The sequence below is a fragment of the Chryseobacterium ureilyticum genome, assembly GCF_900156735.1.
Classification (GTDB): domain Bacteria; phylum Bacteroidota; class Bacteroidia; order Flavobacteriales; family Weeksellaceae; genus Chryseobacterium; species Chryseobacterium ureilyticum.
The window spans coordinates 115,344-173,014 of the sequence record NZ_FTOL01000006.1 but is presented as its reverse complement, the minus strand read 5'-3'; the positions used below and the strand labels follow the sequence as shown (position 1 = coordinate 173,014).

Below are 57,671 nucleotides of genomic sequence, written 5' to 3'. Positions count from 1 at the left end.
AGACCGTTTCCAGTCTCAGCATATTCATGCTTTTTATCTTCAATTTCATCATGGATGTAATGACTTGCTTTTTCCTTCAGCTGATTGAATCTTTTAAAGTTTTCACCAGCATTAGGAGTGTTGATTATTTTTTCCATTTCCTTTAAGGCATCAGCCAAAGAAATATCTACATCTTCATGTTCTTCCAGGTGTTCGGCATCATCTTCATGGGGAACTGCATCATGAGAATTTGTATTTTCTGATGTTTCCTGAGATACTTCGTTAGGATTTTTCTTTTCTTCGTTTTCAGAAAGATTGTTTTCTGTAATCATAGCAAATCTTTTATGTGAGTGGCGTTAATATCCTTTATATATAGCTGTAAAGTCAATTAAAGTACTAATTTATGTTATTTTTTTTGAAAATTCCAAATTTCCCAAGCTTTTTCTGCTTGTTGTTCAAGCATATAATACCCGTTTACTGTTTTTGCTCCTTTTTCAGAAGCATTGATGATAAATTGAGTATAATTTGGGTTGTATATTAAGTCAATGACCAGATGCTCTGCAGAAAGCCCATCGAAAGGAAAGCTTAAGCAATCTTCCACATTCGGGAATGTTCCTACAGGGGTACATTGGATAATGATAGTATGTTCCTGAACTGTTTCTTTATCCAGGTTTTCAAAATTAATTTCCGTGCTTCTTGAAATAGTTTGTGAAGGAATGTTATGTTTATCCAAAACATATTTTACGGCTTTTGCGGCTCCTCCGTTTCCTAGAATTAAGGCTTTATCCTGATTGTTTTTTTTATGAAGGAGTAAGGTTTTTTCAAATCCGAATGCATCAGTGTTGTATCCTGTTTTTTTACCATTCTGAATCAAAACACAGTTTACTGCTCCTATTTTTTCAGCTTCATCACTCAGTTCATCAAGATAATTAATGATCTGTTCTTTGTAAGGTATAGTTACGTTGAATCCTAACAGGTCAGGTGATGAGAAAAGTTTTTCTACCTCATTTATTTCATTTAGATCGAAGATATCGTAGGAAAAGTCCTTAAGCATAAGCTTTTGAAACTTGTTTTCGAAGAATTTTTTAGAAAAAGAGTAGGAAATATTGCGTCCTATCAATCCTAATTTTTTATTGGAATCCATATGATCAAAATTAAAAAAAAGACCGGATAAATCCGGTCTTTTAGTGTGAAATATTTTGTAATAATTAATCTACAATGAATTTGGTAGAAAAATTATCTGTTTTTAGGATATAAGTTCCTTTTACTAGTCCTTTCAGGTTGATTTTGTTTGAGTTTTTGAAAGGATTTGCAATCACTTCAATTGCTTTTCCGGAAAGATCATAGATCTCTGCTTTTGAAATTTTGTTTAAGTTTTCACCTTTTACAAATAATTCGTTGTTCTTAACCGGGTTAGGGTAGATCGTGAATTGAGATTTGTCTTTTTTAACTTCAGAAGTTGCTAGTGATCCGTTATAACAAGTCCAGCTAAGGTCATCCATAGTAGGTCTGTTGCCTGTTGTGCTAGTAATTTTGATGATTATATCCCCACTGATGTTGATGTTGTCAATTGTTGTTGTTGTGGCTGTAGGAGTATAAGGAATAGTACCTACATTCGTTCCGTTAATGAAAACATTTAAAGTACCATTTGAACCTGAGAATATTCTTTTAGTTGTTAATGTTAAACTTTTAATACCTCCGGCGATAGAAGAACTTGTAAGTTCTCCGGTTCTGATGGTTATAGCTTTTGAAGTGCCAAGAGGCTCATCTACTTTTGTGTTTGTTGCTTTCCATGTGATACCGTTGTTTGTCCATATTCTTTCGCTATAAGAATTATCATTATCAGTAATAGTATTGAAATTTTCTGTTCCGCAACCTCCTATTCCTACAGGTCCGTCAAGAGTAGTTCCTGGTGCTACATTACTTTGTGGTGATGAGTTATTAAATGCATCTTTTGCAATTAAATAGAAGTTATAGGTTGTTAATGGAGATAATCCTGTTACTGTTGTAGAGGTAGATGTTCCTGCTACTGTTGATTTTAATATTCCATTTACATAAACACTATAAGATACTACCCCTACGTTATCTGTTGCTGCTGTCCAGGTAAGATCTATTGAATTTGAAGTAGGATTGCTTGTTGCTAAGTTTGTTGCAGCTGTAGGGTTTTCGGTATCTGGCGTTTGAGATCCCCAGATTTGCATTACATATTCTGGGTGGTCAATAAATGGATTTCTATTCCCTTGATAAGTGTATGAAGCCTCATTTCTAGCAATTTCTTCATCAGATACGGGATCCATAAGGTGCCATTCCTTATATTGCTGTAATGCCCATGGTTGTAAACCTGGATATGGAGTGCTTCCCAACATATTTCCTGAACTGAATGTTGAAAGTAAGTTTTCATATCTGGTTACAAAATAAAAAATCATTCTGGCTATATCTCCTTTAAATGCGTCAATAGGTTCGAATACAGTACCATTATATCCAGGGGAAACTGATGCTCCCAATTTAGAGGTATTTAGAGAGGTGAAAGTAGGGTTATTTCCTACTTTTCCAAATGGAAAGCTTGATCTTCTTCCATTCACTTTTCCATCTGTGGGACGTATAAAGTGAACATCAGATACCATGGGTGAATTTTCATGGAATAAACTTTGTGGAATAACATGTTCGCGATTATAACAGTCTCCTTCGTTGGAGTAGTTTCCGCATTTTTTTACATTAGGTACAAAGTTATACGGATCTTGACCATTAGGATTTTCTGAATACATATCCAGAACTGTTCCATCCTGTTCGTAAAAATAATCACGGTCTGTAGTAAGATAAGCCGTCCATAATCCATCATATCCATGGTCAGAATGTCCATTAGTAATGATTGTTTTTAGAGCAGTTTTAAGATTTGCTCCGCTTAAACCAGTGGCACCATTATAATAATCGGCAGGCATTTGAGCCCAAGCGTTGATTATTGCAAAGCTTAGTAGAAAAAAGGATAAAATTCGTTTCATTTTTTTAAATTGGGGCGTAAAGGTACGAAAAAATGAAACCGTAAAATGTTGTTTAGGTTAAATGTATTAACTTAATATATTAATTTTTAGTAATATACTCTTTGCTGATTTTAGAGAAGAACCATGAGATTGCAATTCCAAATATAGAAGCGGTAAGCGCTACGATAATATAGTTCTTTCCAACTATTTTGACAGGGAATGGAAGGGCTTCATTGGCTCTGAAGAATTCGGTGTAAAGTTGGAAATAGCATAATGCTGTTCCAACGATTAATCCTGAGATTACACCTGAAATAACAATGAGTATTCCTGTATAGAAATAGGTCATTCTCAGGTGGCTTAAAGGAAAGCCTAGTGAAATAAGAGATTTTGCCTGCTCTTTTTTATCCAGTTGAAGGATAATAATGGCTCCGGCAAGATTAAATGTTGTAATAAAGATTACCAGTGCAAAAATCAGATAGATGAACATTTTTTCAGTATTGATCATTTTCCAGAAAGCTGCATTTTCTTCTTCTTTAGTTTTAATCTCGATATTCTTACCAAGAGAAGCAAGTAAATTTTGTTTTACTGAATCGGCATTTTCTGGATTTTTTAATTTAATAACAATCTGGTATGCTGAATTTTTTGGAAGATTTAATAGTTCTTCAGTCAATTCTATAGGAGAGATAACGTAGCTATCCAGTTGGTCTTTTCCTGGAAAAACTCCCGTCACCGAAATATCTCGTTTGTTGTAAATGTCTTCTTCCTTACTGATGATTCCGGTTCCTGGCTTTGGCATAAAAACCGTTGCGTAATGATTGGAAGAATCTACTGGGACCGACAACCTGTTATTTAGGCTGTTTTCCATCAGAACTTCATTAGAATATTTGAAACTTGGATAAGTTCCATAAAAAACTTCTTTATTAATAGGGTTTACATTCACATAAGCGGAATCAACACCTCTTAAATAAGCAATATCTCCTTTACCATTAAAGCTAATGTATACTTTCTCTTCAATGACACGGGAATAGCTGGTGATCTCTTTATTGCTGTTTAAAACCTTTTTAACCTGATCCAGATTTTTAATGGTTTTACCTGTTGAGCTTTTTAAAGTAAGATCAGCATGAAGATTAGAGATTAGGTCTTTATTCAGGTCTTCAAGCCCTGAAAAAACGGAAATAATGACGAACATTGCAGTCACAGCAACCATCATGGCACCTACGGATAACCATGTAATGAATGTAACTGCAGTACTACCTTTTTTAGCCAAAAGGTATCTGGATGCTATGTAAAATGCAATATTCTTCAAAATCTATAAAACAGGGTTGTCTCCTTCGCCTCTTAATTCTCTATCCAATCTTTCTACATCATCAAGAGCCGTGTCTAGATAGAAGTTAAGTTGTGGGATGATACGTACCTGTTTTGCCATTTTCTGACCGATGAAATTTCTGTACTGAGGTTTATTTTCTTCAATCTCCTTCATTACAGCAGTACGAAATTCCTGAGGGAAAATGCTTAAATAAATTTTAGCAATACCCAAATCAGCCGTCACTTTTACGTCTGAAACGGATACCAATATACTTTGTTTGCTGTCAGCAGCTTGTTTGCGGAAAAGCTCTGCGAAGTCTTCCTGAATGATCTGAGCTACTTTTCTTTGTCTGTTACTTTCCATAATTTATGCAAATTTAGTACTTTTGTTTGAATTGATACTTTGAAATTAAGCAGTAGTATCAAATTTACGATTAATTATACTTATTAATAACTATGAAACTAGAGCATATCGGTATTGCAGTAAAGTCTTTGGGAATATCTGACGAACTTTTTACAAAATTATTGGGGAAAGAATCTTATAAAAAAGAAACTGTAGAAAGGGAAGGAGTGGTAACTTCTTTCTATGAAACGGGAGACAGTAAAATTGAACTACTGGAGGCTAGTAATCCTGAAAGTCCGATCTCAAAATTCATTGAAAAAAAGGGTGAAGGTATCCATCATTTGGCTTTTGGGGTAGAAAATATCCTTGAGGAAGTGAAAAGATTGAAAAAAGAAGGATTTCAATTTATCTCTGAAGAACCGAAAGAAGGTGCTGATAACAAATTAGTTGTATTCCTTCATCCTAAGTCTACAAACGGTGTGCTGGTAGAACTTTGCCAAGAAAAGCAATAAAAAATTTTGTAGTGAAAGAAATTTTACTATTTTTGCAAACACAAAATTTAACCAAGTTTTGAGGTCCTATAGCTCAGTTGGTTAGAGCACCTGACTCATAATCAGGTGGTCCCTGGTTCGAGCCCAGGTGGGACCACTTTTTAAATCAAGCACTTACAGAAATGTAGGTGCTTTTGTTTTGTAATGGGTCAAGGTACAGGTCAAGTTTAAAAGTATACACAAGTAAACTGAGTAATCTTTATTTAACTGCGGAAATAATGTCCGCCAGACTCAAAATAATCAAACATTATACTCCGTGCAGTTGCGCTCCAATCAATTACAACCCAGTTTGGAATATTAAACGTATCATCTTCATACAACCATTGTACAAAATCTTCATCGCTGTCGTATTCGCCGTAATAAAAATTGTTTACATACTTATACAGGCTTTGGAAATCAATGCTTCCAAGATTATCCAAACACGCTTCGTACACCTCTACGTTATACCCTGAATCATTTATTTGTTGTGCTATTTCGTAAATTTCGGGAGATAAAAAACTCTCTCCTATTAATCCAAGGTTTTCAAACAACTCACAGTGCTCAAGATCTTGAAACATAAATTCAGGATCATCTTCATCACTATGAAGCTCCCGCACTGCTTTTAAAAGATCTTCATAATCAGAATAGTCTGAAAGATTTAGCCATTTACCGTAAAGGCTTCCATTGTTGTACTTTGCGTACGTTGATACATAGATACTAGCAGTATCAAGACAATTTGTTAACTTTGTCATGTTGATAAGTTTTAAGTCAGATTTAAAATTTATTGATGTCGCCTTGTCGTGCTCCAACACTTCAAGGCTTTTTTATGATATATTGAGATATGTTTTTAGTAGAAAGTAGCTTATAAAACTGTATTAAATATACAACAAAAAGCTGATAACCACAAGTATTACAAGCCATTTTAACCAAAATATCAACACTTTACAAGATCTTATTAAAAACTTTTTAACCAGTCGAAGCGCTGGAAAACAGAAACAACCGTCAAAAACAAAAACCCTTTCATAGGGGGTATGGCAAAAAAATCTCTCTGATGGGGTGGGAAATCTGCTTAGTGGGTACAGGCTCGATACGTATACAAAAAAATTGATACTAAGATACGGGGGGACTTTTTACAACAAATTTTGACGGGGATGGTGTAAATAAAGTACTAAGTATTATACATTTTCTCTTTAAGCCCGCGGGAAAAACATATTCTACTCAAAAAACGTAACACATTGTTTACCCCAAAGAACCCTGAAATATTGATTTAAGATTGTTAGAGAAGTGTATAAGTAGTATATAATTAGATATATGAAATTAGTATATATAAGTATTATGTTGCAGAAACACTGAAAACACCTCTGTTTATAGTAGTTTGCAGAGATTACACGTTAAGATTGCACGAACCAACAAAAAGTTGCATCATTTGTGTTTTCAAAGTCTTTCGTTTCATTGAGGGACTTTTTTCGTTTTGGGGTAAATAGGTAGATATATATTGACAAAAGTACACTTGTTATGATTCCTATTTTTCACACCCCGTCACAACCGTAAAGGTTACTTACCTAAGTCACAATAGACTTGTAACAATTTACAAAATGAATCAAATTTTGTAGTTTACAGCGAATATATAATAACTTATAAAACTATTACAGATAGAATCATATCCTCAGTTTCTCACAGTACGGATATGATATAATTTCCATTAGTTCGTTTTAATCAAAAATAATATAAATATGCGCCTACACAAAAAAAGCATAAAAACACTTCATCCGTTATTATTGAAAATCAAATCTTATATACATTTATACATTAATTCATGAAGATTAAAAAAATTGGCGCAATATCTATTGTTATTATTGACGCAATGCGTAACTTAGAAAGTTAGGCGATACCCTTTCTGAACAGAACTTAAAAAAAACAAAAACATAGAATTACACGAAAGTGGATTTTTTTGTATAAAAACACATTCATTTCGTCCCCATAAATATTAAAAAACTATTTTTGTACATCGTCAAAAAATCATACGGAAAATAAAATGAAAAGCTGGAGTTTAGAAGATAATGTAAATGATTGGGTAAAGGCAGAATTTGCTCGCATCAAACAAACAAAATACACTGTAGAATCGGCAATGTCGCCATACTTAAAAGATGCTATCCAACAAGGCGTTAAAATGAAACGCTTAGAACTAGAAGAAGCTGGAGAGAAAGAAAAAAGTAAATCTTGGAAACCTGATTTCGAACTAGAAACTTTTAACATTCCTGTTATCATAGAAAACAAATTAGGCCTTTCTAAACTACAAGCAACTACAGGCGATAAACTAAAAAACGATATTAAAACCGTAAAAACCTATGCCGTTAATGGTGCTGTACATTACGCACAATGTGCTATTATGAGCAAAAAGTACAACGAAGCCATTGCCATTGGTATTGCTGGGGACAACCCAGAAAACGTAGCCATCAAGGTATATTACGTTTATGGTTCTACAGACGAAACCTACAAATTGGTAGATACGTATGAAACGTTGGATTTTTTAGAAAACAAAAAATCCTTTACAGAGTTCTACAAATCTGCTACCCTTACAGAAGACGAGAAACACAAAATACTTATTGACTCTCAAGCCAAATTGCAAGAATATGCAAAGAAGCTTAACAAGTTAATGAACAATCACGCCATTACCGCCCCTCAACGTGTGCTGTACGTTTCGGGTATGCTTTTGTCTATGCAGGACATCACCATAGATGGCGACATAGAAGTAGGTTTAACACCCGACAGCCTAAAAGGTTCCAACCTTAACAACAAAAGAGATGGCGACCTTATCGTTAATCAAATAGAAAACTACCTTACGAGAAAACAAATCCCGCAAGAGAAACTATCCCTTATGATGGCTTCCTTCAAGGAGATTAATAAAGATACAGACCGAGATACAAAAACAGATTTAGACAGCATTGTTTCAACATTGTTGTCAGAACTTTCTAGCGTAAACAAACAAATATTTACCTATATCTACCAAAACATCTTCCTTTCCATAGATTCTATGAGTGGGCATTTGGATATTATGGGCGAGATGTACTCCGAGTTTTTAAAGTACGCTTTGGGCGATGGTAAAGAGATTGGTATTGTACTTACACCGCCATACGTTACCAAAATGATGTCGCAGATATTAGAGGTAGACCAAGAGTCTAAGGTCATGGACTTAGCAACAGGATCGGCGGGCTTCCTTATATCATCTATGCAACTCATGATAGAATGTGCCGAAACCAAATACGGTAAAAACACCACCAAAGCCAACAACAAGATAAAAGAGATTAAAGAAAAACAACTCCTTGGGATAGAACTCAATGCAGAGATGTTTACCCTAGCTTCTACCAATATGATATTGCGTGGCGATGGCTCTAGTAACATTCGGAAAGGCTCATCATTCAAAGAACCTTTAGACTTGTATCAATCTTTTCAAGCAGACAAATTGTTACTCAACCCTCCTTTTTCCTTTAAAGAAAACGGAATGCCTTTCATCAAATTTGGGTTAGAAAATATGCAAATTGGGGGCAAGGCTGCCATCATTATACAAGATTCCGCAGGTAGTGGTAAGGCTGTAGCAAGTTGTAAAGCCATTTTGAAAGAAAATCAATTGTTAGCAAGTATCAAGATGCCAGTAGACTTGTTTCAGCCAATGGCAGGTGTGCAAACCTCTATTTATGTCGTAGAACATACAGGCAAAAAACACGACCCCAACAAGCAGGTAAAGTTTATCGACTTCCGCAACGATGGCTACAAACGTACCAAACGTGGTACACTAGAAACCAACAACCCTATGCAACGTTACAAAGACATTGTAGAAATCTATCGCAACGGCAATACAGCCGATGTTTCCGCCGACCTTTGGGATTTGAACACCCAGATCGTAATGGGCAAAATTACTGACAGCGGTGCAGATTGGAATTTCGACCAATTCCAAAAAATAGACACCAAACCCACCCTTGCCGATTTCAAAAAAACCGTGTCCGAATACCTAGCATGGGAAGTATCTAACATCCTAAAACAACAAGACCCCAACTTGGGAAAGTAGATTCCCCACTCAACAAATTGCTTCAAAATGTTGAGTGGGGGGAATATAGATTAGATATTTTGTTCGATATCAATCCTACAAAATATTATCGTCTTACTAATAACGAAATAATTTCACATAATGGAAAAGTACCTTTAATATCAAATTCATCAACAGATAACGGTATTATGGGATATTCTAATTTACCTGCATTGAATATTGGTAATACATTGACATGTTCAGATACTACAATGGGGGCTGAAACCATGTTTTATCAAGATTTAGATTTTATTGGTTACTCGCATATTCAACATCTCGTACCTAAATTTAAACCATTCAATAAAGCTATTGCAAGTGTAATTATATCAGCTTCTAGAGTTGCAACATCAAAGAAATTTGACTATGGTAATAAGTTTAATAGAGATGCAATGAACCAAACAATAATCCAACTCCCAACCAAAAACGGAGCAATAGATTTTGATTTTATGGAATCGTTTATAGCGGAGCTGGAAGCGGAGCGTATAGCGGAGCTGGAGGCGTACCTATCTGCGACAGGACTAAAAGATTATACTCTTACACCCCAAGAAGAAAAGGTACTACAAGACTTCGAAAATGATAACTTTAATTGGGAAACCTATAATGTTGAAAAATTATTTGGTAAATCAACACGAGGGAAAAGATTGAAAAGTTCAGATAGAATAGCTGGTAATTTACCATTTGCAACAGCGGGAGAAGCAGACCAAGGTATTTCTGCTTTTATAGGAAATGATGTAACAATCTTTCCAAAAAATACCACAACAATTGATATGTTTGGTTCTGCGAAATACCGAAATTATGAATATGGTGCAGATGACCATGTGGCTGTAGTATATACCAATAAATTAGTAAAAGGAGCATCTCTTTTTGTAACCTCGGCTATACACAAAAGTTCATATAATGGGCAATATCATTATGGTAGAAATTTTTATGCAAAAGATGCTGACGAACTAAATATTTCATTACCTACTCTAAGTAAAAAGCCAAACTATGAGCTAATGGAAGTATTTATGACCGCCATACGAAAGCTCGTTATAAAAGATGTCGTACCATACGCCGATAAAAAAATTGCAACAACCAAAGCTGTTACCAATAATTAAAGAATACGAGGCTGTCCAAAAAGTTTAGGCAGCCTCTTTTTTTTATCCGAAATTAAAAACTACCACCCTCCTTAAAAACTGAAAAGGCAGAAAACAAGCAGGGCGATCGCGTAACAAGGGTTTGGCAAAATGGCGGGTTAAGTCTTTAATATAAAGTTCTGTCATTCTTATCCGCAAAAGCCTTTTTTATTTGCTTTTTTTATATATTAGCCAAGAAGAAAAAGCTTTTGCTAATAGTGGTACAAAATTGAAAGTAAGTACTTCTATATCCGCCACTATCGTCAAGCCCCGAACCGTTATCTGTAATTTTACACAAACTCACAGCCAATTTTCCAATGTCAAAAGTAAGCCGAAGAATAAAAAAATTTGAAAAATTATCAGTCGAATCAATTAAAAACGCCCTCCGTCTACATAAGGATTCAATTTTATTATTTGAAAATAAATCTTATCCTTCAGCTTATCAATTAAGTGTTCTTTCTTTAGAAGAAATAGCAAAATCAGGTTGGATTGATCATTATGTAGACGTTTCAACTACAAACAACGGACTACCTGAACCAGATGGAGAAGATGAGCAAAATTGGATTAAATTATTATATATTCATACAAGTAAACACTTTGCATTTATTAATCAAAATTTTCATTCTCTTGACAAAGAATTTTATGACTTTGCAAGTACTTCAAATTTGGAATTTAAAAAGCAAAAATCTATATATGTTGGTTTGGAAAGAGAAAGAAGAAAAATAAATACAAAATCAAAAATTCTAATTCCGACAAAACAAATAAAACAAAAAGATGCATCTGAAATCATTGCTCTAAATAACCAATGCCTATTAAATCAATGCTTGAATAATATTAATAACGAACATTATTATGGACCTTATGAAAAATACACCATATTAAATACCGATTTATTAAATGAGCTAAAGAAAAAGTGGAAAATAAAATCAAAATTATTGAAAGGTAAATAATAAATAAAACAGATAACATTGTATTGGCAAAATGGAGGGGATTATCACGGAATTGAAAATCCTCGCTTACTTTGCCACCGCTATTTTTCCGTTAGTGGCAATGCTATAAAACAACTCTAATAATTACAAAAAATAAAATTATCCAATGACCAACAATGCAAATATTCAAATCCAATTCAACTATTTGGATGTAGAAAATTGTTTTAAAAATTTTTATGTTGTACCTGAATATCAAAGAGAATATGTTTGGACAGAAATTCAAATTAATCAACTATTAGATGATATTTTTGAAGAGTTTGATTTTAATCCAAATAAAGAATATTTTATTGGTAGCACTGTTGTTTTTAAAAATAATGACGGATTTTATGAACTTATTGATGGGCAACAAAGAACTACTTCAATATTTCTAATTATTTGTGCTTTTAAGCAAATTTATAAAGAAAGAGAGATTGATACAGACACAATTGAAAGAATGATAAAAGATAAAACGGTAAATTCTTTGGGTGATAGTGTTGATTGCTATAAATTGGAATTACAATATAAAGACAGTTCTGATGTTCTCTCTAAAATTGCTAACAATTTAGAACGACCAGAAAACCTCAAAGGTTCAGCAGAAAGACTTTACAATTCTTACGAAAGTGTCATAAATTTTCTTAAAAATAAGTTTAAAGAAGATGAAGACCCAATCCTTCTAAAAAAATTCTTTGTTTACATTTATAGAAAGCTGAAATTTATACAAATTGAAACGCCTGAAATCAACGATGCACTTAAAATCTTTGAAACAATAAATGAAAGAGGTGTAGGGCTAAACCCAATGGATTTACTGAAAAATTTACTTTTTAGACAGGTTGACAGAAATGATTTCAATTCACTAAAAGATAAGTGGAAAACATTAATTAAGATCCTTGAGAAAAATAACGAAAAACCTTTGCGTTTTCTCCGATATTTTATAATGTCTAATTACAAGGTGAATAATCAAAGAGGAGAAGAAATTATTCGTGAAGAAGAAATCTACAAATGGTTTATAAAACCTGAAAATATTGCACAATGTAACTATGAAAAAAAACCATTTGAATTTGTGGAATTACTTCTAGAAAATGCGAATTGCTATATTAATTTCTTTAAAGGTTTAAACAAAGATGGAAGTAAAAATGTTTATCTTGATAACATTTCAAAACTTGGTGGTGGGGCATTCAAGCAACATTTAATTTTGCTTTTAGCAGGGAGAAATCTACCACAAGACCAATTCAATTACTTTGCTAAACAAATTGAAACATTGGTTTTCTATTATTTTATTACAAAGGAACAAACAAAAGAATTTGAGAGAAATTTCTCAAAATGGGCAAAGTCTATATTAAAAATCACTTCGCAACAAGAATTAATAAATTTTGTCAGAGAAAACATTGCACCAGTTATTGATGCAAAAGAAAATGAATATAAAGTTGCGTTTTTGGAAACAAGGCAAAATAATTTACAACAATATAGAATACGATATATTTTAGCAAAAATAGCACAATATTTAGACCAAGAACGCCTTGGTACATACATTCCACAGGTTTTAGACAATTATATTACTAAAGGAGTAGAAATTGAACACATTTTACCTTTTAATCCTGCGCAAGAATTAAGAGTTGAAATTGGCGAAGAATATGATGATCTAAAAATAAGATTGGGAAATCTTACATTACTCGAAAAGACAATGAATATTGTGGTGAGCAATGATTTTTATTCTAAAAAAGTTAATGAATATGCAAAATCTCCATTCTATCTTTCAAAATCACTTTCAGGATTAGATAATATTGGAGTAAACTCTTCTGTAACAAGATTAAATCAAAAACTTAAATCTTTTGAAACTTGGAATAAAGAAAGTATAATTGAAAGGCAAAATATGCTATTAGATTTATCAAAAGATATATGGAAAATTGAAGTATGATAAAGCACTGCCACTAAGGATTTAGCGAAATGGCGAGTTAAGTACAAAGTTGAAATTCAGTATTTCTATTGGCTTTTGCTTATATTAGTGCAAAATTGAAAGTTTGTACTTATTTTTTCGCCACTATCACCAAGCCCCGAACCGATGAGCTTGCAAAGCCAAAACGAAAACCCTGTTCACCCCTTTTACCAGCTCAGGATAAACTCCAGCTTCGTTAGCTTTTTCTGCTATTAAAGGTTTATCATAAAAATATTTTAAAGAGAAGAGGCTGTCTCAAAAGGTAAACCAACGCTCTGAGAATCTCCTAAACAACAAAAGTTGTCAGACAGGAGTCCGAGAGAGGGGGTGCTTTTGATACAGCCTCTTTTTAGTGGGTGATGATGCACGAACGGTTGTATTTCCACAAAAAAAACAAACTGTTATATAATTACAAAAATTCTTATATTAGCACCTCAAATTTTAGCGAAAAAAAATAAAGCGTTAGCGTTTATTCTGTTATAGGAAATCTGACAATTTCAAAAATGTAACATAGAATAAACAGTTGATGCCCGTGCTATGGCGTGCGGGCTATTACTTGTTTGTGTTACATGGTTTTGTCAGAACCTCCTATAGCAAATTGAGTTTAGTCCCACGCTTTCGCATTTAATAACCTTTCACTTTGGGACTGAGTGATGAAACAAATCACTTATGAAAAAATCTTTTCTACCCTTACTACTAGCAGTATTATGCCTGTCATGTGAAAACCCTAAACCAAAAATTACAACAGGAGACGATCCGCATATAGATTCACTCCTAACAAGAGCAAGAGCCAATGCCAAAATCCAGTTTGAAGAAATAGATCGTAAAATGGAAGCCCACCAAGACTCCATAGATCCTCTTAGATCAAAACAAACTACTACAAGTGCATCTATAGCCACACAGTACATCTTCGTGAGACTTGAAATTGAAGAAGATAAAGGAATGAAAATCCAACAAGGAAATTTCGTTTCAGGAATCCAGGAAATAAAAAGTTTAACTGAGGATGAAAAAGCAAGATTAGAAGATCAGGTATTAGCAGAATATCTTAAATCTTCTGGAGCACAACTATTCAACGGAAGAGTTAAAAAAAAGGAAACATTTGTTTTTAGCAGTTACAAAGAAGCCAGCGCAAAGAGAAATAGTTTCTTAATCTCAGAATAGTATAGTATGGAAAAGAAGACTATCAACATAAATCATAATGTACTTGATTCAATTATTCTAGGTTTCACATTCGCCCTTTTAACTGTTTTTATAATAGAACACTTTAGTACATTTTCTTATATCCCAAACCTAAGTAATCCAGTGATTGATTATGGTCATAAGATTATTTTAAATGGAGAGTATGATACCCGAACAACTCCCGTAGGTGCATTATATCAAATAACACCTTTTGGAACTAGAATAGATCTACCAACAAACGGAATGATGTGCAGTGAGTTATTGTATGATTCAGACTTTAAAAGATATTCTAATAAAGGAGTACTATATCTAAAAGCTGTTTTTAGTGACTATAAATTTCTAATCCTAATCTGGATTATTTACATCTGTATAATCCTATTATTTAAAAGATACCGATTGAAATTATCAGCATAACAAACCTATAAAAGATTATCAATATGAAAAAACAACTATTTTTAGCATTGTCGCTAACAGCACTATCATTACTAACTGTAAACTGTTCTGGCAGTAATAACGAAGATGATACACCTGTAAACAATCCACAACCATCTAATCCGCAATTAACTCCCTACTTTCACCCTCCAGCATGGATTCAAGGTACTTGGGGAGTTAGTAACAGTACAACGGCTCAAAAGATCTATAAATTCACAACCCAAGATTTTGTAATGCTTGTTACGGGAACTGAGCAAAGTATGACAGGTATAATAAATTCAACACCAAAGGGAGCAAGTACTACCGAGTTTATTACTGAGAATGAATATAAATTTTCGATAAACTATAAAGCGACTGGAACAGTACAAAGCTTTGAATTCAAAAAGATCTCTGCTACTCAGATTCAATGGAAAGATAACGTAAGTAACACATGGAATACTTTGATGAAGTTCTAAAAAAAGCCTTGATTGATCCAGTTTCAATCAGGGCTTTATTTTATACAACACCCATGAATAAACAGGTATAAAAATCTGCAACATAGTACCAAAACATACTACAATTTTCACATTACAATATTCTATACTAATCAAATTTCAATCCACCCAATCAATCCTAACAGGAAATATTAATTCAAAGTATGGGGAAAATACCTATATAACTTTTAAACAATTTTAAGTATACTTGCAAACATAAAAAGACACAAATCCAAATGATAATTTATTACACCAAATCAGGACAATCCCTTACTGATCTCTGTAGTGAGATACAGCTTGAAAACCCTGAGTATTTAAGGGACTATCATAACCGAAACTGTTCTTTGTCCGAACGTTTTGAGGGGGATATTGTTCAGGGAATGAAAATCTATATTCCATCATCATCTGAAATCCTTGAACTCAACAAAAAAATCAGAGACAATAATCAAAGCTTTTATGATTTCCCAGCTAAAGGAAAATTCCCTTTTGACTTTAAACTCTGGAAAGGAAATTATCAAATTACCCAGACTACCTACTCCGATGATACAATCCTTGCGAAGTATGAAAAGAAAGTAAGATTAGATCTTGAAGGAATTAAAAATGGATATTATCACTTTCTTTTCTCAGCATTTGACTTTAGAAAAAATGAGGACATTTCAGATTCCAAAGTGGGCACCCTTGCAAAAATGTGCATAGAGGTTATATATCCAGTCCGATATATTATAGATACTGAGGGGAAGCTTATTGATATAGCACTAACAAAGAAAACAGAAGATATTGTTTCTGAATTGGATTCCATAAAGAAGTTTTTTCCAGATCAATATTCCTTTGAATATATTAAAAAGATGAAAGGCATCATTGAAAGTCCAGAAATCATTTCACAGAAGTTTAAAAATACGTTATTTAATTCTTTTATGTTTGGTGCATTCTACAGAACGCAATTAGGAAATTGGACAAATTCAAATCTTTATTATGATTTTTATCCTTGGATCTTTGATGTCCAGCCGATACGATTTGAATTTCAAAACATATTATCATCTAAAGATATTGTAGATGATGAAAGAGTAAAGATTCAGCAAAAAGGTACTTCTATTGATAGTCGAAATCTGGAAGGATTACACTTTGTAGATTCCAAGTTTGATGAGAAAACAGATATAGAAAAGAAGCCTATAGATTGTGAACATTTTGCAGAATATCTTTTTAACCGAGAAAATTTATCATTGTATAAAATTGAAGCAAGGTTTCAATATTTCGGTAATGAAAACACCCGAAGAGAAGATTTTTTATTAGAAAGAATTACAGATAATTATTACATTTGAAAAACACCAAAATCACAATACGATGTCAGAAAATTCATCCCCTCACGATGGTAAATATTTCGTGATTCAAAAAGGAAAAGCCCAGTGTAATCAAGGCAATCAGTTTCCTCAGTTCAAAGTAACCTCACACCAGAAACATTATTGGAATAATAAAGAAGGACAAGCTGATTATTTAGCCGTTACAGAAGATGATCTACAGTTTACTCCATCTGGCCCTAGCTTTGGGCAGTGCAAGCTGAAACCAAGTTCAGGTGGTTATTTACCTTGTGCTTTTGCTCCTGCTGGAAAATGGCAAAAACCTTATGAGAAAACTAAGATCATGAACAAAAGTTGTGTCACGGAACTTTCTGAATTGATGTGTGCAACAGGAGGAAAAATAACCATAAAAGAACATGGGCAAGTTGCGGAGGTAACCCAGCAGAATGTTAGGAATGCAGATCCAAAACAGCAGCAGAATATTAACCCGTTACTTGATTACAAAGAATTTCAGGATGAACAGGAAGAAGATGTAATCATCTGCGAATAAACACACAAATATGGGAAAATTAACAATCATCGGAAACGATAAACCTGTGATAGGAAAACAGGAAATGTATTCTGTCACTACAATAAATGGCTGGCTGAATCCTTTGCAACCTATTAAAAACCCTTTGCAAGTACCCAAACCCCATTGGGAAGTGATGGTACAGACCAAAACAGGTTGGAGAAAAGGAGGAAGTGATAAAGAAGGTCAAATGGTTCCTTATATTTTCGGGCAGAAGAGTTTATTTCATAAAGGAATAAAGATCATTGTACGTCAGGGCGAAGACTATGGAGAACTGATTGTACATCCACAAAGGGCTAAAGAACCTAAAATAACCAGGGTGGAACTTCTGGACGCTAACTATAAACCTATTCCAAAAGGTAAAAAGCTAAGCTATAAAGATACCATTATTGCAAGGGCATATTGTGTAGAGATGTTCGAGATGAATATTGCTTTTACTCTTTGGGAAGATGATGCTCAGGGCGAAGGACATAATCCTACAGTAAATGCTTTGAATAAAATAAATCCTGTCCCCGTTCTTAGCAGAGTAAATGAAAAAGGAATGGCAGAAGCTGTTTTCAGACTGCCTTTTTACACAATGGCTGTAATGATAGCCAATGCACGCACTGCATCAGGCGATAAAAGTGAGGGAGCAACTCACGAATATTATGTAACGGCTGATGTGGTTAGTAAACATATACAAAAAGCAAGTCCTAACGTTAATGTAGTTAACCCTACTTATAATCCAGAACCTCCAGGAAAAAGAGAGGTTCCTAAGGGGCATACTCCCGCACCACCAAAACCTAAAACAACTCCTGCTCCAGAAAAGCCCAAACCTAAACCTGATGGGAATTCAGCAAAATTTCCAGTCACCACAGGCGGAAAAAAGAGTGATGATCCACAAGGAAAGATACTAAGTGCTGAATTTGTTGATGGAAAAGGAAACAAACTCCATTCTTCCAAAGTTGGAACAGCTGTAGCTGTAAAAATTATGGCAAAGGAGATGAAGAATAAAAAAGTAAAGATCAAAATATGGGAGGAAGACAATTTCAGTTGGACTACTGATTTAATTTATGAAAAGGATTGGGTGTTGGTTGGGGATACTAGTTTTGTAGGAGTATTGTTAACAAAAGAAATGTTTGACAAAGCCAAAGGAATTGGCACTGATAGCAGTAGACAGGATTATTTTATAGAAGTAATACACAATGATACTTCCGTAAAATCTGCCGTGATGCCTGTGAGTGCAGATGCTACTCCTACAGAAATACCAAAAGGTAATAGTCCCGTGGCAGTGGATAAACCCCAACAAGGCAAAGCTACAACTAGCTGTGTTTGTAAAGAACAGTATAAAGATCTGGTTTGGGGAGAAAAAGTAAGTTGTGAATTTAGAAAAAAGGTTGTACAAATTTGCTCTGAATTATGGGGAGAAAGTAAAAAAGTAGAAATGGCCAATGAACTAATGACTTGTATGGCCCTTGAAACCCAACATTCTTTTTTATCAAATAAGGGTTATCCTAACGCAACAGGCTTAGTTCAATTCACAAGTGGTAAATATGGAGCTATTACAGCAATGAATGAGACAGGATATAATGGTGGTAAAAATATAACTAAAGAGTATCTTAGAGATTTGACACCTGTTAAACAATTGGATTATGTTAAGTTCTATTTCAAAATGTGGATGGAGAAATATAAAAAAAATATAAAAGATTCATTAGATATGTACATGACAATTTGGTGTCCAGCAGCTGTGGGGCAAGCTGATAGTTTTGTATGTTATAGTTTAGCACGAGACAAAAAAAATAAAAATGATTTTTATGATAAAAATAAAAGTGCAGAATATGAGTATTATGATGAGAATGAAAAAATAGCAATAAATCGATTAAAAAAAGATTCAAATAGAGCAAACGGAGAGATCACAAAAGGAGAACTTCGCCCCCGTCTAAAATATTGGAAAGAATTAGGAAAAGAAAATAGAGTTAAATCATTCTCATGTGCAGAAATAAATGATAATAAAACAACAAATGAAAAGGCAAATGCGGGATATTACGCATATAGAGATGGCAGCATTAAGTATATAGAATCAAACACGACCATAGATTATTACGTTCAAACTAAAGAAGGAAGCAATGAATTTAAAAAAATTGGTACATTAAATAAAAATAAGTCTGGAGTAGTTAGATTTCCTGATTCAGGCCAAGGATTTAACAGATATGGAACAGCTGACAAAGGTGGCAAATCTAGTATAGAAGTAGTCGGGGAAGGAGATCATTATCTTAAACCAGAAACTGCTGCTGCATTATTTGGTGTAATTAATGAAATTAATGATAAGGGATGGGAGATTCATCTTGGGGATATGTCTTCTTCAAATGGTAGCGATCCATGGGAAGAAGGTTCAAAACATCATAAAGGACACGGGCACTTAGGTAAACAATCGGGTCAAAACATTGACTTTAGATACTTAAATAAATCAGGGAAAAGTTTTCATGGAACCAATACATCTAGTACTTTTGATAAAGATAAAAATGCAACTTTTTTTGCTATAGCATATAAATATGGTTTTCAAAAAAATTATGCAACAGGAATGTCGGAATATAAAAAATACGGTGTAAATCCAGCTGTACCAGCTCATAATGATCACGGTCATTTAGGCTTAAATAATATAAAATTAGAAACAGTTGTATCTTTAAATGTTAAAATAATAAAGTAATGAAATATTTAATCGGCTTATTAATTGGTTTTTTTTCAATATTTAGCTGCCAAAAAAATAATCAGAAAGAAATTAATCAAGCATCTGGAAAACTCCCAACAGAGTCAAAAAATTATTTAAACATTAAAATTAATAATGATTTGAATGTATCAATTGGTGAATTAACATCCATAGATGAAAGCATTGATGAAGATTATGAAGTTATAAACAAGCATGATACAATCTATATTACTAAGCAATTTTTAGAATCAGATAATATTGATGGAAAAAACATAAAAGTTTTAAGTAATCACAAGACTGATATTAATGTAAAATATGATATTAGTTTTAATTTTATGGGGAATGAAAAAGAATCAAATTATTTACCTATAAGTTATATTATTTCAAAAAAAATAAATTCAGGATCAATTCTTCCCTCATTTGAAAAGATTTACAATGATATTGGGGTTCAAAATTTTGTAAAAACGAATAAACAAAAAATTTATAATCAATCATATAATACTTTTATAAAATATTACGGAGGTATGACAGAGAATGATTTGAAATCCTGTTGTCCTGCAGACTATGAAAATTATTCCAAGATTAAAAAAATAGATAATAATCATCTACTTAGCTTAGATTTAGAAAAAGATCTGATTACGGTTCCAGATTATAAATCTATAATCATTGATATTAAAGATCTTGATTCATCAAAAAATTATGTAGTAGTATTTAAAAAAGATAAAGAAAAAGTAGAAGATTTATCTAAGAATTCAATGATAACTCAAAAAATAAATTGGGATGGTATTTACTGGCTTTATCCTTATAATATTGACAGCGAAAAACAAGGAAACTACTACATAAATATTTCTAAGGATTATAATGAATTTGGATTTAGTGGAGATATTCAATTTAATTATAAAATTAACTACAAATCCACAGACAATAAGTTATATATTTTTGATAATAACCAATCAACTATAGATCCTTTAGCGGTTATCTACAAAGAGAAAGATAAATATTATATAAAAAGTGATTTGATAAAAATGGAACGTACCGATTTAAAAGAAACTAAAAATGGCTACCCAATACGTTGGGCAAAATCAAGTGATGATGTTCCAGACTCTCCCCAGTAATTAAAAGACAATAAACACAAAATGAATTACGAACAATACAACAGGCAAAGTTTTGATAATTTAATTAAGATTCAAGAGGAGTTTAGAGAAAATCCTGCAAAAATTTTAGAAATCTGGAAAAATTACAAAGCATAATAATTATTGTTATCCGTTCTTTAGTTTTGTTTACAACTCAAAAAGAAAAAATCAGTCGAGTTAAAATTGAAACACCAGTAAAATTAATAAAATAATAGGATGAACAAAACCGACTCACTTAAGCAGAGAACACACGAACAATTACAATCTACTATTGATGATATTGAACTGATAAATGGACTAATTCGTAAATACGAAGCAATTGATATGAAATTAAAAGAGGATGGCATATCGTTAAATTATTTGTCTACATTAGTAAATGTTCTCAGATATAGACTATTTATCGGGTTCTTATTCGGTGATATTTGTAGTACTCTCAATATTTACAACAATGCAAAGACTCTATATGAAGAAAAATTTGCAGTTAGAACTTTTTTTATAATTATAAGTGAAGGATTTAAGAAAATCTATAATTTTATTAAAATTAACGAAAAGGGAGATGTTATATCAAAATATAGAAATAAATCATTTTGGATTAAAGAAATAAAACCTCTAATTTATAATGATTTGCCATATCTAAAAGATAACTATAATCAGATAACTAAAAAATTAGATTCTTTTTTGCAATTCGATTTTCAAGTAATCAAAATCAATAGAGACCTTGCCGTTCATTATGACGATAATCCCTTGTTAGTTTACGACATGATGATAAAATTAGACTTAGAAAAAGAGATTGATTTGATTTTAAAATTTATGGATATTATAAATGGGATGTTCACTTTTACTGAAGTAATCGTTTCTAAATTCTTAGAAAAAATAGATAGCAGTTCAAAAGAACTTGAAAATAATGCTGTAGAAAAAATTGAAGAACTTATTAAATTACTAAGTGAGGTTAAATAATTGGCTTACAATTATAGTTATGGTAAACCAATCATTTTGATTTTAAGCCACTTTCAGGCACTCACAATCCTTACACCATGGATCACATTTAAAACTCGGTAAAATGCCGCCAGAATAGCTTAAAAACAATTCCTTAACAGCGGTTTCCATGATCGGAAACCAACTCTGAGTAGTACAAAAAGAATCATGTATTGTCCAAAGTGGCATTTGAGGATATTTTTTGCAAAGTTCCTTCGAGATCTTATCAAGTACACAATCAGATTCAACCTGTTGCAGAAGTTTTGGAAACAACTTAAACGAACCTGGCTCATCTGTAGTAGCTTTAAAGGTCTCAATACACTCACAAAGCAACGGAAAATGCAGCTTAAAGATCATATATTCTTTTGAGGGTCTTGTAAGCGGGGTGTACAGAATTTGAAGTGTCAATCTTTTCATTAAATCTCGTTTACTCTTAAACTCACAAAGCTCAATTAGGTTTTTGCTGGAATTAAAAAAACGATGTTGATAATACTCGATTAGTTCACCAGCACTTCCAGAAACTACTTTGAAAGGTTTAATATCAGGAAAAAGTGGCATTAAAAATTCATAAAACTGGCCTGTCAACACAGCATTTTTCAGAGGGCTAAATTCCTCTTGAAACGCTTTGCTAGACGTAACTTCCTTTAATTTCTGCATCATCATACTTATATTACTATTATTATTATTAAATACTTTATTTATAATTCTTCTAACACTACTATTCTCTAACTTCTCCAATACTAAAACCATAAAATAGGGTTGTGAGTTTTTAATATCGAGACTTTGGATATTTTCGCCGTGATAAGTCATGTACGGACGGAACATTGATGGCATATTGGTTAAATTAGTATGCAGTCTATTATCCGAATCAGGTTTGCGGGAAACTCTGAAACATTGTTCTTTCAGCATTAGCGCCGAGTACCAGTAGTTATACACTTTTGATAAGATTGGGTTGAATAGATTGTAGTTCAAATTATATTTGTTGTAGCAAAATTCCGATTGCATGTCATAGCACAGGCGATCAAAATCAATATGAAGGCCGTCATCAAACCAAGTACATAATTGCGGGCATGATGAAAAACAGTCATTAAAGAGATCTTCTTTCAGCAGCTTTTTATTAAAATTTACATCAGAAATTTCAAAAACTTCAAAGTTTACACATTCAGTACTTTCAAATTTGATATTAGAAAAGTTATATCTAAAACTTTTGCTTTTTTTAGCACTTGTTGAATACTCCTTATATTCAAGAATACCAATATCAAGAAAGTATCTAAAATACTCTTTGTATCTGTAGTTTTTATCTTTTAGTGCCTGAGCGAACAATGGTACATAACCATATTTATATATTTTACCCTTTTTCCCTGCTGGAACACTAATAATTAAGCTAAGGTAATACAAGGCTATATCCTCTTTGAATCCTTTAAATGGAGGTTGTTCTTGAAGCTTATCCTGAAGATAATTATAAATGATCGTAGGTAATACTACTTTCCACTTAAAATCTTTGTGATAGAAAGCCGTTACATTTATTTTACGTTTTGATTTATATTGTTGTGTTTTCATTACTTAAAAAAAGGCATAGCAATAGCTCTCCATAGTACCTTTACTACGGCTAATACCTCGAATCGTTAAAATTTTTGGAGATTTAAAAAGATTTGCAAACAGGCTTCTTACGCGCGATTAAAACCGTGTCTGTGAAATAATTGTTTATATTGCTGATTAAGGATTTTAGGCTACTTTTTTTCCTTTTTTTGAGAAATAATCATCTACCTGATTCTGAAAATCATTGAAGTTATTTCTTTTGTGTTTTGTCATCCATTCCAGCAGTTCTAATCTTTTGAAATAAAGTTTCCCATTTCCAGAAGATGAATAAATGGGTAAATCAGTTCCAACACTGCTAAGTTTATGAAGATAACTGACCTTATATCCTGTGAGTACCGCAGCTTCGTTTACGTCTAATACTTCTTTATTCAAAATCGTTGATATTCGGACTGTTTCTTTCAATTCTTTTAGATCACTCGCAATGCTTATAAGCATTTCTTTGAATTCTGTTAAGATTTTCACCATATTTTTTCTTTTTTAATTATCCAGCTTTGTTGCTGAATATGCTTACAAAAGTATGGTAGGAAATGCGGAACGGTCAAGGAATACATTATTCCGCAAAAAATAAAAACTCCCTGTACAAAGGAGTTTAAGGATTTTTTGTTGAGTTTATGTGGAATTACTGCGGAACGGCTCTAAGATTTTCGACAATTTTATTGATTATGTTGATTTTTGTTGACTTTCTATTGCCTGTTTTTACTTCGCTAATAATCCTACTAATACCATTTTTATCTTTTGTTTTTGGGATCTGAGAATCCCCGTTCGTCAGAAACAAAAATCTTTCTGCCCAGAAAGAATTAAAAAATGTACTGTCCTGATAATCTTCTTTGAAGAATTCCCGTAATGAATTAATCAAATATCCTATATCAGATTGGTTTCTTCCCCGCAATATTATAGGTATTACGGGAATAGTGTCAATATAAAAATGTAGTAGAAACAATTCTTTGGTACAGAATTCATCAATAAAATTTTCTGTTGAAAGGCTCTCGTGTAGTTTTTCAATAAAAGCGAAGTCTAATCCAAAAACTGTCTGTCGTACAGTGTTAATTGGTACTGTAAGCGCTGGAACTGCAAAATTTGAAACTTCAAAATACTGAGAAAACTCTTTTCCTATCATTGTAAAAACTTGCTGATATAATAAATTCATTTTTTCAGTAAGTAGATAAATATCATCTTTATTTGTAGAGTTGGTAGCTAAAAATTCATTATTGTATATGATAGAGTCTTGCAATTTGCTGATAATATCTGTGAGGACTTTATTTTTACTAACTGGATCAATTTCTAAATCATTAATGAGGTTTTTAAATAATTCGTAGCATTCTATCATTAAATTATTCTGCGAAATACTATTTGAAAATGGCTCAATCTCATATATTGATAAATCACTCGACCATTCATTTATTTTTTGTTCTATATCATCCGCAGAGTCATTATAAATATCTGGGAATTCAATTGATAATGATTTTTGCCAATCAAAATCCTCAAAATCTTCTCTTGTTCCTATTACTTGACTGTCATAATCAAACTCCTTAATGATGTTGTTAAGAATAATAATTTTTCCATTATCATTCAGATCTTGATATGTTAAATTGTACTGCTCAGGGATGAAATCTTGAATATATCCATATTCCAAAAATAAATTTTGTTCAATCAGGTTTTTAATACCGTCAAAACCTCCCTTACTGATCCCACTAATTATATTATTGTAAGATCTTATATCATTTTTACTAATGTTTTTCAATTTTAAGAAATATTTATACTAATTTACTAAAAGCATCATCAATAATATCATCCTCAAAATCTTTCAGATATGAGTTTGTGACGGCAACAGAAGAGTGTCCCATTATTTGGCTAATCACATCCGCAGAAACATTATTGAATTTCAAATGAGTAGCAAAAGTATGTCGCCCTACATAGCTGGTTATATCTTCGTCAATTCCTGTTTGCTTTGCTATAAATTTTAATTCTGAGTTAAATGATCTTAAACATCTTCTGTATCTTCCAAACAGTTGTTTGTCAGTAAGTTCGTTTCTTAAAATAACAGGAAAAATATATTTTACTTCTTCTGGTTTTACATAGTTTTTGTAATATTCTAAAATCTCCAATGCTTCCACTCTCAAAGGAACATTAAAATCCCGACTTGTTTTGCTTCTGGTGTAATACAAGCGATTACCTTTTATATCATCCCATTCTAAAAATGCCATATCTTTAAAGTTCATCCCACCAACATAATAAGAAAATAAAAACATTTTGTAAGTGTTAGTATATTGGGGGAAACTTCCACAATCAAAACTCTTAAACAGTGCAAACTGTTCTTCACTCAATGCTATTTTGCGAGACTGCATTTTCAATCTTTTTTGAATACTGTAACTTCTAAATGGATAATCTTCTTTTCTTGCATAACCCGACCTTATAGCAAGATTAAATAATGTCCTTAAATCGGTCATTCTGATTCTAATAGTTGTATTACTACAAGATTTTGCTAAAAAGTTTTCATACTTCACCAAATATTCAAAATCAATATCTTTAAATCTTAAATCAATATTTTTTTCAAATTTGAATAATGATTGCATAGATTCTTTAATTGTTTTGGCATACCCAAACCTACTTAGTTCATCTAATTCCTCAATTCTCTGCTGAAAAAAATCTTTTACAGAAATCGATTTTATCTTATTACTTGCGGATTGCGTTCTAAACCTTGCGTCAATGTCGTCCAAGTTATAATCAAGCTCTTCGGATTCTAATTCTACAATTGCTTCATTAATACGTGTGTCAAGCTTTTTCAAAGATTCATTAATTTCACGAGCTTTGCCGTGAGACGATTTTACTTTCTTATTTTTGGTATCCCATTGGTTACCCTGCACAGAAAATGGAGTAGTGATAATTTTAGATTTGTTGCCTAGATATACTTTAAAAACAATTGGAAGACTTCCGTCTGTTTTAGGTTTATTTCGTAGCATTAGTTGTGTTGTTGCCATAGGTCAAGTTATAGGTCAAGGTTGAAAGTCAAAAATAGTAAAAATAAGTTAAAACTCAAAATAGAATGTTGTTATAAGTTATTGAAATACAGTATTATTGTAAATAAAAGTAAGCTAAAGTAAATACCATGACCCCTTACTCATAATCAGGTGGTCCCTGGTTCGAGCCCAGGTGGGACCACTTTTTGGAAAATCGAACTTTTCCATAAAAATCAAAAAGCCTCTATTTTAGGGGCTTTTTTCATGTTTATATAGTGAATTTATTCGTCATGTTTATTCATGTTTCGTTATAAAAAAGCTCCCTATTTTTCTCCCCGAATTATTTTTGAATAAAAAGGGGAAGAAAATGTAAAATCCAGTCGTAGAATTTCCTTATCTTTAAATTAAAGCTGAATATTTGTGTAAAATATTGATTATCAATTTTTTATCTTTGAATTTTGTAATATTTATTCTATCTTAGCTTATTATTTTAATGTTACAGGATATAAAATTGTAATAATTAAAAAATAACGACATGGGAAAATTTTCTGTTAAGGCTATTCTAAGAACCGATAAAATTTTAAAAAACGGAAACTCTCCGATTTATCTACAAGTAATAATCAATTCTGTAAAGAAAACTTTTACTTTGAACGAAAATGTTGTTCCTAAAGATTGGGATAAGAAGAATGAGGAAGCAAAAGGTAAAGGATATAAATTATTGAATGATAAAATAAGTAAAGAGAAATTTGAGTTAGAAAGGTTTCTGCGTGAAAATGATTTGGCAGGTATTCCTCTTTCCTTTACACTAGTAGATAATTTTCTAAAAGGTACTAATAACAATGATTTTTATGCGGTTTTTGATGAGGTTTTGGAAATGAAGAAGGGAGAAGGATTAGCCGAAGATACTGTATATAAGTATGAAACTCTAAGAAAGCGGTTAAAGAACTTCAAGGCTAAGTTATTCACTTCGGATATAGATTCTGTTTTTATAACAAAATTTAATAACTATCTAAAGAAATTAGAAATAGGAGAAGGAGGACTATACAATCATCATAAATGTTTGAAATGTATTATTAACGAAGCTATTGAATATAAAAAGTTTAAGGGTGATAATCCTTATAAGAGTAAAAAATCTTTAAAAGTAAAATCTCCAGATCATAAGACTGTATTTTTAGAGGAAGAAGAAGTTCTTAAAATCTTAAAATTTAAAACTACTTCTGCTACCATGAAAGCGACTAAATATATGTTCCTGCTATCTTGTTGTACAGGATTAAGGTATGGTGATTTATATTCGCTAAAAATCTCTGATATTGATTGGAAGAATAAAATTATCTCTAAAAAAATGTTGAAAACAAAACATATTGTAGATATTCCTTTAAATAAACAAATAAGAGCTTTGCTTGTAAGATTCATGATTCAGAAGAAGCCGAGCGATAAAGTGTTTCCTGAAGTATCTAATCAGGTTGGAAATAGGATTTTAAAAAAAATAGCAGAAGAATGTAAGATAGATAAAGAGATTAGCTTCCATGTAGGAAGACATACCTTTGCTTCCTATCTAGTAAACAATAAAAATGTATCTCTACCTTTAGTAAGTAAGCTTTTGGGGCATAGAAGAATCGCTAATACAATGATTTATACGAACTCTAATGTTAAAAATTTAAGAAACGTAATGGATGTAAGTCGTTACGGATAATTTTATAAATTTGTAGAATGTTAAAAGCAAAATAGAATATAAAAATAAAAATACTTCAACGATAAAAGCGTAAGCTGTTTATTTGTTCTGCCGAAAACTGGTAATTTTTAATACAGACAAAATAAATAGTGATACGCCTACGCATTGCGTGGGCTATCCTATTAGTCTGTATGGGTATACCAGTACCTCGGTAGTTAATATGGTTTAGTTCCACGCTTTTTCTATGTCTATATTTAAGGCTGTTTGGAGCTGACGGCATTAACTATTAATCGTGGGAAATTTCTCTTATCTGATTCAAAAAAAATTTCGAGAGCTGAATTCAGAACAACAACGAATCTTTGTTAGCGAATTTGAAAGACGAAAGAAATCTGTAGGAATATCTTACCTGCTTTGGTTTCTTTTAGGTTGGCATTACGCCTACCTTAAAAAATGGGGTTGGCTGATATTATATATCCTTACCGCGGGAGGTTTTTTTATCTGGGCAATTATTGACCTCTTCAGAATTCCGAGAATGGTTGAACAATATAATAATGATCTTGCTTTAGAGGTATTACGGGATATTTCGATCATGTTTCCCGATGAAGGTCGTAATTCAGGTGGTAATAATGTTTCTAAAAAGGCTGTAAACGACCTTTACATCACTCAAAAAATGCAATCAGGAGAAAGTTATTCATTTTATATAATCGTTGGTATAATAATCTTGTTTAGCGTTTCTGCTTTCTTCTTAAAGCCCAATAATACAGAAATGAAAAATAAAATTGTTGATGATATTATGGCTTATCAGCCTCAACTTTTCAAAAGTATGAAAGATTTTTTTGCCGGTGAGAAGCTCAATGAAAGGCAATCCCAGAGCTTTATAACTTTATTTCTATCAGAGAATGGTTATGAAAATAGTAAGGTATATGATGAAGACCTTGTTTTGCTAAGGAAATTAGTCTATAAAGATGAAAATGACAAACAAAATCTGATAACTGCTTACGGCTTCTTTGGTTATACAAAGATTATATATGAGGATGAAAGTCTGAAAGGCAGAAGGTTTGGAAGTTATAAAAATGAGCGGAAGACAAAACCTTATGAATATAGTGTAATAGAATCACCGAATAAATATCAAAAATTTGAAAGACTTAATTCTGAAGAAAACCAATCACAAACTAAAACTAGAGAAAAAAAAGTATCCCAGAATTCTGAAGTTGAAAATAAGCAGGGAGATTCAATACAAATCAATTAATCATGAAAAACTTATTTATACTTATTACCTTGTGTATTACCACGGTCTTTTATTCCCAAAACTCTTATGAAAACGAATTAAAGCAAACAAAGCTATTTGTAAAGGAAGTTTTGAAAAATCAGCCGTCAAAAGTAATTGAATATGTTAAACTAACTGACGGTAGAATAAAGCAAAGTAAAACTGATAATCCTGTGGAGGAATTTGAGCATCAGTGGGAAATGTTCTATAAAATTCTCAGAAAAAATAATAAAATCGTCTATATCAGTAAATCTGATGATTTATGGGGGCATATTGGAGATAGCAAAACTTCTTATGATTATTACTTCAATGAAGAAGGAATCTTGGTTGGAGCTGAAAAAAGTCTTGATTTCTTTTTGTTAGATACAACGTGTGCAAACCAAGTGAAATATTACGTTTCCTATATCAATGTAAAAGCGGAGAAACTGGAAAAAAATGAAATATACAAAGATGATAACGGAAATGTTATTGATTTTACTTCCAAAAAATGTAAAAATAGCAAGAAATATATTCAGAGTATTCCCAATAGTTTAGATAAAATCACTTTCAGAGATTTGGAAGGTTTCATGAAAGCTGAAAAAATTAAATACTATCAGACTGATAAAAATGAAACTCCCGAAACTAAAAAAAATATTGGGTACGAAAAAGAAAACCCTTCCATTGGGAGTCTTATAAAAGGAAGAGAAAAAGAGTTAATCCAAGAAAATGAAAACCCTAAAAGTAAAATAGATGTTGACCGAAAATTGATAAGTTTTATTCCTGGAACAATGAGAAGAGGAGGGGTACAACCTTCTCATAGTTGCACGGCAAGAGGTTCTATTACCATTGCCTATACTGTAGATAAAGCAGGGAATGTAGTTTCTGCCAGAAAATCGGGAGGGGTTTCGGATTCATGTATAGTATCAACATCAATTGGTTGGATTAAGAAATATGTAAAGGCTGAAAAAGCCGATGTAAGTTCTATGGGAACTTATAAGGTTACATTTTAATGCTCTCTAAAGGGATGTATGTTTAGAATATCAAGATTTTAAAGGAAAATAAAACAAGAAGAAAGCAAGTAAAAGCATGATATGTTTTACTGAAATTACAAGTAAAGTAGAAGTGAAAATAGAAGTTAGAATACAAGAAGAAACAAGTAAGGGTTTCCTGAAAGGTTTCTATGACGTCTAAAAAGGAAAAAACCCTAATACTATGGGAAATCCTGCCTTTTAAACTTGAAGTAGTTTCATAAAAACAAGAAGAATATTTAAGAATTTGCTTCCCCTCTCTATTTATTCAATAAACAATGATGGTTATTAAGAAATTGGTGAGCTAATTGAATACATTTCAATTCATAATCCAAGTTTTGCAGAGTCTGTAAAAATTTCGTAAACTTGTTGCAACCCAAATGACAAAAAAATTCTAAAATGAGCTCTTCAGTTCAAATATCCTTGCAGGCTCCTGCCTCATACACTGTTCAAAGAAAGTATACCTACGAATATGTCAAGAATATGTTAGGCAGAAGCCAATCCCTTGCTTTTGAATTTGATACTGAATATAATGATCTTACTAAAGATATAGTTTCCAATCCTATCATTAAGATTAAGAGAGAGCATGTCTTTATGAATGAAGACTATCTGGAAGACACCCTGATAGGAGAATTGGTAGAAACTTGCTCATCTACATTATTTCCTCTGAATTTAATCACAAACCAATATGGATTCCTTAAAGGAATAGATAATCATAAGGACATTATTTCTCGTTGGAATCAGATAAAGCCTAATCTCCTGCTACTCTATAACAACGATACTTCACTTCACTTTATTCAGAAAGTTGAATGTTTATATAAAAGCCCTGAGAATTTATTAAAAAGTTTCCAATGTGACTGGTTTTTTATTACTTTCTTCTTTCCTCTCTATGGGGAATATGGGAAAGAAAGAATACTTGAACTGGATTATGATTTTCCAATATTTCCTGATGCAAAGGAAACTTATCAGTTGTTTATGGAACTTCAGAATGTACATGATGAATCTGGAAAGACTGTAGTATTAATTAGTGGAAAATCTTTACAAAAAGAAGAAAATACCTTAAAAGGATATGTTCTGCTAAATGAAGATAAAACTATCCATGAAATAGTATTTCATTTTGACTTTACCGAAAATCAAGAAGTCATTAAGATCAGAATTTGGGAAGAAAATAATTAGTCAATAATATTTTTAATTCCCTTTGTGATGATAAAAAACAAAATATTAGCTCATATTTTTTTATCTTTATTAAAAATAACATCTGATGAAAGAATCTATAAAACACATAGTTCAAAAAGGAGAAACTTTGGAAAGTATAGCCTTAGATTATGGTATTTCGGTTTCTGAACTAAAAAATTACCATAATAGCCATATTACAAATTTTAAAGAGCATATTGGTTATTATATAGAAGAGGGAGTGGAACTACTCCTCGAAAATGAAAAACCTACTAAACCCCTTTTACAAATAAAAGAAAGAGACGAAAAAGATAAAGAAAGAGAGGAAAAGAGACAAACTAAAAAAGAAACCCTGCAACATGGAAAGGAAGAATATTTTATAGTAGATGGAGCAAAATGTCTTTGTGATAAGGGAACTATCCCAGCTACCTTGAAAGTAAACTCTCACACTAAATCTATTTTCAATAGTAAGGGCAATGATAAATGGGCAGCAACTTTGGAGGATGTGCAGTTTAAAGAGGGGAATTCATGTTTTGGAAATTGTGCCGTTAAAAATAACAATCCTTGCACTTTTTCTCCTGCCGAACTATGGCAAAAGCCCTTTGAAAAGGTAAAAGTAATGGACAAAAAAGTGTTGGTAGAATCTTCTTTCCTTATGTGTTCAGTAGGAGGAAAAATATCAATACAGCATCATGGGCAGACGATCTTATTAGGAAGTAACAATGTACAAAAATCCAATGCAGAATTATTAAATCAGGTAATGCCAGGAATTAACTTTGAAGAGTTTCAGGCAGAGTATGATGATAATCAATACTATTTGTAGGCTATGGGAAAAATATTAAAAGGAATAGACGGAGAACGTTTTCCATTGATTGGAGGAGTTACGGAGTATCGTATTACCTTTTCAGAAGCTGTTGATGTGAATACCGTAAATGATAATGATATTTTATGGCAGGTCTATTGGGCTAATGAGTATAGCGAATATGAAAAAGTTCCGTTCTCGGGACAAAAAAAAGGAAGATTGACTACGTATAAATTTCTACAAAACCTGCAAGGTAAAAACCTACAACTCAAAGCAACGTATAAAGATGAAACGGTAGAACTTCATATTACTCCACAAGCCAATGGAGAAATAAAGATCATTGATGTATTTTTTCTTGATGTAGAATATAAAATACAAGATACCAGTAAATTAAAATACATGAATAGTGTAAACCTTCAGATTTACACGTTGAATATGTTGGGGAAATATGTTGAGTTTAAGATGTATGATACGGTAAACGGGCAGGATGTAGAAGTAGCAAAAAACTCTGAACCGATGCAGGTTATTCAGAAAAACGGTATTGTTAAAACTAAAAAAGCAATATTGTTAAATCCTGCAATGTATATGCAGACCCAAAAAGATATGTCTGCAAGTGAGCATCGTTACAAAGTAAAGGTCTGGGAAAGAAACAATGAAGCGAATTTCTATGAAGAAGAGTTGAAGGTAAAAAATGAAATAGGACAGCCTAGTATTCCGCAGGATTCGCAGGCTCCGCAGAAAACTGGGCTTCCAGAAGCTCCGAAGAAGAAAGAGGATGAGAAAGAAAAGAAAAAAGAAAAATGTTTTTGTGATAAAGAGTTAGAAATTGAAGATTTCATCACCTTAGGAGTGAGTAAAAATAAAGCTAAAGTATATGCTGATGTGTTAAATGATACAATGAAGAAATATGAAATTAATACATGCATTAGAAAAAGTCATTTTTTAGCTCAAATATTTCATGAATCAGGCTATTTAATATTTCTTTCTGAGCAAAAAAGTAAACATGCATCTAGTGGTTCTCCTTATAAAGGAAGGGGAATTATGCAAATAACGGGAGAATCTAACTATCGTAGATATGGAAAAAATGTTACCGAAGATTTCACATCTACAGAAACAAATAGGGAGAAAATGGCATTACCCCCTCATAATGTAAAATCTGCTGGTTGGTTTTGGAAAGAAGAAAAAGGATTAAATTCTATGGCTGATAAAAATGATTTCATTTGCATTACAAACCTAATAAATGGTGGGAATGTTGGATTCAATGACAGGTATAAAAAGCTCAAGATTTGTTTTGATAATATATATAAGACTTGTAAAAATTATAGCGAAAAAGTAACTTTAAATTACACTTTTGAAAATAGTAATTCATACAAAATTTCAAGATTTGCTTTTGCTTGGGGGCTTTGGCACGATAAAGATGCTAAAAAAGATGGTTGTACTTACAATACAGCAGAAGCAATTAAAGGTTATGAAAGATTATTAGATTTACTTCCTAGCACTTCTTCTGATTCAAATTGGTACTACATTCAAGAAAATCCAGTTTTTAATGATATTGTTATTGTTGACAAAAAGAAAAATATAAAAAAGGTTAAGATTATAGATGCTGCAACTTTAAGATTAAAAAAATTAAAGAAATGAAAAAAGTAATATATATAATTTGTTTTTTTTCCTTTTTCTGGGGAAATAGTCAGTTTTTTTTAGATAATGATAATATTCCTGACAAAATAATTAACGATGAAAATAACATTGCTTTTATAGATATTAATAGAAAAAAAATAAAAATATTTCTGAATAAAATTCCTTTAAATCATCTATATGATAGAGCTGGGGCTGGTGTAGATAATATTGATATTTATTCAAATAAACGACAAGAAATTCAAATAACTGGAAACTGTTGTGTTGGTGTTTCAGAAACGGCTTATTATAAATATATCCCTAAATATGACAACTGGCTCTTGTATAAAACTGCATATATAGAAAATTCAGCAAATATTACTTCTAATATTGATATAAAATATTTCCCTTATTCTTTGGGGATTGACGACAAAAAATACAATCCAAATAAAAAGAAATATTTAGAAGATGTTGCACTATCAGCGAAAGTAAGTAACAGGTTATTTAATGAAGAGTTTAAAGATTTTAAAAAAAATGATTTAAAGTATACAATAGAAGATTTTGGAGAACTATTAAAGAATATTCCTATTAATGCTAGTAATATTGATAAATATAATAATTTAGCATACTATCTTTCAGAAAAGGATGATAACATATCAATTTATCTCTTAGAGCAAATTATTAATAAATTTCCTGAAAGGATTGTTGCCTATCTTAATCTTGCAGATAGCTATTGGAATCTTGGAGAAAAAGAAAAAGCGGTTAAGAACTACCAAAAATATGTGGAGCTAATGAAATCCCAAAATAAAGATTTGAAGAAAATACCTCAACGAGTTTGGGAAAGGACAAAATGATTTTTTGATATTAATTTTGTTGAAAATACTCTTAGCTAAGGTTAGGGAGTATAAAACTGAATAGCTCTTAAGCTTTTACCATAAAATTATATTATAACATCATCACAAATTAAGAATTATGGGAAAACAAAAATTTTATGTTGTCTGGAAAGGACATAAAACAGGAGTATTTGATAGCTGGGAAGAATGTAAGGAACAAACACATGGATTTCCTAATGCTGTATTTAAGTCTTTTCTAACTAGAGAACTAGCCGAAAAAGCATTTAATAGTGATAGTAAGGAATTTGTAGGTGTCGATATTTTTGAGCCAACATTAAGCAAAGAAGAATTAGCCCTCATTGGCGATCCTATTGAAGAAAGTATTTCCGTTGACGGAGCTTGTAATGTAGTAACAGGAATAGTTGAATATCAAGGTGTCGATACCAAGACTAAGAAAGTTTTATTTAAGCAGGGACCATTTGACGGAGGAACTAATAATATTGGGGAATTTCTTGCTATTGTTCATGGGTTAGCTTATTGTCAGAAAAAAAATATAAATATTCCCATTTATTCTGATAGTAAAAATGCTATGTCTTGGGTGAAAAATAAGAAAGTTAGAACCAGCCAGGAAAAGAATGATAAAAATATAGAACTCTTTAAATTAATTGATAGAGCTATCAAATGGTTAGAAAATAATGAGTATTCTAATAAGGTTCTAAAATGGGAAACAAAAGCTTGGGGCGAAAACCCTGCTGATTTTGGAAGAAAATAAATGCTTTGTGGAATATACCTAGATATTGAAAAGTTAATATTACTTAAAAATACTTACTTTCATGTGAAATTTAAATCATAATTTAATGGAAGGTAAAGAGATACCGAATAATACCTTTCTTCTAAAAAGATTGAGAGCTTTAGAAAAGAGAGTAAAATCATTAGAAGAGTTTTTAGAGGAGAAAACTTTAAAAGAAACATTTACTGTGGATGAGGTTCTAAAAGTCTATGGAATTAGCCGCTCCACTTTCGATAGGTATAGAGATTCAGGTTTAAAAGTTTATCAGCCTAAAAGAAATGGAAGAATTATGGTTAAAAAAGTTGATATTGATAAATTTTTAAAGAAATAACAATGGTTGATGTAATTAGATTTTATATTGAAAATGTGGAACTGACTGAAAAAGCATTGCAAAAATTTGATATATACCCGATCGGTTACGGGAAGGAAAGGGGTTATTACAAAAAAATGAAGAGAGAAATGGAAAATAAGTCAGATAAACCTAAAGAACGTGAATTTGACTATTTTTCAATAATATATGATAGAAAAGAAAACGGGACCATTGGAAAGCTTTGGTTTGAACAAAATATTAGAAGAACTTATTTTAATAGGATCAGAACCCATGAGAGCGATTTAAATATTGCAATGAGTGATTTGCATTATAATGATTTTGTTAGAGAAATAAAATATTGGGCAAATGAACTTGATATAGATGAAGAAGATTTTTGGAAAGCAAAAATAACGCAGATTGAATTAGGGGTAACTCTTCATTTTAAAACTCCAATGAATGGTATTATGTCATGTTTTGGAAGTTTAAAAAATCTACCTAGAAAGCATGTTTATGAAAATTCTGGAGTTAAGTTCATAGGCAAAAATTATCAAGTATCAATATATGATAAGTTAGACAGAGCTTTTCATACTGGAGAAATTTTTGAAAGTCAACCTGCCGCAAGAAGAAATATTTTAAAAGTAGGTGCTAAAAAAATTAAAGCATACATTCGCTATGAAATAAAAATCAAAACGGTTAGTGGTGTTCTTCCTAAGGACTTTGGTGATATTAGTACGTTAGACAAATTAAAAAGAAGTTGGAATAATCTAACTGATATGCTTCTAAATAAATTTGATAATTTTACTTTTGTTGATGTACTTTCTCCAGAAATAGAAAAGTATATTATTTACGAACAAATAGGAAAAGCAATTCATGGTGTAAAAGGAAAAGGAAAGGACAAGACCCCAATAGATGAATATCTAATGTATCTGGGTTTGAAATATCTTGATTTTGAAAATGATGGAGTAGATAATAAAGGTTTTGATGAATTCCGAAGACATTTGCTTCCATTTTTAAAGAGAGATAGACTGAAAAGAGAAAAAGATTACGGTGATTTATATATGAAATTCAGAGTAAAAAGTAAGCCTTCTTATGCTGAAAAATTTAGGAATGAATTATCGAAAAGACTTAAAAGTATAGCTACGCAATAAATTTTGTGATTATTTAATTATATATAACCTATATATTAAACGTAAAAACTACTACTACTACTACTACTAAAGGGTAAATAGGTTTTAAGCGAAATTTTTTTGCTGAAATAATTTCGTTATTAATCAATGATACTTAATCTAAAGGTTTTATTTAATGTTATCAGAAAACGATGTAAATACCTCAAAAATCAATTTAAAACTTGCTTTAGTATAGATCGATATTTAAGAAATTTTGATTGATTTTTTGCTATTGAAAATATTAAACAATTAAAAACTAAAATTATGAAAAAGTCTGAATTGGAAAGCAGATATATTTTTTTAAGTAAAGTCTTAGAGGAATTTTATGATGTGCATTATGAATATAAAAATGCAAAGTCAAATAGTAAAAAGTATATTGAGTCCAGATTGAATACTTTGGTAGATAGAGCTGAAAATTATATTAATAAAGATGATGAATTCTATAATATTGTAACAATAGGAAATACCGTATATGAAAGAGCTGTTTCTCTTGAAGGAACATTTACTATTAGAAATTTCTCTCGTGATATGCCTGAGATTTTAGAAAGATTAAAAAGTTTTATTGAAAATTTGAAAGAATGAAAATAAATGAAAGCCTTATAGAATCAATAAAATTTATAAAATCTAATGAAATTGTAAATGCTTCCTTAGATATTGGAGAAGCTATTATTGATTCAAATTTAGAAGATGGAATATTGAAAGATATTCCGATAATTGGAACTTTGATAAACTTAAATAAAGGAATGCTAAGTATCCAAGATAGAATCTTTTCTAAAAAAATATTAAGTTTTTTAAATCAACTTAAAGATATTCCCGAAGAAAAAAGAATTAAGGCTATTCAGAAAATTGAAGATTCTAAAGATGAAAGAATAAAAATTGGTGAAAAACTGATTTATTTGATAGATAGGGCTGATGACCATGTTAAAGCTGAAATTATAGGGGTGATGTTTTCAGAATATATTAAAGAAAATATTGATTACGAGGATTTTAAGAGAGTTGGCGAAATAATTAACAAAACATATTTAGGAGATTTATTATGGTTTTTGAATAGTAATGTAATAAAAATTAGTATTGAAGAATCTTCCGATATGATTTCGTCTGGACTTTTTGACCTTCCTTTGGCTTATCAATTAAAAGCTCAAAAGATGAATTAAATGAAGATTACTATTTTATTGACGGATACGAGGATGTGTCTGCTAGTCGTGTTGCTGAGAAAATGAGAGAGCTATTTAAAAAAAATAATATTTAATTGTATTAGAAATGTTTTTAATCAAGACATTCTGTGATTTTCCGTTTTGATAATTCGAAACGAATTTTTGAAAAACTAAAAACTATGAAAAGTAATAAAACATTATTGCTAGAAAAATCAGATAACTATTTTATTGAAGAAAATAACGGATTACAACCTCTAGAAAATCTCCCTTTCTTAAATAAAATTAATATTTTCATTGGTACAAATAATAGTGGGAAAAGTAAATTTATGAGATACTTAATGTCTCTTGATAGATTTTTATTTCTTGACGAAAATATTTTTATTTCTCTTGATAAGAAAATAGACAAATTTAATATAGACTTTAAAGGACGTTACTCTTTATTACCAAATTTAAAGCGGGAATATAATATTAAGGATAGTATAGATTTATTAAGATCTACTGGACACTTTACAAATTATGAACTTCCGCGCGACTTAAAAATAACCACGGAAATTAGAAGTCCTAAATTTTATTATATACCTACCTTAAGAACCGCCCATTCTTTATATCTCCAAACTAAAGAAGAGCAAAATTTTACCAATTTTGGTGTAAAATATGAATATGAAAAAATAGAGGATGATATTCTTTTGCATACTTTGCGTAAAAATTACTCATTAGATAAAGATATTGAGATTTTTACGGGAGTTCATTTATATAAAGATATTCTTAATACTAGAAACTCAAAGAGAGAAACGCGAAAATTATTTGAGAACTTTGAACGCTTTATTAGTAGAAACTTTTTTGATGGAAAAGCGATAGATATAATTGCAGAGTTTGATAAAGACGAGAGCCGTAAAGGTAATAATACAAAAGAAATTATTAGTATTCATATTGAAGGAGAGAAGCATTCTCGTGACTTATATAATCTAGGAGATGGTATTCAGGCGTTAATAATTCTTATGTATAAAATATTTATGGCAAAAGACAATTCTTATGTTTTTATTGACGAACCTGAAATAAATCTTCATCCAGGAATGCAACGATTATTCTTAGAACAAATAATTGCTAACCCTGATTTGTCAAAAAAGAATTTAACATATTTCATCTCTACTCATTCTAATCATTTTCTTGATTTAACTCTTGAAAAAGATAGTATTTCGATTTATTCTTTTTCTTCTAAAACTGAAAGTGATGGAGAAAAGAAGCTAATAATTAAGAATGTTAATGCGGGAGATAATGACGTACTAAAAAATATTGGTGTAAATAATTCATCAGTTTTTATGGCTAATTGTAGTATTTGGGTAGAAGGCGTTTCTGATAGAATATATATTAGAGCTTTTTTAAAATCTTATTGTAAGCATAATGGAAAAAAATATCCTAAAGAAGATATTGATTTTGCCTTTTTTGAATATGCTGGGACAAACTTAGATCATTATTTGTTTGATGATATTGATGAAGAAGAGCAAGAGGAAATGATAAAAGATATTAATGCTATGTCATTATCAAATCGAATTTTTTTACTAGCAGATAGTGATAATGTAAGAGCTGATTCAAAAAAAGGAAAACGACTTGCTAAATTAGAAGATGTAAAATCTGATAACTTTATTCCTGAAATAATTAGAACCCATAGAGAAATAGAAAATTTCTTGCCCAATAGTGTTTGGGAAAGCATTCTAATAGAATTATGTAATAAAAAAATAATTTCTGAAAACAGAGAGGAGATTGATGAAAAAATTCATGAAGTTTTAAAAAATATAGATGCTAATAATTATTCAAAAAAATATATTGGAGAGTTTTTAAATGATATAAGGACTAGTTTAGGTGAAATTGCTGGGAAATTTATTTTAAATCAATCTGAATATGAAATAGGTGAGAAAGGAAATATAGGAACTTTAAAGAATAAAAGAGCATTAAGTGAATTGGTAGCTGAGAAAGGATTCTCTTGGGAAATTTTACGTAAAAGTAAAGCAATTGAAAAGTTGACCGAAAGTATTTATAAATTTATTGAAAACAAATAATTATGAATTGGATTGAGAAGTTTTTAGGGTTCAAATTAGATGTAAAATATTTTTATAGTATAATTAAAGATAATATAGCTTTAATTGTTGTTATACCTTCTGTATTAGGAGGATTAGAACAATTACTTAGATTATTTACGATTCAGCCTGAGATGGTGAGATTCTTTTCTGTTTCTCAAGTTATTCCTGATGGATTGGCTATAATTTTAATGTCAGCACTATTGTTTATTGTGTTTTATATTTGGTTTAGATTTTTTTATATGTTGCTGCTTTTATGTGAAAAATTTAAAGTTTATTCGGCAGGAATGTTTTTTATAAGTTTAAGCATATTTCTTTTGTTAATAGGAATTGAAGATTATATTTTAGATAATTATGTTTTTATAAATGCATTCAGAAATCTAGAAAAAGAATTTAATTTAATTAATATTTTCTTTGCTTTACTTGCGAGCCCCATACTTCTAATGGTATTGTATTTTTTATTTGGAATAACACAAAGAAACCCTAATTTTCATTTTCTTTTTGGAAATAAAAATATCATAAAAGTAGTTTGTCTATTTTTGATAACTACAGTATTAGTTTTTCCACCTATCTATAATTACGATTATTTATTAAATTTTTCTTTGCTTAAAAGTGATATAAAAGAAACTTTTAAAGATTTAAAGGAACTTGAGAGTATTAATATTAAATATGTAAATGATAAATATGTTATTGTAGAATTAAAATCAAAAGATTACTGTAATTGTGGCAAAGCTTATCTATACAAAGTTTATTTGTTGGATGATATTATTAAAGGTGATTTTAATAAATAATTAGCATGGAATTTAAATTACCTTATGAAATAAAAGAGAGAATATTTAATGATATTATTTCTCTTGACAATCCTTTCGGGCTGAATACTAATTATACTTTAGTCGACTTTCTATCTAAATTTCTAAATTTAAAAGACTTACCTTCCGAAGATTCTAGGTATATTAATGCCTACGATGATGCTGTTCAACATTTAATTAATAATGACGATTGGAATTATTGGGATACGTTTGTTGAAAGATTTAAAATTCTGGATACTGATGATTTATTTAAGAGCTTTTTAGAAGCCCTTTTAGACAATATTCCTAATGATGATAGAATTGTTATCTCTGCTCTTATTGATAATTATTTAGATAAATTTAATTATCAAATTTCTAAAAATTATGATCTTGAGGGTGATGTCGTTTATACAATTAGAGAATCAGATTTAAGTTTTAATATTTCTGATATTCCAGAAAATAATATTCTTTTTTTAGTAACGGAAAAAAAAGAAGCCTTAATTATTAAGGAATATCCTTGTTTTGTATTACAGTATGATTCTTGGGATGATTATGGTTTTAAAACAAGATTTGAACTTCGCTACTATGATTCTGAAAGAACACAGTTTTATATTGGAAAAGTAAGAATATTAAAAAAAAATATAGATATTACCTACGATTCTTTAGATAAAGAATTTTATAAACTAAATAATGATTATTGTAGCCTGTCTTCTAGAGAGTCTTATTATTTTGAATTGAAAGAAGCATTGGGGGATAAATATTTATCTGTACTTGCAGCTTTAAATGATGTAGCTTATTTTCCTTCTATTTGTGAAAAATTTGAAAATGAGAAGGGATTTATTACTTCATTATGTAGGAATGAAAAAGAATCTGAAAAAATCCTAAGAACTATAAGAGCTAAGCTAACTTATGGTGATATTTCGGATTTATTTAATTTTACTTATATCTTTACTCCAGTGTATTCTGAATTTGCTGTAAGTTTTAAATTTAATTTCGAGGGAAATAAATCCATACCTAAAAGAATTTATAGTATAATTGGGAAAAATGGAGTTGGGAAAACTTTATTAATAAAAGACTTACTCAAAAAACTTTCTTTAAAAGATTCTGGAAAAATTCTTCCAAAAATTCCTTTATATGGAAAAATAATAGTTGCTTCATTTAGTTATTTTGATGCTTATGAAAAAACAAAAAATAAATTAGATTTTAATTTTTTATTTTGTGGTCTTATTAATGTAGAGGAAAAAAGACCATTGAGACATGAAGAAATAAAATCAAAATTAGTTTCTTCTATGTATAAGTTAACCGAAAAAAATGTTTTGAATAAATATTTCTTTATAATTAAAGAATTTATTGATGAAGAACTATTAAACGAAATTACTCAAATTCCTAGAGGAGTTACTGATATTGAGCTTTTACGAGATAATGAAGATATAAGTATAAAAATAAATACTAAAAAAATATCTAGTATTATTGATAAAATGAGTTCAGGGCAATTAGCATTATTTTATATCATTACAGAGATTGTCGCTAATATTAGGTATAATTCTTTATTAATTTTCGATGAACCTGAAACACATTTACATCCTAATGCGATAACTGAATTTATGTCTGCGATAATTCATTTATTAGAAGAATTTGATTCGTATTGTATTATTGCAACTCATTCTCCTTTAGTCGTACGAGAAGTCTTTTCAGATAGTATTTACGTTTTTGAAAAGGATGAAAATATTCCAAGAGTTAGAAAATTAGAGTTTGAAACATTTGGAGAAAACCTATCTACTATTACCGAAGAAATATTTGGGAATAGAGATGTTTCAAAATATTACGTAAAAACTATAGAGAGCCTTGTCAATGGAGGGAAATCTTATGAAGAAATTGAAAGTCTTATAGAAGGGGATGTGCCATTAAATTTAAATCTGAAAATATTAATTAAAAGCTTAGTTAAAAATAGGGATGAAGAATCTTAAAAGTTTTGATGCAAATTGTTTTGATGTATATAAGGAAGCTGTAGAAAGGAAAGAGGAAGGAACAGCAAAAGAAATTTTGTCTTCAGTTAAACCGATGATAGGTTTACTTTATTTTGAGTACTCTACTAAGTTTGATAACAATGAGATTTATAACTTAACTCCATATGGCTTTTCTGGTGAAAGAAAGGATTGTTTAATTAATTTGTATCAATATAAATCTGCAATTATTAAAAAGTTAAAGAAAAAAATATTAGATAGTCAAATAATAACCATAAATGCTACCTGTCAATATTGTACTTTAAATTCTGTAAATTCATTAGATCATTTCATTCCCAAAGGAGATTTTCCCGAATTTTCTGTTAATCCTTTAAATCTATTTCCTTGTTGTTCCGAATGCAATAGTAAAAAAAGTAAATATGTATTTAACGGAGTCGAAAGTTTATTTCTAAATTTATATTTAGATAAACTTCCATCAAAAAAATATTTAAAAGCAGATTTTGATTTTTCAGATGATATACCTTTAGTTACTTTTAATTTATATAATCCCGAAGATATTGGCGCATCTTTACATAAAACTATTTCTAATCATTATGGAAGACTAGACCTATTAGAAAGAATGCGTTTAAAATCGAATGAAGTAATTACTGAAATCATTAAACCGATTAAAGGATATTATCGTTTCAATAAGGACATTGAAGAAATAAAAAAATTTTTGAGAGAAGAAGAAATAGAGATTCAGGAAGCGTACGGATTTAACTATTGGAAATCTGTATTAAGGTTGTCTTTAATAGAAAATACTGAGTTCTGGGAAAAGTATATTATACAATGAAAAGTTCCCTATTTTTCTCCCCTAATATTTCATGAATTGCTAAAAGCCCATTAAATATTGGAAAAATAAGATATTAGTTCGAGCCCAGGTGGGACCACAGAAAAGCACTCTACTTGAGTGCTTTTTCTATTTACTACTTTATCAGTCTATTATATTGTTTTCGTATTCCATTATTTTAATAATTCTTGTTTCTAAAGTTTCCTATTGATTTTAAAAATGTATATAAAAAGGATTTAAAATTTTAGTTTATACATTCTTTTTGAAAGTCATTCAGTAAAATCTGAAATTTTATTGTTTCATCGGATAAATTCCCTTATTTGTCGATATAGGGTTGTTTTGTTTTTGCTCAGCTTCTATTTTTGAACCATAAATTATAATCATGAAAAGAATAAGTGTTATTTGTGGATTTTTGATGACCATGTGTTTATCAGCACAAAAGATTGAAGTACTTAATTTTGCTACCTTTCATATGGGGAAAACACCGGATGCAGCAAAAGTTAGTTTTGATCCGAAAAGTGAGAAAAGTCAAAAAGAAGTTTTTGAAATAGCAAAACTGCTTGCAGAGTTTAAACCAACAATCATTTGTGTTGAGCTTCTTCCAGGTGAGAATGAAAAGATCAAGAATGATTATCAGAACTTTTTAAAGGATAAAAACTTTAAAACAGCTTATGAAGGTGAAGTTTCACTATTGGCTTATCAGATTGCAAAAATCGCAAATGTTAAAAAAATATATGGAATTGATGAACAGGAAACGGGACAATATAATTATAGACTAGGTTACCAGTTGAAAAATCAGGTAGATAGCGTTACTTATAAAAGTTTTATACCCACTTTTATTGGAAAACTGAAAAATCAGGAAAATCTCTCTGTAAAAGAAAAACTTATTGATTATAATAAAGAATCCACTTTACAGGATTTGATTACAGCCAATGCTGATATTTTAACCCATGTAAGCACAGCAAATAACTTTGAGGGAGCAGATGAAGCAGCCAAATATTATAGAAGAAATCTGAGAATGTATTCTAATCTTAATCAGATTCCGCTTACGGACAAGGATAAAGTCCTTATTATTTCTGGGGCTACTCATGCCGCATTTTTTAGTGAGTTTTTAAAACGAAGCCCTAAATATCAGGCTGTAAATGTTTTTGATTATCTGAAATAAACAATTTGAGAGGGCAAGTCGCCCTCTCAAATTATTTTTAATTATTCATTGCTTTAGAAAAAAATATTATGTTAAACATATGTTTAAAAAAAGCATAAAGAATAATTAAAACTCAGTTAACAGCCTTCTTCTTCAGATGCCGTTGCTTTGCAAAAAAAGTAATAATGGCAGACAATAATCCACTTAACAGAAGACGATTTCTTAAAAACTCACTATTAGCAGTCGGAGGGATATTCATAGCTCCTTTGATCGAAAGTTGCAGCGATGACTTCACAGAGAGTGGAAGTGCTCCCAATGATTTAAAAAATGCTGGTTTTGATACCGGAGTTGCAAGCTTTGATCCTACCGCAACCGGAGTGATTATCTGGACAAGATACTCAGGTGAAAAAGATGCAGAAATTTCGTGGGAAATCAGCAAAAACAATAGTTTTTCCGAAGTAGTTAGAAAAGGTCAGGCAAATGCAACAGCGATTAATGATTTTACAGTTGCAGTGGATGTACAGAATATTCCTTCCAATACAAAATACTATTACAGGTTTTATAATCTTAAAACTAAAGAATCCAGTGTAATAGGAGAAACTCTTACATTACCTTCCAAAGCAGATTCTGTAAATGAAGTGAAAATGGCAGTTGTGTCATGTTCCAATTTTCCTGCAGGACTTTTCAATGTATATGGAGCGATTGCTAAATCTGAAGCCGATGTTGTGGTACATCTTGGAGATTATATCTATGAATATGCTCCTGGGCAATACGGAACAAACCCTTATACCAATCAATTGGGAAGAGCCCATAAACCGGCAAAGGAAATACTTAACCTAAACGATTACAGAGAAAGATACAGACAATACAGAGGCGATAAAAACCTTCAGTTGGCACATCAGAAAAAGCCTTTCATTTGTGTGTGGGATGATCATGAATTTGCAAATGATACCTATAAATCCGGAGCAGAAAATCATCAGCCTGAAGAAGGTGATTTCCAGGCAAGAAAAATGGCAGCTTTCCAGGCTTACAGTGAATATATACCTCTTAAAACAGGAAAAGATCTGAAAATCTACAGAAGTTTCAACTTTGGGAATATACTTTCCCTTTATATGATGGATACGAGAGTCATTGCAAGAGACAAACAATTGGAATACTCAGACTATCTGGATACTACAGGAAACTTTAATCAATCACAGTTTCAGACAGATTTTTTAAGTCCAAGCAGAAAGCTGATCGGAAACGAACAGATGGCATGGCTGGGATCCCAGATCAATGCTGATACTGCAAAATGGAAAGTTTTGGGACAGCAAATCTTAATGACTAAAATGATGGTTCCCGCAGAATTATTAATGTTACTCAATCAGATTTTAGCAGAAATAAAACAACATGGAAGCGCGCAGCCGGCTACCATGCTAGCTCTTCAGAATACCATTACTCAGTTAATTACCATTAAAAAAAGATACCAACTACAGGATTCAACGTTGACAGCTCAGGAGATTGCAAGAATCAAAACCACTTTACCCTATAACCTTGATGCATGGGACGGATATTTTATGGAAAGAGAAGCACTTTATTCCATCCTTGCCGGGAAAAAAGTAATCGTATTAGCAGGTGATACACACAATGCTTGGTTAGGAAAGTTAACCGATGCAACTGGGAAAGATATTGGTACTGAACTGGCATGCAGCTCCGTTTCTTCACCAGGCTTGGAAGGTTATTTGGGTATCACTTCAGATCCTACCCAGGCGATAGCATTAGCTGATGCATTTTCATCTCTGATTGATGATTTGGAATATACCAATCTTTACAAAAGAGGGTATTTGCATGTGAAATATACGGCTGGAGATGCTGTGGCAGAATGGAGGTTTGTAGATAACATAGTTTCCGATACTTATAACGTCACCACAGAAAAAACATACACAATCGCATAGTTTTATAACATATCTTATTTTCAGTTTTGTAGTTAAGAGTCACAGAATATCACTGAGGCTCTTTTTTTGTTATTATTTTTTTTGTATTTTAAACAGATGCAAGAGGATACAAGAAAAGATTTTTTACCGTTGGTTTCCAAACCTGGCTGGGTAATGACCTGGTTAATCAGAATTTTTGGAGGAGCAATATTGTTGGTCGTATTTGTCGCACTGGCTGTATTTCCTTTCTTGGTTTCCGGGAATGTACCGATACTTATCATCTTTGCCCTTCTGTATTATCCGGTTTGGGCAATAGGAATGTATAGATTTTTCCATCATGTGAAAAAAAATATGAGTGTAGCAATAAGAAAGATTAGGGTAGATGATGAAGGCATTCATTTTTATAAAAAAGACGGAAGTGTACGTGATGTTCTTTATAGTCAGTTGGGATCATCTTACCTTTCAGACAAGTATCAGGTTTATCTTACAACCGAAGTCAAAACATGGATTCTGGCTGTAGGAATTGATGGTAATGAGATTAAAGTGGTATTTGACGGAACAGATATTGGCTGTACTCACTATATCAAAAACGGCAGAGCTTTACGGGCAAGATTTATAGAAGGAATCGTTCGCTTTAGACCAGATTTGAAAATAGACCCATTTGTATTTAAAGAGTTCAGTATTCATCCTGGAAAATTTACATTTGACGGAAAAAGGTACATGAGACATGTTGGTGAAGCTGCTGTGGCAATAGGTATTATGTTACTGTTTAGTCTCTTGCTGATATTTATTATTACAATATTATAATACAGATCAGTAAAATGTATCCGTTTTACCTTGGTTTGTCTCATAAGGTAACAGTTCAGAATGTTTAATTTTACCCCATTATTGAAATCTGCACAATGAGTATAAAAATATTAAACATACCGGAATTTTGTAATTATCTGAATGTGGATAACTTAAAAAGTGACGATCTTCACATTGTAGATTTTGAAACTCAGAATGATATCAGACTAAAATCAGAGCCTGTTACCATCGATTTTTATCTTCTCGCAATCAAGCCCCCGATAGAAGTTAACTTTACATCCCGTCAACTGCTGGAAGATCAGTCAGACTCATCCTATTTGTATGCAGACTGCCCCCAAAATACCTTGGAATGGGAGATCGCGCCACCATTTTCCGGTCTTTGTATTATGATAAATGCAAAATACCTTGAAAAATACGCCAAAGATTATAGCTTTGTACATTATAACAATCATGAAGCTCTTTTTCTGACAAAAGAAGAGGAGAGTATACTTTGGGACCTTTTCAGAAAGGCACATCATGAATTCCAGAAAGAACATTATTCAAGAACAGTTGTCATTTCATACGTCAATCTGATTCTTACCTATGTCAAAGACTTTTATGATCGTCAGTTTGATACCCGAAGTGAAATTTATCACAAAGTAATCGATGAGTTTTACAAAAATCTTGATAATTATTTCAGAGAAAATGATAATGTTGCCGGATTGCCTTCAGTGGCATATTTTGCACAGAAAAGTAACCTTTCACCTAATTATTTCGGAGACCTCATCAAGCATTTTACGGGAAAATCTCCATTGGATCACATTCACGATTATGTCGTAAAAGAAGCAAAAGATAAACTCAAAAATACAAACCTTTCCGTTAGTGAAATTTCTTACAGCCTCGGCTTCGATTATCCCAATTATTTTGCAAGATTCTTCCGTAAAAAAACAGGACTATCACCCAAAGTTTTCAGAAACCAATAAAGAAAAATATATTCTAATGTAGCCAAAACCTAGCAGCATTTTTATTGATTTATTAATATTGATGTTCATTCAATACCATCATATTTCTCAAAAAATAGTTAAATTGGTTTAAAATTAATTGAAAACAGATGGTGGAAAATTTCGTTTATTATCTAGGATTGGTCCTTGTAATTATTGGGGCTGTTATGCTTGCCAATCGTTTAAAAGTAGCATATCCTATCATTTTGGTGATTGCCGGACTGCTGATCAGCTTTATTCCCGGATTACCAAAAATAAAAATTGATCCCGAACTTATTTTTATTATTTTTTTACCTCCTTTACTTTATGAAGCTGCTTTTGCCGTCTCATGGAAGGAAATATGGAAACTGAGGCGGATCATTACCAGTTTTGCATTTATAGTTGTGTTTCTTACCGCAATAACGGTAGCTTTTGTAGCCAACTCATATATTCCCGGGTTTTCATTAGCATTGGGCTTTGTACTGGGCGGAATTGTATCTCCACCTGATGCGGTGAGTGCTGGTGCAATTTTAAAATTTGTAAAAGTTCCTAAAAATGTATCTACCGTTTTAGAAGGAGAAAGTCTGTTCAATGATGCATCTTCCCTTATTATTTTCAGGTTTGCAATGGTGGCGGTGGCTACCGGACAATTTATCTGGCAGGATGCAGCTTTAAGCTTTGGATGGATGGTATTCGGGGGATTGGGAATAGGCGTGGTTTTAGCTTTTATTTTTCTTGAAATTGAAAAAATATTTCCTACTGATGTCAATATGGATGCTATCCTTAGTCTGATAGCACCTTATGTCATGTATATTGTGGCAGAAGAAGTTCATTCATCGGGCGTTTTGGCTGTAGTGAGCGGCGGATTATTTCTTTCCGTTCGAAGACATGAAATTTTTAGAACTTCAGAATCAAGATTGAAAGGTTCCAATGTTTGGGAGAGTTTCGTATTTCTTATCAACGGAATAGTTTTTCTATTGATCGGATTAGACCTTCCGGAAATTATGGTCGGATTGGATAAAGAAGGAATCAGCCTTACACAAGCTGTTACCTATGGGTTATTAATTACCGCTGTACTCATTGTTGTTCGTTTTTTATCTTCCTTTGGAGCCGTTTTTGTTACACTGATCATGCGAAATTTCATCAATGTGGCAGACAGAGATCCGGGAATGAAAGCACCTATATTAATGAGCTGGACAGGAATGCGTGGCGTGGTTTCATTGGCAGCGGCATTATCCATTCCTGTGGTGATGGATAACGGACAGCCTTTTCCTCATCGTGATCTCATCCTGTTTATTACCTTTATCGTGATTTTAGCTACATTGATTATTCAGGGATTAACGTTACCAGCTTTGATAAAGAAACTTAAATTATCAGATTCCAGTGGTGGATATCTGTCAGAAGAAGAGTCAGAACAATTTTTAAGGAAAGGAATGCGTCGTGTAGCTTTAAAATATCTTAACGAAAATTATAAAGATAGAAGAAATGAAAACGAATACTTCAATAAGCTGATGGACCGTTGGGAGCAGGAAGATAAAGAAGACTCTGTTCACAAACTTTCTGATGAGGCAAAAGAAATTTACTTTACAACATTAGAAGTACAAAGAATCTGGCTTCGGGAAGAAAACAGACGGAATCCAAATATTGACGAAGAATTTATAAGACATTATTTAACGAGACTTGATTTCGAAGAAGAAAGACTCAGAATGTAAAAAAATAAGGAAATGAATTTAGTAAAACAACTCGGGCAGTTTCCTGATGAAAAAAGAAAGGAATACTTCAGTACACTTCCCAATTATATCAACGGGAGATTTCAGAATATACTTATCACACCACCATTACTGGAAGGAGAAAGTATGACCAAAGCACTTTTGAACAGCTTATGTAAAGTAGAAAATACTTCCCCTAAAACAGTGCTTCCGTTTGTAGTAACGGATTTGAAGAAACTTGACCCGAAAGAGAATGTTTTAATATGGTTTGGACATAGCTCTTATCTTATACAGGTTGATGGTAAGAAGTTCCTGATAGACCCTGTTTTCAGTGGAAATGCTTCTCCGATGCCAGGTTCCATCAAAGCATTTCAGGGAGCAGATTATTATAAGCCGGAACATATGCCGGATATCGACTTTTTGTTGATCTCTCATGACCATTGGGATCATCTGGATTATAAAACCGTTCAGAGCTTAAAAGACAGAGTAGGAAAAGTTATTTGTGGCTTGGGAACAGGACAGCACTTTGAATATTGGGGTTGGGATCTGGAAAAAATCATTGAAAAAAACTGGTGGGAAAGCATTGATATCGCTGAAGGATTTAGAATCACTCTTACACCAGCAAGACACTTTTCCGGCAGACTTTTGAACAGGAATATTTCACTTTGGACTTCTTTTGTACTGAAAACTCCTACTAAAAAATTATTTCTAGGTGGAGATAGTGGCTACGGAAACCACTTTACAGAAATAGGTGAGAAGTATGGACCATTCGATCTTGCCGTTATGGAATGCGGACAATATAATGAAAAATGGCCCTACATTCATACTTTACCAAATCAGCTGATAGGCGAGGTTAAAGAATTAAAAGCAAAAAACTTTATCCCGGTACACCATTCAAAATTCAAATTAGCTCAGCACGCATGGTTTGAACCTGTAGAACTTGCAGCCAAAAATGCAGAAGAAAATAATCAACCTATTACTTTGCCGGTTATAGGCGATAAAGTAGATCTTGATCAGTTGGAAAATACAGTCTGGAAAAAATGGTGGGAAGAATATTGGTAAAATAATCCGTATCTTTTATTAAGTTTAAAAACAAATACTTTATGAAACTGATAGTATCCATATTATTGCTTCTCTCAGGAGTTTATATGAAAGCTCAGAAAGTTTTTGAAACTAAGAACATCAATCAGGCAGATATAAAAGTATTGGTTGTCGACAATTCATATCAGGCTGATCTAAAAGTATACAAAGTAACAAACAGTACGATGGCTGACGTCAATCGTGGAAAATGGTTCTTTACCAATCAGGCAGTTACTGCCAGTAAGAGAATCTATTTTACAAGCAGTGCTTACAACGCAGACCTGAAAATTTATTATGTAAACTATGAAAGCTTAGCAGGCTGGGTAAATAAAGAAAAAAAATCACTGTTTAATTAAGACCAATATCATAAAAACAATAAAACCTGCTCAATGAGCAGGTTTTCCTTATTATCAAAAAAATAATCTCTACTGAGGCTCATTATGAGGCACATTAGTATGGATGATATCGTAATATACAGTAGGATTGTTTACTGCATCAGGAGTAATTCTATAGGTAAAAGTAGTTGCATTTAATGTAATAATATCTACAACACGAGTGAAGGTAACGTTTCCATTATTATCTAAACCGACTAAAGTTCTTTTCTTTCCATCCGGAGAAATAGACCATGTTCCCTGAGATCTTAAAACATCATTTAACCCAAAGATTTTAAAAGTTCCGTTTGCTTTGAAGTAAGAATATCCTACATATCCCGCCACACTGGCATCTGCTAATGCTACAGTATTTCCGTTTTTATCCTTAGCCCCTGTAGTCTCCCAAGGAGTAGAAGCTAACGTAAGCTGTCCGTTCGTTGGTTCAGCATGAGGAGTTTTTGTGTGGATAATATCATAATAAATAGTCTGATCGGCTGCATTAGGACGAATTCTGTATGTGAATTCATTCTTATTCAGAACAAGGATTTCCACATCACGGGTGAAAATTGTAGATCCATCAGGATTTAAAGAAGCAATAGTTCTTGTTTTTCCCTGTGCATCTACAGACCATGTTCCTCTTGATCTTAATACGTCAGTCAGGCTGTAAATTGCAAACTTTCCGTCTGCTTTAAAGTAAGCAAAACCTACATAACCAGCTACACTGGCATCAGTTAATGCTACACTATTTCCGTTTTTATCCTTAGCTCCCGTAGTTTCCCATGGAGTAGAAGCAAGAACCTGTGAAGGAGTCTGCTGTTCGATAACAATTTCAGTGTCATCATCATTGGAACATGATACGAAAGGCGCTGATAAAAGAATCGCTGCAGACAAATAACATAGTTTTTTCAGTGTATTCATAAGGGTATTTTTAAGTCTTTGCAAACTTATCCCGAATAAATATCAAAACGTTGTATGAAATATCTCTTTTGTTGTAGAAAACATAACATAACTTATTATAAGGAAGTAAAATGATATTACCAGCCTGTCACCAATAGGTTTCTTGCCGCTTTCTCACTGCATTTCTGATATTTTGAATATGCTAATGCCGCCCTGCTTCTGATTTGTTCAGCAGATTCTTTATTGATATAACCAGCTAAAGCATCATGAAGAATATACGCTTCAGGAGCCATCAGGTGGCTGGACCATACCAAAGGATTGGCTTTAGTTTCCTTTAAAAGTGGAGAGAAGAATTTTTTGCTGTAGCAAGCCAAAATAATACAGTCTCTCGTTTGATTATCTGTGTTTTTAAAAGACTCCGATAACTGAAAATCCATTAAACCATCATGTCCTATATAAGAAACAAGTCTGGAATTTCCATAAAGACCGATGCGGGTATTATTGATAGTAAGAACATCCTTCATCTGTCCCGAACTGCTGTAAAGAAAATCTGCTGTACAGTTTTTAATATACTGACCATCATAAGCATCCGCAACCAGATAATAATTTTTCTTGGAAATATGTTGGAAAATAAGTCTTTCCATCCTTATAGAATCTTTTTTCTCTGACTTTAATAGCTTCCAGTCCTTACTCTTTTTAAAATAAGTTCGGATACCATATGCTGCGCCCCAATACAAATTCTGATCAGGATCCTGTCCGTTCCCTATTTTTTCAGGTACAGGAACTATTCCCTGATACTTATTATCACACAATGCGACAAGAACATGAATTGTTTGGGTGTTTTTATCAAAATTTTCTACATTTTTCAACTTGTTTTTTGTCGTATTCTTGGATAAGAAAGTTGTGGTAATATTTTTCCCTTTGTTTTCACAATTTGAAAAAATGAAACTGAAGAAAAGTAAGAGAATAAGTGATGAATTATATATTTTCATGATCTTGTGCATTTTCTTTAAAAGTACAAATAACCAATCAGAAAATAAACCCAATCTTAGCCTAAAAACTCTATTTTTGAATATGAATAACAGAAACCGCGGGAAAAATACGGGTGACGATACATTATTCGGTTCAGAGAAGCAGATAAGTAAGCTAAAACTGGCTGTTCAGGATATGCAGTATTTACTGACAAGAGGATATGCAGAAAAAGCAACATCCGAACTTGTGGGTAACAGATATCGTTTGAAAACAAGACAGATACAGGTTTTGAGAGGAGCGGCTGCATCCGATATACAGATTCGTAACAGAAAACTAAAGCAGTTAAATGTCTCAGACCTAAAAGATCAGACTATTTATCTCGATGGTTTCAACGTATTGATTCTATTGGAAAGCCTTTTGTCTGAAGCTTATATCTTCGAAGGGCTTGATGGCTGTTTCCGTGACCTTTCCGGAGTTCATGGAACATATAAAAGGGTAAATCAAACTCAAAAAGCAATTGAGCTTGTCTCTGTTTTTTTCAAGAAAAGGCATGCCCAAAAATTGGTGTGGATATTTGATCAGCCGGTTTCCAATAGCGGAAGAATTAAACAGATCATTCTAGATTTTGCTGCGGATCATAACCTCAGCTGGGAAGCGGAACTGCAATTCAGTCCGGATAAAATTCTTGCAGAAACGTCAGGAATTATAATTTCTTCCGATGCATGGATTCTGGATTATTGCAGGGAATGGTTTAATCTTATTGCCTATCTGATCAAAGAAGAAAAACTATTTGTTAATCTGATACAGACTTATAATGAATAAATTTGAAAGTTATATTCCTTTATTTTCAGACTCTTGGAAAGAAAAATATCATGCTGTTTTAGCAGAAGAGCATTTGGGAAAACTATCAGAGAACATTCAAAAGTTTAAGGATGATATGCTGGATTGGGACCATCCTTACTTTAATGAAGAAATAAAAGTTAGCAGACAAGAAATTTTCAATCAGTTTATCCACATATTTAACAGTGTTGAAACCGATGAGGTAAAAGCAAGACATCTGGAAGCCATTCCATTTGAAGATTGGCTGATTGTTTTAGGACAACGGCTCACTTCTGCAAGTATTCGTGATGAGCAGGCTATTCCACCTTTAAATGAGATATTGATTGAAGCCTGTAAAGAACCTTTTAATACTGAAATTACCATTGCACAACGCGCTTGGGAAAAGCATATCGGAAGAATAGATGACTATTTTTGGGGCGAAGTAAAAGGAAATAACCAACAGAAACAGGAAAAAGTAATGCAGAAAATTCATTATATCCTGGAAAATAGAACCTGGTGGAACGTTTTCTTTCACTATAAACATGAACTTGTCTTTGAGGTCAGAGAAAAAGATGGACACGGGATTCGCTGGAGCTATGGAGGAAAAAAACTGATCGGTTTTCTGGAAAAATTTATCAACGAATAATTTACTGCGCAAAAAGATTGCGTTCCTGGATGGTAATTTTGTTCAGTAGAACTGAGGGTTTGTTTTTTTAGATTAGAACAATTATTAAAAATCTGAATACTGAGTATTATTTGAAAATGATTTAACTTACCATCAACAAATCACCACATCACATGAAATATATTGTAATAATTGCTTTAATTCTGTTTTCATGCAAAGGAAAAGAAGAAAATAAACCTGAAGTGAAAAAAGATTCATTAGCAGCCGTAAAACCTGTTCCAAACACTGAAGCTCAAAAAGATTTTGATATTCTTAAAGTATTATTGGATGAAGAGGTAAAAAGTGAAAAACCGAAAGAAATAGATTATAAAAATTATACGGTTTCTTTTAAAAATGATGAAGACCCTTATAGTGTTACTTTACAGAAGATTGCTTCCGAAGATTTTAATAACGACGGTATTACAGATTATATCATAGAAAGAAACTCCGAAGGGATGTTGGGTGGAAATTCCAATACCAATTCTGAGATCCTTTATATCATCATGGGAAAAGACAATAAGATCAGCCAGAGACATGAAATTCTGGAATACGCACCTTTTTCCTATAATATTATAAACGGGCTATCCTATGAAAACGGAAAATTAAAAACAGCAGCAACACAAAACTATCGTTCTTACAGCAAACCGGTTGACAGCTTAGAATCAACGGAGCTTTCCTTTGTCTATAAAGATGGAAATGTTTACGAAGAATCTTATCTCACAAGTTGTAACCTTGCCAAATGGAAAGATAAAAAGGTTTTTAAATCTGTTTCAGAACATAAAAGGAGCATTGATATCCACAATTACACAGAAACTGTTGAGGAAAAATATACTTCTGATAAATTCGAAGCTACTGCTGAACTTTCAGGTTGTGATAATCTGGTCGCCGTTTTCGAAGGAACTTATAAAACAACTGATCTAAGTTCGAAATCAATCGTAGAAAAAAGAAAACAATTCCTGGATTTTTTGGTTAAAAATACTAATCTTCAGAAAGATCTTTCCATGATTCAGACGTATTATCTTACTCATCAGCCATCAGAAGAATATGTTGAAACAGGGAATCTTTATTTTAAAATTTTTACCACTAAAGACAAAGGAAAAATTGAATTCAGGCTTGTAATGAACACTACAGATAACCCAAAACAAAATGAAAATTGGGAAGTTACAACACGAGCAAAATAATAACAAAAAAATTAAAACAAATGAATATGTACATTGATATTGGCATTAACCTGACCAATAAACAGTTCTATAACGAACAAGAAGAAATCATCAACCGCGCTTTGGATAATGGGGTAGATCATATGATTCTTACAGGAACAAGCATCCGCGGAAGTAAAGAATCAGCAGAAATTGCAGAAGATTATCCTGATATTTTATTTTCAACAGCCGGAATTCATCCTCATGATGCAAAATCATTTAATCATGAAAGTAGCAATGAATTGAGAAGATTACTGAAGAAAGATCATGTCATATCAGTTGGAGAATGTGGTTTGGATTTCGATCGTGATTTTTCACCAAGACCCATTCAGGAAAAATGCTATAAAGCACAATTGGAATTGGCAATTGAAGTAGATAAACCTCTTTTCCTTCACGAAAGATCTGCTTTCAAAAGGTTTAATGAAATTACAGATGAATATCTTTCTAAGTTGCCTAAATCCGTTGTACATTGCTTTACCGGAACATTGGCAGAAGCAAAAATATATCTGGATAAAGGATTTTACTTAGGATTTACCGGAGCGATCAGTGATGAGAAAAGGTTCAAACATTTGGAAGATGTTATCAGGTATGTTCCTCTCGACAGAATGATGATTGAAACCGATGCACCATTTATGCTCCCGAAGAATATGCCTAGGATTCAGAACAGAAGAAACGAACCGTCCTTTCTACCTTATGTTGCACAGACGATTGCCCATTTGAAAAAGATCAGCATTTCCGAAGTTGCTGATGAAACAACAGAAACCGCCAGAAATTTTTTCAGAATATAAAAAAGAGCTCTACTTATAAAGTAAAGCTCTTTTTTTATGGATTCAAATGCTAAAAGCAAATGTCTCTTATAAACTCTTAATTGCAGACTCTAAAGCCAATTCCATCATTGGTTTCAAAGCTGTTTCTCTTTCGTCAGCAGAGATTTTTTCGTGAGTCGGGATGATGTCAGTTACCGTAAGGATTGTAGCTGCATTCTTTCCTAAGTGCTGAGCATTCGCAAATAATCCGAAAGCTTCCATTTCTACTGCAGGGCAGTTGTATTTTGTAGCAATTTCAGGAGTGTTTGGATCTTTTCTGTAGAAAATATCACTACTGTGAATGTTGATTGCTTTTGCATTTGTAGATAACTCCTTAGAAGTTTCATTAATCGTG

Annotated in this window: 53 protein-coding genes and 1 tRNA gene (2 of these 54 cut by a window edge); 41 read left to right on the top strand and 13 right to left on the bottom strand. The window is 31.9% G+C overall.

The window, feature by feature from the left end; genetic code table 11:
• The 5 genes from BW983_RS16795 to rbfA all read right to left on the bottom strand — a co-directional run.
• Positions 1-311 carry the 5' portion of a DUF349 domain-containing protein gene (locus BW983_RS16795; RefSeq protein WP_076553051.1) on the bottom strand. The gene continues 1,492 nt to the left of window position 1, outside the view, so 311 of the gene's 1,803 nt are visible here — the first part of the coding sequence; its start codon is at positions 309-311; its stop codon lies beyond the left edge, outside the window.
• A gap of 74 nt (positions 312-385) precedes the next feature.
• Positions 386-1,123: a shikimate dehydrogenase family protein gene (locus tag BW983_RS16790; protein ID WP_076553050.1), complete on the bottom strand. Its 738-nt coding sequence runs from the start codon at positions 1,121-1,123 to the stop codon at positions 386-388.
• Between the two features lie 64 nt (positions 1,124-1,187).
• A complete protein-coding gene (locus tag BW983_RS16785) occupies positions 1,188-2,978 on the bottom strand; it encodes an HNH endonuclease signature motif containing protein (RefSeq protein ID WP_076553049.1) in 1,791 nt (596 codons plus the stop codon).
• A gap of 79 nt (positions 2,979-3,057) precedes the next feature.
• Positions 3,058-4,263, bottom strand: a complete 1,206-nt coding sequence (locus BW983_RS16780) for an ABC transporter permease (RefSeq protein WP_076553048.1) — start codon at positions 4,261-4,263, stop codon at positions 3,058-3,060.
• Between the two features lie 3 nt (positions 4,264-4,266).
• Positions 4,267-4,626 carry a 30S ribosome-binding factor RbfA gene (gene rbfA, locus BW983_RS16775; RefSeq protein ID WP_065396629.1) on the bottom strand — a complete coding sequence of 120 codons (360 nt, stop codon included), beginning with the start codon at positions 4,624-4,626 and terminating at the stop codon, positions 4,267-4,269.
• A gap of 92 nt (positions 4,627-4,718) precedes the next feature.
• On the opposite strand from rbfA, the gene mce reads away from it, so the two are divergent.
• Positions 4,719-5,117: a methylmalonyl-CoA epimerase gene (gene mce / locus BW983_RS16770; RefSeq protein ID WP_076553047.1), complete on the top strand. Its 399-nt coding sequence runs from the start codon at positions 4,719-4,721 to the stop codon at positions 5,115-5,117.
• A gap of 62 nt (positions 5,118-5,179) precedes the next feature.
• A tRNA-Ile gene (locus BW983_RS16765) sits at positions 5,180-5,253 on the top strand.
• A gap of 106 nt (positions 5,254-5,359) precedes the next feature.
• On the opposite strand, the gene BW983_RS16760 is transcribed toward BW983_RS16765, so the two are convergent.
• On the bottom strand, positions 5,360-5,887 hold the full coding sequence (locus BW983_RS16760) for an antirestriction protein ArdA (protein WP_076553046.1): 528 nt from the start codon (positions 5,885-5,887) through the stop codon (positions 5,360-5,362).
• A 1,283-nt stretch (positions 5,888-7,170) separates the two neighbouring features.
• On the opposite strand from BW983_RS16760, the gene BW983_RS16755 reads away from it, so the two are divergent.
• From BW983_RS16755 to BW983_RS16700, 12 genes are all read left to right on the top strand, one after another.
• Positions 7,171-9,201, top strand: coding sequence for an HsdM family class I SAM-dependent methyltransferase (locus BW983_RS16755; RefSeq protein WP_076553045.1), 2,031 nt, complete (start codon positions 7,171-7,173; stop codon positions 9,199-9,201).
• A gap of 17 nt (positions 9,202-9,218) precedes the next feature.
• A complete protein-coding gene (locus tag BW983_RS16750; protein WP_076553044.1) occupies positions 9,219-10,316 on the top strand; it encodes a restriction endonuclease subunit S in 1,098 nt (365 codons plus the stop codon).
• A 335-nt stretch (positions 10,317-10,651) separates the two neighbouring features.
• Complete coding sequence (locus BW983_RS16745) at positions 10,652-11,284, top strand: AbiV family abortive infection protein (RefSeq protein ID WP_076553043.1); 633 nt, start codon at positions 10,652-10,654, stop codon at positions 11,282-11,284.
• Positions 11,285-11,429: 145 nt separating this feature from the next.
• On the top strand, positions 11,430-13,217 hold the full coding sequence (locus BW983_RS16740) for a DUF262 domain-containing protein (protein ID WP_076553042.1): 1,788 nt from the start codon (positions 11,430-11,432) through the stop codon (positions 13,215-13,217).
• Positions 13,218-13,904: 687 nt separating this feature from the next.
• Positions 13,905-14,396, top strand: a complete 492-nt coding sequence (locus tag BW983_RS16735) for a hypothetical protein (protein WP_076553041.1) — start codon at positions 13,905-13,907, stop codon at positions 14,394-14,396.
• A 6-nt stretch (positions 14,397-14,402) separates the two neighbouring features.
• Positions 14,403-14,828, top strand: coding sequence for a hypothetical protein (locus tag BW983_RS16730; protein ID WP_076553040.1), 426 nt, complete (start codon positions 14,403-14,405; stop codon positions 14,826-14,828).
• Positions 14,829-14,851: 23 nt separating this feature from the next.
• Positions 14,852-15,301 carry a hypothetical protein gene (locus tag BW983_RS16725; RefSeq protein ID WP_076553039.1) on the top strand — a complete coding sequence of 150 codons (450 nt, stop codon included), beginning with the start codon at positions 14,852-14,854 and terminating at the stop codon, positions 15,299-15,301.
• A 254-nt stretch (positions 15,302-15,555) separates the two neighbouring features.
• The gene (locus BW983_RS16720; protein ID WP_076553038.1) at positions 15,556-16,638 is read left to right on the top strand and encodes a hypothetical protein; all 1,083 of its coding nucleotides are present in this window, start codon (positions 15,556-15,558) and stop codon (positions 16,636-16,638) included.
• Positions 16,639-16,660: 22 nt separating this feature from the next.
• Positions 16,661-17,164 carry a DUF4280 domain-containing protein gene (locus BW983_RS16715; RefSeq protein ID WP_076553037.1) on the top strand — a complete coding sequence of 168 codons (504 nt, stop codon included), beginning with the start codon at positions 16,661-16,663 and terminating at the stop codon, positions 17,162-17,164.
• A 10-nt stretch (positions 17,165-17,174) separates the two neighbouring features.
• Positions 17,175-19,868 carry a hypothetical protein gene (locus BW983_RS16710; protein WP_076553036.1) on the top strand — a complete coding sequence of 898 codons (2,694 nt, stop codon included), beginning with the start codon at positions 17,175-17,177 and terminating at the stop codon, positions 19,866-19,868.
• Positions 19,868-20,983 (top strand): hypothetical protein, encoded by a 1,116-nt coding sequence (locus BW983_RS16705; RefSeq protein WP_076553035.1) that lies wholly within the window; start codon positions 19,868-19,870, stop codon positions 20,981-20,983. Before BW983_RS16710 ends, BW983_RS16705 begins: the two co-directional genes overlap by 1 nt.
• A 234-nt stretch (positions 20,984-21,217) precedes the next feature.
• Positions 21,218-21,958 carry a hypothetical protein gene (locus tag BW983_RS16700; protein ID WP_076553034.1) on the top strand — a complete coding sequence of 247 codons (741 nt, stop codon included), beginning with the start codon at positions 21,218-21,220 and terminating at the stop codon, positions 21,956-21,958.
• A gap of 42 nt (positions 21,959-22,000) precedes the next feature.
• Here the strand turns inward: BW983_RS16700 and BW983_RS16695 are convergent, their stop codons facing one another.
• The 4 genes from BW983_RS16695 to BW983_RS16680 form a co-directional block, all read right to left on the bottom strand.
• The gene (locus tag BW983_RS16695) at positions 22,001-23,536 is read right to left on the bottom strand and encodes a hypothetical protein (protein WP_076553033.1); all 1,536 of its coding nucleotides are present in this window, start codon (positions 23,534-23,536) and stop codon (positions 22,001-22,003) included.
• Positions 23,537-23,701: 165 nt separating this feature from the next.
• Entirely contained in the window at positions 23,702-24,040 is a 339-nt protein-coding gene (locus BW983_RS16690) for a hypothetical protein (RefSeq protein WP_076553032.1), read from the bottom strand.
• Between the two features lie 154 nt (positions 24,041-24,194).
• Positions 24,195-25,316, bottom strand: coding sequence for a hypothetical protein (locus BW983_RS16685; protein WP_076553031.1), 1,122 nt, complete (start codon positions 25,314-25,316; stop codon positions 24,195-24,197).
• Between the two features lie 13 nt (positions 25,317-25,329).
• Positions 25,330-26,553, bottom strand: coding sequence for a site-specific integrase (locus BW983_RS16680; RefSeq protein WP_076553030.1), 1,224 nt, complete (start codon positions 26,551-26,553; stop codon positions 25,330-25,332).
• 514 nt (positions 26,554-27,067) lie between these two features.
• On the opposite strand from BW983_RS16680, the gene BW983_RS16675 reads away from it, so the two are divergent.
• The 23 genes from BW983_RS16675 (at position 27,068) to BW983_RS16565 (ending at position 51,944) form a co-directional block, all read left to right on the top strand.
• Positions 27,068-28,225 (top strand): site-specific integrase, encoded by a 1,158-nt coding sequence (locus tag BW983_RS16675; RefSeq protein ID WP_076553029.1) that lies wholly within the window; start codon positions 27,068-27,070, stop codon positions 28,223-28,225.
• Positions 28,226-28,496: 271 nt separating this feature from the next.
• Complete coding sequence (locus BW983_RS23890; RefSeq protein WP_076553028.1) at positions 28,497-29,453, top strand: TM2 domain-containing protein; 957 nt, start codon at positions 28,497-28,499, stop codon at positions 29,451-29,453.
• Positions 29,454-29,455: 2 nt separating this feature from the next.
• The gene (locus BW983_RS24385; RefSeq protein ID WP_228409031.1) at positions 29,456-30,460 is read left to right on the top strand and encodes a hypothetical protein; all 1,005 of its coding nucleotides are present in this window, start codon (positions 29,456-29,458) and stop codon (positions 30,458-30,460) included.
• A 417-nt stretch (positions 30,461-30,877) separates the two neighbouring features.
• Positions 30,878-31,654: a hypothetical protein gene (locus BW983_RS16660; protein WP_076553027.1), complete on the top strand. Its 777-nt coding sequence runs from the start codon at positions 30,878-30,880 to the stop codon at positions 31,652-31,654.
• 85 nt (positions 31,655-31,739) lie between these two features.
• Positions 31,740-32,474 carry a PAAR-like protein gene (locus BW983_RS16655; protein WP_076553026.1) on the top strand — a complete coding sequence of 245 codons (735 nt, stop codon included), beginning with the start codon at positions 31,740-31,742 and terminating at the stop codon, positions 32,472-32,474.
• A 3-nt stretch (positions 32,475-32,477) separates the two neighbouring features.
• On the top strand, positions 32,478-34,091 hold the full coding sequence (locus tag BW983_RS16650) for a glycoside hydrolase family 19 protein (protein ID WP_076553025.1): 1,614 nt from the start codon (positions 32,478-32,480) through the stop codon (positions 34,089-34,091).
• Complete coding sequence (locus tag BW983_RS16645; protein WP_076553024.1) at positions 34,088-34,921, top strand: tetratricopeptide repeat protein; 834 nt, start codon at positions 34,088-34,090, stop codon at positions 34,919-34,921. Before BW983_RS16650 ends, BW983_RS16645 begins: the two co-directional genes overlap by 4 nt.
• A 118-nt stretch (positions 34,922-35,039) precedes the next feature.
• Positions 35,040-35,672 (top strand): ribonuclease H1 domain-containing protein, encoded by a 633-nt coding sequence (locus BW983_RS16640; protein ID WP_076553023.1) that lies wholly within the window; start codon positions 35,040-35,042, stop codon positions 35,670-35,672.
• An 85-nt stretch (positions 35,673-35,757) separates the two neighbouring features.
• Positions 35,758-36,021, top strand: a complete 264-nt coding sequence (locus BW983_RS16635) for a helix-turn-helix domain-containing protein (protein WP_076553022.1) — start codon at positions 35,758-35,760, stop codon at positions 36,019-36,021.
• A 2-nt stretch (positions 36,022-36,023) separates the two neighbouring features.
• A complete protein-coding gene (locus BW983_RS16630; RefSeq protein WP_076553021.1) occupies positions 36,024-37,148 on the top strand; it encodes a hypothetical protein in 1,125 nt (374 codons plus the stop codon).
• 282 nt (positions 37,149-37,430) lie between these two features.
• The gene (locus tag BW983_RS16625; protein WP_076553020.1) at positions 37,431-37,748 is read left to right on the top strand and encodes a hypothetical protein; all 318 of its coding nucleotides are present in this window, start codon (positions 37,431-37,433) and stop codon (positions 37,746-37,748) included.
• A complete protein-coding gene (locus tag BW983_RS16620; RefSeq protein ID WP_076553019.1) occupies positions 37,745-38,320 on the top strand; it encodes a hypothetical protein in 576 nt (191 codons plus the stop codon). Before BW983_RS16625 ends, BW983_RS16620 begins: the two co-directional genes overlap by 4 nt.
• A 179-nt stretch (positions 38,321-38,499) precedes the next feature.
• Positions 38,500-40,377, top strand: a complete 1,878-nt coding sequence (locus tag BW983_RS16615; protein ID WP_076553018.1) for an AAA family ATPase — start codon at positions 38,500-38,502, stop codon at positions 40,375-40,377.
• A 2-nt stretch (positions 40,378-40,379) separates the two neighbouring features.
• Entirely contained in the window at positions 40,380-41,186 is an 807-nt protein-coding gene (locus BW983_RS16610; protein WP_076553017.1) for a hypothetical protein, read from the top strand.
• Between the two features lie 5 nt (positions 41,187-41,191).
• Positions 41,192-43,150 carry an AbiJ-related protein gene (locus BW983_RS16605; protein WP_076553016.1) on the top strand — a complete coding sequence of 653 codons (1,959 nt, stop codon included), beginning with the start codon at positions 41,192-41,194 and terminating at the stop codon, positions 43,148-43,150.
• Positions 43,137-43,979, top strand: a complete 843-nt coding sequence (locus BW983_RS16600) for an HNH endonuclease signature motif containing protein (protein WP_076553015.1) — start codon at positions 43,137-43,139, stop codon at positions 43,977-43,979. The genes BW983_RS16605 and BW983_RS16600 overlap by 14 nt, the downstream gene beginning before the upstream one ends.
• A gap of 379 nt (positions 43,980-44,358) precedes the next feature.
• The gene (locus tag BW983_RS16595; protein WP_076553014.1) at positions 44,359-45,141 is read left to right on the top strand and encodes a DUF5694 domain-containing protein; all 783 of its coding nucleotides are present in this window, start codon (positions 44,359-44,361) and stop codon (positions 45,139-45,141) included.
• A 164-nt stretch (positions 45,142-45,305) separates the two neighbouring features.
• Positions 45,306-47,054, top strand: a complete 1,749-nt coding sequence (locus BW983_RS16590) for an alkaline phosphatase D family protein (RefSeq protein ID WP_076553013.1) — start codon at positions 45,306-45,308, stop codon at positions 47,052-47,054.
• 96 nt (positions 47,055-47,150) lie between these two features.
• Complete coding sequence (locus tag BW983_RS16585; protein WP_076553012.1) at positions 47,151-47,840, top strand: hypothetical protein; 690 nt, start codon at positions 47,151-47,153, stop codon at positions 47,838-47,840.
• A 95-nt stretch (positions 47,841-47,935) separates the two neighbouring features.
• Positions 47,936-48,802 (top strand): helix-turn-helix domain-containing protein, encoded by an 867-nt coding sequence (locus BW983_RS16580; RefSeq protein WP_076553011.1) that lies wholly within the window; start codon positions 47,936-47,938, stop codon positions 48,800-48,802.
• A 128-nt stretch (positions 48,803-48,930) separates the two neighbouring features.
• A complete protein-coding gene (locus tag BW983_RS16575) occupies positions 48,931-50,511 on the top strand; it encodes a Na+/H+ antiporter (RefSeq protein WP_076553010.1) in 1,581 nt (526 codons plus the stop codon).
• Between the two features lie 12 nt (positions 50,512-50,523).
• Positions 50,524-51,570, top strand: a complete 1,047-nt coding sequence (locus BW983_RS16570) for an MBL fold metallo-hydrolase (RefSeq protein ID WP_076553009.1) — start codon at positions 50,524-50,526, stop codon at positions 51,568-51,570.
• A gap of 41 nt (positions 51,571-51,611) precedes the next feature.
• Positions 51,612-51,944, top strand: a complete 333-nt coding sequence (locus BW983_RS16565; protein WP_076553008.1) for a 7(1) septoil knot domain-containing protein — start codon at positions 51,612-51,614, stop codon at positions 51,942-51,944.
• Positions 51,945-52,013: 69 nt separating this feature from the next.
• On the opposite strand, the gene BW983_RS24135 is transcribed toward BW983_RS16565, so the two are convergent.
• Both BW983_RS24135 and BW983_RS16555 read right to left on the bottom strand, forming a co-directional pair.
• Positions 52,014-52,877 carry a DUF4822 domain-containing protein gene (locus tag BW983_RS24135; protein WP_076553007.1) on the bottom strand — a complete coding sequence of 288 codons (864 nt, stop codon included), beginning with the start codon at positions 52,875-52,877 and terminating at the stop codon, positions 52,014-52,016.
• Positions 52,878-52,993: 116 nt separating this feature from the next.
• A complete protein-coding gene (locus BW983_RS16555) occupies positions 52,994-53,848 on the bottom strand; it encodes a hypothetical protein (RefSeq protein WP_228409030.1) in 855 nt (284 codons plus the stop codon).
• 82 nt (positions 53,849-53,930) lie between these two features.
• On the opposite strand from BW983_RS16555, the gene BW983_RS16550 reads away from it, so the two are divergent.
• The 4 genes from BW983_RS16550 to BW983_RS16535 all read left to right on the top strand — a co-directional run bounded on the left by BW983_RS16550 (position 53,931) and on the right by BW983_RS16535 (position 57,298).
• A complete protein-coding gene (locus tag BW983_RS16550; RefSeq protein WP_076553135.1) occupies positions 53,931-54,650 on the top strand; it encodes a DUF434 domain-containing protein in 720 nt (239 codons plus the stop codon).
• On the top strand, positions 54,643-55,293 hold the full coding sequence (locus BW983_RS16545; RefSeq protein WP_076553006.1) for a hypothetical protein: 651 nt from the start codon (positions 54,643-54,645) through the stop codon (positions 55,291-55,293). The genes BW983_RS16550 and BW983_RS16545 overlap by 8 nt, the downstream gene beginning before the upstream one ends.
• 152 nt (positions 55,294-55,445) lie before the next feature.
• Complete coding sequence (locus BW983_RS16540) at positions 55,446-56,492, top strand: hypothetical protein (RefSeq protein ID WP_076553005.1); 1,047 nt, start codon at positions 55,446-55,448, stop codon at positions 56,490-56,492.
• A gap of 20 nt (positions 56,493-56,512) precedes the next feature.
• Positions 56,513-57,298 (top strand): TatD family hydrolase, encoded by a 786-nt coding sequence (locus BW983_RS16535; protein WP_076553004.1) that lies wholly within the window; start codon positions 56,513-56,515, stop codon positions 57,296-57,298.
• 66 nt (positions 57,299-57,364) lie between these two features.
• Here BW983_RS16535 and deoD read toward each other — a convergent pair whose 3' ends face one another.
• Positions 57,365-57,671: the end of a purine-nucleoside phosphorylase gene (gene deoD / locus BW983_RS16530; protein ID WP_065396615.1), read on the bottom strand. The gene runs 404 nt beyond the window's last position; 307 of the gene's 711 nt are visible here — the last part of the coding sequence; the start codon falls outside the window, past its right edge; its stop codon occupies positions 57,365-57,367.

What these genes read in the sequence shown, in the direction of transcription:
- BW983_RS16790 (WP_076553050.1), bottom strand. Translation starts at nt 1,123, where the DNA reads ATGGATTCCAATAAAAAATTAGGATTGATAGGACGCAATATTTCCTAC.
- BW983_RS16785 (WP_076553049.1), bottom strand. Translation starts at nt 2,978, where the DNA reads ATGAAACGAATTTTATCCTTTTTTCTACTAAGCTTTGCAATAATCAAC.
- rbfA (WP_065396629.1), bottom strand. Translation starts at nt 4,626, where the DNA reads ATGGAAAGTAACAGACAAAGAAAAGTAGCTCAGATCATTCAGGAAGAC.
- mce (WP_076553047.1), top strand. Translation starts at nt 4,719, where the DNA reads ATGAAACTAGAGCATATCGGTATTGCAGTAAAGTCTTTGGGAATATCT.
- BW983_RS16760 (WP_076553046.1), bottom strand. Translation starts at nt 5,887, where the DNA reads ATGACAAAGTTAACAAATTGTCTTGATACTGCTAGTATCTATGTATCA.
- BW983_RS16755 (WP_076553045.1), top strand. Translation starts at nt 7,171, where the DNA reads ATGAAAAGCTGGAGTTTAGAAGATAATGTAAATGATTGGGTAAAGGCA.
- BW983_RS16745 (WP_076553043.1), top strand. Translation starts at nt 10,652, where the DNA reads ATGTCAAAAGTAAGCCGAAGAATAAAAAAATTTGAAAAATTATCAGTC.
- BW983_RS16740 (WP_076553042.1), top strand. Translation starts at nt 11,430, where the DNA reads ATGACCAACAATGCAAATATTCAAATCCAATTCAACTATTTGGATGTA.
- BW983_RS16735 (WP_076553041.1), top strand. Translation starts at nt 13,905, where the DNA reads ATGAAAAAATCTTTTCTACCCTTACTACTAGCAGTATTATGCCTGTCA.
- BW983_RS16730 (WP_076553040.1), top strand. Translation starts at nt 14,403, where the DNA reads ATGGAAAAGAAGACTATCAACATAAATCATAATGTACTTGATTCAATT.
- BW983_RS16725 (WP_076553039.1), top strand. Translation starts at nt 14,852, where the DNA reads ATGAAAAAACAACTATTTTTAGCATTGTCGCTAACAGCACTATCATTA.
- BW983_RS16720 (WP_076553038.1), top strand. Translation starts at nt 15,556, where the DNA reads ATGATAATTTATTACACCAAATCAGGACAATCCCTTACTGATCTCTGT.
- BW983_RS16715 (WP_076553037.1), top strand. Translation starts at nt 16,661, where the DNA reads ATGTCAGAAAATTCATCCCCTCACGATGGTAAATATTTCGTGATTCAA.
- BW983_RS16710 (WP_076553036.1), top strand. Translation starts at nt 17,175, where the DNA reads ATGGGAAAATTAACAATCATCGGAAACGATAAACCTGTGATAGGAAAA.
- BW983_RS16705 (WP_076553035.1), top strand. Translation starts at nt 19,868, where the DNA reads ATGAAATATTTAATCGGCTTATTAATTGGTTTTTTTTCAATATTTAGC.
- BW983_RS16700 (WP_076553034.1), top strand. Translation starts at nt 21,218, where the DNA reads ATGAACAAAACCGACTCACTTAAGCAGAGAACACACGAACAATTACAA.
- BW983_RS16695 (WP_076553033.1), bottom strand. Translation starts at nt 23,536, where the DNA reads ATGAAAACACAACAATATAAATCAAAACGTAAAATAAATGTAACGGCT.
- BW983_RS16690 (WP_076553032.1), bottom strand. Translation starts at nt 24,040, where the DNA reads ATGGTGAAAATCTTAACAGAATTCAAAGAAATGCTTATAAGCATTGCG.
- BW983_RS16680 (WP_076553030.1), bottom strand. Translation starts at nt 26,553, where the DNA reads ATGGCAACAACACAACTAATGCTACGAAATAAACCTAAAACAGACGGA.
- BW983_RS16675 (WP_076553029.1), top strand. Translation starts at nt 27,068, where the DNA reads ATGGGAAAATTTTCTGTTAAGGCTATTCTAAGAACCGATAAAATTTTA.
- BW983_RS24385 (WP_228409031.1), top strand. Translation starts at nt 29,456, where the DNA reads ATGAAAAACTTATTTATACTTATTACCTTGTGTATTACCACGGTCTTT.
- BW983_RS16660 (WP_076553027.1), top strand. Translation starts at nt 30,878, where the DNA reads ATGAGCTCTTCAGTTCAAATATCCTTGCAGGCTCCTGCCTCATACACT.
- BW983_RS16655 (WP_076553026.1), top strand. Translation starts at nt 31,740, where the DNA reads ATGAAAGAATCTATAAAACACATAGTTCAAAAAGGAGAAACTTTGGAA.
- BW983_RS16650 (WP_076553025.1), top strand. Translation starts at nt 32,478, where the DNA reads ATGGGAAAAATATTAAAAGGAATAGACGGAGAACGTTTTCCATTGATT.
- BW983_RS16645 (WP_076553024.1), top strand. Translation starts at nt 34,088, where the DNA reads ATGAAAAAAGTAATATATATAATTTGTTTTTTTTCCTTTTTCTGGGGA.
- BW983_RS16640 (WP_076553023.1), top strand. Translation starts at nt 35,040, where the DNA reads ATGGGAAAACAAAAATTTTATGTTGTCTGGAAAGGACATAAAACAGGA.
- BW983_RS16635 (WP_076553022.1), top strand. Translation starts at nt 35,758, where the DNA reads ATGGAAGGTAAAGAGATACCGAATAATACCTTTCTTCTAAAAAGATTG.
- BW983_RS16630 (WP_076553021.1), top strand. Translation starts at nt 36,024, where the DNA reads ATGGTTGATGTAATTAGATTTTATATTGAAAATGTGGAACTGACTGAA.
- BW983_RS16625 (WP_076553020.1), top strand. Translation starts at nt 37,431, where the DNA reads ATGAAAAAGTCTGAATTGGAAAGCAGATATATTTTTTTAAGTAAAGTC.
- BW983_RS16620 (WP_076553019.1), top strand. Translation starts at nt 37,745, where the DNA reads ATGAAAATAAATGAAAGCCTTATAGAATCAATAAAATTTATAAAATCT.
- BW983_RS16615 (WP_076553018.1), top strand. Translation starts at nt 38,500, where the DNA reads ATGAAAAGTAATAAAACATTATTGCTAGAAAAATCAGATAACTATTTT.
- BW983_RS16610 (WP_076553017.1), top strand. Translation starts at nt 40,380, where the DNA reads ATGAATTGGATTGAGAAGTTTTTAGGGTTCAAATTAGATGTAAAATAT.
- BW983_RS16605 (WP_076553016.1), top strand. Translation starts at nt 41,192, where the DNA reads ATGGAATTTAAATTACCTTATGAAATAAAAGAGAGAATATTTAATGAT.
- BW983_RS16600 (WP_076553015.1), top strand. Translation starts at nt 43,137, where the DNA reads ATGAAGAATCTTAAAAGTTTTGATGCAAATTGTTTTGATGTATATAAG.
- BW983_RS16595 (WP_076553014.1), top strand. Translation starts at nt 44,359, where the DNA reads ATGAAAAGAATAAGTGTTATTTGTGGATTTTTGATGACCATGTGTTTA.
- BW983_RS16590 (WP_076553013.1), top strand. Translation starts at nt 45,306, where the DNA reads ATGGCAGACAATAATCCACTTAACAGAAGACGATTTCTTAAAAACTCA.
- BW983_RS16585 (WP_076553012.1), top strand. Translation starts at nt 47,151, where the DNA reads ATGCAAGAGGATACAAGAAAAGATTTTTTACCGTTGGTTTCCAAACCT.
- BW983_RS16580 (WP_076553011.1), top strand. Translation starts at nt 47,936, where the DNA reads ATGAGTATAAAAATATTAAACATACCGGAATTTTGTAATTATCTGAAT.
- BW983_RS16575 (WP_076553010.1), top strand. Translation starts at nt 48,931, where the DNA reads ATGGTGGAAAATTTCGTTTATTATCTAGGATTGGTCCTTGTAATTATT.
- BW983_RS16570 (WP_076553009.1), top strand. Translation starts at nt 50,524, where the DNA reads ATGAATTTAGTAAAACAACTCGGGCAGTTTCCTGATGAAAAAAGAAAG.
- BW983_RS16565 (WP_076553008.1), top strand. Translation starts at nt 51,612, where the DNA reads ATGAAACTGATAGTATCCATATTATTGCTTCTCTCAGGAGTTTATATG.
- BW983_RS24135 (WP_076553007.1), bottom strand. Translation starts at nt 52,877, where the DNA reads ATGAATACACTGAAAAAACTATGTTATTTGTCTGCAGCGATTCTTTTA.
- BW983_RS16555 (WP_228409030.1), bottom strand. Translation starts at nt 53,848, where the DNA reads ATGAAAATATATAATTCATCACTTATTCTCTTACTTTTCTTCAGTTTC.
- BW983_RS16550 (WP_076553135.1), top strand. Translation starts at nt 53,931, where the DNA reads ATGAATAACAGAAACCGCGGGAAAAATACGGGTGACGATACATTATTC.
- BW983_RS16545 (WP_076553006.1), top strand. Translation starts at nt 54,643, where the DNA reads ATGAATAAATTTGAAAGTTATATTCCTTTATTTTCAGACTCTTGGAAA.
- BW983_RS16540 (WP_076553005.1), top strand. Translation starts at nt 55,446, where the DNA reads ATGAAATATATTGTAATAATTGCTTTAATTCTGTTTTCATGCAAAGGA.
- BW983_RS16535 (WP_076553004.1), top strand. Translation starts at nt 56,513, where the DNA reads ATGAATATGTACATTGATATTGGCATTAACCTGACCAATAAACAGTTC.